General features: G+C 66.2%; 58 protein-coding genes (2 of these 58 cut by a window edge). 22 read left to right on the forward strand and 36 right to left on the reverse strand.

What is annotated here, in order from left to right:
• From BLQ70_RS17540 to BLQ70_RS17550, 3 genes are all read left to right on the forward strand, one after another.
• Positions 1-11, forward strand: partial view of an acyltransferase family protein gene (locus tag BLQ70_RS17540; protein ID WP_091859191.1) — the 3' portion only. 1,108 nt of this gene lie to the left of the window's left edge; only the last 11 of its 1,119 coding nucleotides appear in the window; its start codon lies off the left edge, out of view; the stop codon is at positions 9-11.
• 118 nt (positions 12-129) lie between these two features.
• Positions 130-1,101 (forward strand): AEC family transporter, encoded by a 972-nt coding sequence (locus BLQ70_RS17545; RefSeq protein ID WP_091859194.1) that lies wholly within the window; start codon positions 130-132, stop codon positions 1,099-1,101.
• A 71-nt stretch (positions 1,102-1,172) separates the two neighbouring features.
• Complete coding sequence (locus BLQ70_RS17550; protein ID WP_091859197.1) at positions 1,173-2,294, forward strand: CaiB/BaiF CoA transferase family protein; 1,122 nt, start codon at positions 1,173-1,175, stop codon at positions 2,292-2,294.
• Between the two features lie 117 nt (positions 2,295-2,411).
• Here the strand turns inward: BLQ70_RS17550 and BLQ70_RS17555 are convergent, their stop codons facing one another.
• Positions 2,412-3,587 (reverse strand): UbiH/UbiF family hydroxylase, encoded by a 1,176-nt coding sequence (locus BLQ70_RS17555; RefSeq protein ID WP_091859200.1) that lies wholly within the window; start codon positions 3,585-3,587, stop codon positions 2,412-2,414.
• Positions 3,588-3,722: 135 nt separating this feature from the next.
• Between BLQ70_RS17555 and BLQ70_RS17560 the strand changes: the two genes are divergently transcribed.
• Positions 3,723-4,697, forward strand: a complete 975-nt coding sequence (locus tag BLQ70_RS17560; protein ID WP_091859734.1) for a quinone oxidoreductase family protein — start codon at positions 3,723-3,725, stop codon at positions 4,695-4,697.
• Between the two features lie 100 nt (positions 4,698-4,797).
• Here BLQ70_RS17560 and BLQ70_RS25415 read toward each other — a convergent pair whose 3' ends face one another.
• The 16 genes from BLQ70_RS25415 to BLQ70_RS17640 form a co-directional block, all read right to left on the reverse strand.
• Entirely contained in the window at positions 4,798-5,034 is a 237-nt protein-coding gene (locus BLQ70_RS25415) for a hypothetical protein (protein WP_170843448.1), read from the reverse strand.
• A gap of 205 nt (positions 5,035-5,239) precedes the next feature.
• Positions 5,240-6,559, reverse strand: coding sequence for a 30S ribosomal protein S12 methylthiotransferase RimO (rimO, locus tag BLQ70_RS17570; RefSeq protein WP_061968017.1), 1,320 nt, complete (start codon positions 6,557-6,559; stop codon positions 5,240-5,242).
• Between the two features lie 104 nt (positions 6,560-6,663).
• Positions 6,664-7,524 (reverse strand): sulfurtransferase, encoded by an 861-nt coding sequence (locus BLQ70_RS17575; RefSeq protein ID WP_091859208.1) that lies wholly within the window; start codon positions 7,522-7,524, stop codon positions 6,664-6,666.
• Positions 7,521-7,958: an OsmC family protein gene (locus BLQ70_RS17580; RefSeq protein WP_061968013.1), complete on the reverse strand. Its 438-nt coding sequence runs from the start codon at positions 7,956-7,958 to the stop codon at positions 7,521-7,523. The genes BLQ70_RS17575 and BLQ70_RS17580 overlap by 4 nt, the downstream gene beginning before the upstream one ends.
• A gap of 122 nt (positions 7,959-8,080) precedes the next feature.
• The gene (locus tag BLQ70_RS17585; protein ID WP_091859210.1) at positions 8,081-9,127 is read right to left on the reverse strand and encodes a sulfate/molybdate ABC transporter ATP-binding protein; all 1,047 of its coding nucleotides are present in this window, start codon (positions 9,125-9,127) and stop codon (positions 8,081-8,083) included.
• Positions 9,128-9,151: 24 nt separating this feature from the next.
• Positions 9,152-10,039, reverse strand: coding sequence for a sulfate ABC transporter permease subunit CysW (gene cysW, locus BLQ70_RS17590; protein WP_091859213.1), 888 nt, complete (start codon positions 10,037-10,039; stop codon positions 9,152-9,154).
• Positions 10,032-10,928, reverse strand: coding sequence for a sulfate ABC transporter permease subunit CysT (gene cysT, locus BLQ70_RS17595; protein WP_091859216.1), 897 nt, complete (start codon positions 10,926-10,928; stop codon positions 10,032-10,034). Before cysT ends, cysW begins: the two co-directional genes overlap by 8 nt.
• A 10-nt stretch (positions 10,929-10,938) precedes the next feature.
• A complete protein-coding gene (locus tag BLQ70_RS17600) occupies positions 10,939-11,979 on the reverse strand; it encodes a sulfate ABC transporter substrate-binding protein (RefSeq protein ID WP_091859219.1) in 1,041 nt (346 codons plus the stop codon).
• 191 nt (positions 11,980-12,170) lie between these two features.
• The gene (cysG, locus tag BLQ70_RS17605) at positions 12,171-13,628 is read right to left on the reverse strand and encodes a siroheme synthase CysG (protein ID WP_091859222.1); all 1,458 of its coding nucleotides are present in this window, start codon (positions 13,626-13,628) and stop codon (positions 12,171-12,173) included.
• A complete protein-coding gene (locus BLQ70_RS17610; RefSeq protein ID WP_091859225.1) occupies positions 13,625-13,876 on the reverse strand; it encodes a hypothetical protein in 252 nt (83 codons plus the stop codon). Before BLQ70_RS17610 ends, cysG begins: the two co-directional genes overlap by 4 nt.
• Before the next feature lie 3 nt (positions 13,877-13,879).
• Complete coding sequence (locus BLQ70_RS17615; RefSeq protein ID WP_244512067.1) at positions 13,880-14,404, reverse strand: DUF934 domain-containing protein; 525 nt, start codon at positions 14,402-14,404, stop codon at positions 13,880-13,882.
• Positions 14,391-16,061, reverse strand: coding sequence for a nitrite/sulfite reductase (locus BLQ70_RS17620; RefSeq protein WP_091859230.1), 1,671 nt, complete (start codon positions 16,059-16,061; stop codon positions 14,391-14,393). Before BLQ70_RS17620 ends, BLQ70_RS17615 begins: the two co-directional genes overlap by 14 nt.
• Before the next feature lie 2 nt (positions 16,062-16,063).
• Positions 16,064-16,420: a DUF2849 domain-containing protein gene (locus BLQ70_RS17625; protein ID WP_091859233.1), complete on the reverse strand. Its 357-nt coding sequence runs from the start codon at positions 16,418-16,420 to the stop codon at positions 16,064-16,066.
• A complete protein-coding gene (locus BLQ70_RS17630; protein ID WP_244492842.1) occupies positions 16,420-16,734 on the reverse strand; it encodes a 2Fe-2S iron-sulfur cluster-binding protein in 315 nt (104 codons plus the stop codon). Before BLQ70_RS17630 ends, BLQ70_RS17625 begins: the two co-directional genes overlap by 1 nt.
• Positions 16,735-16,951: 217 nt before the next feature.
• Positions 16,952-17,926 carry a Gfo/Idh/MocA family protein gene (locus BLQ70_RS17635; protein WP_091859237.1) on the reverse strand — a complete coding sequence of 325 codons (975 nt, stop codon included), beginning with the start codon at positions 17,924-17,926 and terminating at the stop codon, positions 16,952-16,954.
• Positions 17,927-18,006: 80 nt separating this feature from the next.
• Positions 18,007-19,326, reverse strand: coding sequence for an O-antigen ligase family protein (locus BLQ70_RS17640; RefSeq protein WP_139163579.1), 1,320 nt, complete (start codon positions 19,324-19,326; stop codon positions 18,007-18,009).
• A 168-nt stretch (positions 19,327-19,494) separates the two neighbouring features.
• Here BLQ70_RS17640 and BLQ70_RS17645 point away from each other — a divergent pair, with 168 nt between their 5' ends.
• Complete coding sequence (locus BLQ70_RS17645) at positions 19,495-20,535, forward strand: zinc-dependent alcohol dehydrogenase family protein (protein ID WP_091859242.1); 1,041 nt, start codon at positions 19,495-19,497, stop codon at positions 20,533-20,535.
• Positions 20,536-20,570: 35 nt separating this feature from the next.
• Here BLQ70_RS17645 and BLQ70_RS17650 read toward each other — a convergent pair whose 3' ends face one another.
• From BLQ70_RS17650 to uvrA, 3 genes are all read right to left on the reverse strand, one after another.
• Complete coding sequence (locus BLQ70_RS17650; RefSeq protein ID WP_091859245.1) at positions 20,571-20,897, reverse strand: hypothetical protein; 327 nt, start codon at positions 20,895-20,897, stop codon at positions 20,571-20,573.
• Positions 20,898-21,398: 501 nt separating this feature from the next.
• The gene (locus BLQ70_RS17655) at positions 21,399-24,119 is read right to left on the reverse strand and encodes an HD domain-containing protein (RefSeq protein ID WP_091859249.1); all 2,721 of its coding nucleotides are present in this window, start codon (positions 24,117-24,119) and stop codon (positions 21,399-21,401) included.
• Positions 24,120-24,237: 118 nt separating this feature from the next.
• Positions 24,238-27,210 (reverse strand): excinuclease ABC subunit UvrA, encoded by a 2,973-nt coding sequence (gene uvrA / locus BLQ70_RS17660; protein WP_091859252.1) that lies wholly within the window; start codon positions 27,208-27,210, stop codon positions 24,238-24,240.
• Positions 27,211-27,420: 210 nt separating this feature from the next.
• On the opposite strand from uvrA, the gene BLQ70_RS17665 reads away from it, so the two are divergent.
• Both BLQ70_RS17665 and BLQ70_RS17670 read left to right on the forward strand, forming a co-directional pair.
• A complete protein-coding gene (locus BLQ70_RS17665) occupies positions 27,421-28,089 on the forward strand; it encodes a GntR family transcriptional regulator (protein WP_091859255.1) in 669 nt (222 codons plus the stop codon).
• A gap of 129 nt (positions 28,090-28,218) precedes the next feature.
• On the forward strand, positions 28,219-28,785 hold the full coding sequence (locus tag BLQ70_RS17670) for a biotin transporter BioY (protein WP_091859257.1): 567 nt from the start codon (positions 28,219-28,221) through the stop codon (positions 28,783-28,785).
• 574 nt (positions 28,786-29,359) lie between these two features.
• Here BLQ70_RS17670 and BLQ70_RS17675 read toward each other — a convergent pair.
• The 4 genes from BLQ70_RS17675 to rpiB all read right to left on the reverse strand — a co-directional run bounded on the left by BLQ70_RS17675 (position 29,360) and on the right by rpiB (position 31,618).
• A complete protein-coding gene (locus tag BLQ70_RS17675) occupies positions 29,360-29,686 on the reverse strand; it encodes a hypothetical protein (RefSeq protein ID WP_061967985.1) in 327 nt (108 codons plus the stop codon).
• A gap of 87 nt (positions 29,687-29,773) precedes the next feature.
• Positions 29,774-30,358, reverse strand: a complete 585-nt coding sequence (locus BLQ70_RS17680) for a L,D-transpeptidase (protein ID WP_244512068.1) — start codon at positions 30,356-30,358, stop codon at positions 29,774-29,776.
• Between the two features lie 281 nt (positions 30,359-30,639).
• Complete coding sequence (locus BLQ70_RS17685; RefSeq protein ID WP_091859263.1) at positions 30,640-31,086, reverse strand: PaaI family thioesterase; 447 nt, start codon at positions 31,084-31,086, stop codon at positions 30,640-30,642.
• Positions 31,087-31,168: 82 nt separating this feature from the next.
• Complete coding sequence (gene rpiB / locus BLQ70_RS17690; RefSeq protein WP_091859738.1) at positions 31,169-31,618, reverse strand: ribose 5-phosphate isomerase B; 450 nt, start codon at positions 31,616-31,618, stop codon at positions 31,169-31,171.
• 301 nt (positions 31,619-31,919) lie between these two features.
• Between rpiB and BLQ70_RS17695 the strand changes: the two genes are divergently transcribed.
• The 3 genes from BLQ70_RS17695 (at position 31,920) to ssb (ending at position 34,473) form a co-directional block, all read left to right on the forward strand.
• Positions 31,920-32,915, forward strand: a complete 996-nt coding sequence (locus tag BLQ70_RS17695) for an ABC transporter substrate-binding protein (RefSeq protein ID WP_210184317.1) — start codon at positions 31,920-31,922, stop codon at positions 32,913-32,915.
• Positions 32,912-33,769 (forward strand): ABC transporter permease, encoded by an 858-nt coding sequence (locus BLQ70_RS17700; RefSeq protein ID WP_091859266.1) that lies wholly within the window; start codon positions 32,912-32,914, stop codon positions 33,767-33,769. Before BLQ70_RS17695 ends, BLQ70_RS17700 begins: the two co-directional genes overlap by 4 nt.
• Positions 33,770-33,915: 146 nt before the next feature.
• Positions 33,916-34,473 carry a single-stranded DNA-binding protein gene (gene ssb, locus BLQ70_RS17705; RefSeq protein WP_091859269.1) on the forward strand — a complete coding sequence of 186 codons (558 nt, stop codon included), beginning with the start codon at positions 33,916-33,918 and terminating at the stop codon, positions 34,471-34,473.
• Between the two features lie 87 nt (positions 34,474-34,560).
• On the opposite strand, the gene BLQ70_RS17710 is transcribed toward ssb, so the two are convergent.
• Entirely contained in the window at positions 34,561-35,352 is a 792-nt protein-coding gene (locus BLQ70_RS17710) for a class I SAM-dependent methyltransferase (protein WP_210184318.1), read from the reverse strand.
• Complete coding sequence (locus tag BLQ70_RS17715) at positions 35,349-35,774, reverse strand: NUDIX hydrolase (protein ID WP_091859272.1); 426 nt, start codon at positions 35,772-35,774, stop codon at positions 35,349-35,351. Before BLQ70_RS17715 ends, BLQ70_RS17710 begins: the two co-directional genes overlap by 4 nt.
• 147 nt (positions 35,775-35,921) lie before the next feature.
• Here BLQ70_RS17715 and BLQ70_RS17720 point away from each other — a divergent pair, with 147 nt between their 5' ends.
• The 10 genes from BLQ70_RS17720 to BLQ70_RS17765 all read left to right on the forward strand — a co-directional run bounded on the left by BLQ70_RS17720 (position 35,922) and on the right by BLQ70_RS17765 (position 44,940).
• The gene (locus tag BLQ70_RS17720) at positions 35,922-36,440 is read left to right on the forward strand and encodes a GAF domain-containing protein (protein ID WP_091859275.1); all 519 of its coding nucleotides are present in this window, start codon (positions 35,922-35,924) and stop codon (positions 36,438-36,440) included.
• A 7-nt stretch (positions 36,441-36,447) separates the two neighbouring features.
• A complete protein-coding gene (locus BLQ70_RS17725) occupies positions 36,448-36,798 on the forward strand; it encodes a winged helix-turn-helix domain-containing protein (RefSeq protein WP_061967973.1) in 351 nt (116 codons plus the stop codon).
• 314 nt (positions 36,799-37,112) lie between these two features.
• The gene (gene exbB / locus BLQ70_RS17730; protein ID WP_244512069.1) at positions 37,113-38,165 is read left to right on the forward strand and encodes a tonB-system energizer ExbB; all 1,053 of its coding nucleotides are present in this window, start codon (positions 37,113-37,115) and stop codon (positions 38,163-38,165) included.
• A gap of 3 nt (positions 38,166-38,168) precedes the next feature.
• The gene (gene exbD / locus BLQ70_RS17735; protein ID WP_091859281.1) at positions 38,169-38,618 is read left to right on the forward strand and encodes a TonB system transport protein ExbD; all 450 of its coding nucleotides are present in this window, start codon (positions 38,169-38,171) and stop codon (positions 38,616-38,618) included.
• Positions 38,615-39,478 (forward strand): energy transducer TonB family protein, encoded by an 864-nt coding sequence (locus BLQ70_RS17740; protein ID WP_091859284.1) that lies wholly within the window; start codon positions 38,615-38,617, stop codon positions 39,476-39,478. The genes exbD and BLQ70_RS17740 overlap by 4 nt, the downstream gene beginning before the upstream one ends.
• A gap of 64 nt (positions 39,479-39,542) precedes the next feature.
• Positions 39,543-39,791: a hypothetical protein gene (locus tag BLQ70_RS17745; protein WP_091859287.1), complete on the forward strand. Its 249-nt coding sequence runs from the start codon at positions 39,543-39,545 to the stop codon at positions 39,789-39,791.
• A 392-nt stretch (positions 39,792-40,183) separates the two neighbouring features.
• Complete coding sequence (locus tag BLQ70_RS17750; RefSeq protein ID WP_091859290.1) at positions 40,184-41,392, forward strand: ABC transporter substrate-binding protein; 1,209 nt, start codon at positions 40,184-40,186, stop codon at positions 41,390-41,392.
• Between the two features lie 199 nt (positions 41,393-41,591).
• Positions 41,592-43,460: an ABC transporter permease gene (locus BLQ70_RS17755; RefSeq protein WP_091859292.1), complete on the forward strand. Its 1,869-nt coding sequence runs from the start codon at positions 41,592-41,594 to the stop codon at positions 43,458-43,460.
• Positions 43,457-44,230, forward strand: a complete 774-nt coding sequence (locus BLQ70_RS17760; RefSeq protein WP_091859295.1) for an ABC transporter ATP-binding protein — start codon at positions 43,457-43,459, stop codon at positions 44,228-44,230. Before BLQ70_RS17755 ends, BLQ70_RS17760 begins: the two co-directional genes overlap by 4 nt.
• Positions 44,230-44,940 carry an ABC transporter ATP-binding protein gene (locus BLQ70_RS17765; protein ID WP_091859298.1) on the forward strand — a complete coding sequence of 237 codons (711 nt, stop codon included), beginning with the start codon at positions 44,230-44,232 and terminating at the stop codon, positions 44,938-44,940. The genes BLQ70_RS17760 and BLQ70_RS17765 overlap by 1 nt, the downstream gene beginning before the upstream one ends.
• On the opposite strand, the gene BLQ70_RS17770 is transcribed toward BLQ70_RS17765, so the two are convergent.
• The 7 genes from BLQ70_RS17770 to modA all read right to left on the reverse strand — a co-directional run bounded on the left by BLQ70_RS17770 (position 44,897) and on the right by modA (position 52,861).
• Positions 44,897-45,454, reverse strand: coding sequence for a MarR family winged helix-turn-helix transcriptional regulator (locus BLQ70_RS17770; protein WP_210184319.1), 558 nt, complete (start codon positions 45,452-45,454; stop codon positions 44,897-44,899). The genes BLQ70_RS17765 and BLQ70_RS17770 overlap by 44 nt on opposite strands.
• 211 nt (positions 45,455-45,665) lie before the next feature.
• Positions 45,666-47,084 (reverse strand): M20 family metallopeptidase, encoded by a 1,419-nt coding sequence (locus BLQ70_RS17775; RefSeq protein ID WP_091859301.1) that lies wholly within the window; start codon positions 47,082-47,084, stop codon positions 45,666-45,668.
• A 166-nt stretch (positions 47,085-47,250) separates the two neighbouring features.
• The gene (gene cueR, locus BLQ70_RS17780; protein ID WP_061967960.1) at positions 47,251-47,661 is read right to left on the reverse strand and encodes a Cu(I)-responsive transcriptional regulator; all 411 of its coding nucleotides are present in this window, start codon (positions 47,659-47,661) and stop codon (positions 47,251-47,253) included.
• A gap of 1 nt (position 47,662) precedes the next feature.
• Entirely contained in the window at positions 47,663-50,149 is a 2,487-nt protein-coding gene (locus BLQ70_RS17785) for a heavy metal translocating P-type ATPase (protein ID WP_170843453.1), read from the reverse strand.
• Positions 50,150-50,251: 102 nt separating this feature from the next.
• Complete coding sequence (modC, locus tag BLQ70_RS17790; RefSeq protein ID WP_091859303.1) at positions 50,252-51,346, reverse strand: molybdenum ABC transporter ATP-binding protein; 1,095 nt, start codon at positions 51,344-51,346, stop codon at positions 50,252-50,254.
• The gene (gene modB / locus BLQ70_RS17795) at positions 51,343-52,047 is read right to left on the reverse strand and encodes a molybdate ABC transporter permease subunit (protein ID WP_091859307.1); all 705 of its coding nucleotides are present in this window, start codon (positions 52,045-52,047) and stop codon (positions 51,343-51,345) included. Before modB ends, modC begins: the two co-directional genes overlap by 4 nt.
• Positions 52,048-52,057: 10 nt before the next feature.
• Complete coding sequence (modA, locus tag BLQ70_RS17800) at positions 52,058-52,861, reverse strand: molybdate ABC transporter substrate-binding protein (RefSeq protein WP_091859310.1); 804 nt, start codon at positions 52,859-52,861, stop codon at positions 52,058-52,060.
• 117 nt (positions 52,862-52,978) lie between these two features.
• Between modA and BLQ70_RS17805 the strand changes: the two genes are divergently transcribed.
• On the forward strand, positions 52,979-53,185 hold the full coding sequence (locus BLQ70_RS17805; RefSeq protein WP_061967953.1) for a TOBE domain-containing protein: 207 nt from the start codon (positions 52,979-52,981) through the stop codon (positions 53,183-53,185).
• Between the two features lie 14 nt (positions 53,186-53,199).
• Positions 53,200-53,691, forward strand: coding sequence for a tRNA (N6-threonylcarbamoyladenosine(37)-N6)-methyltransferase TrmO (tsaA, locus tag BLQ70_RS17810; protein ID WP_091859313.1), 492 nt, complete (start codon positions 53,200-53,202; stop codon positions 53,689-53,691).
• A 16-nt stretch (positions 53,692-53,707) separates the two neighbouring features.
• On the opposite strand, the gene BLQ70_RS17815 is transcribed toward tsaA, so the two are convergent.
• The 3 genes in view from BLQ70_RS17815 to BLQ70_RS17825 are tightly spaced (at most 41 nt apart) and all read right to left on the reverse strand, a layout consistent with a single transcriptional unit that may run on beyond the window.
• A complete protein-coding gene (locus BLQ70_RS17815; protein ID WP_091859317.1) occupies positions 53,708-54,145 on the reverse strand; it encodes a GNAT family N-acetyltransferase in 438 nt (145 codons plus the stop codon).
• The gene (locus BLQ70_RS17820) at positions 54,142-54,594 is read right to left on the reverse strand and encodes a hypothetical protein (RefSeq protein WP_091859320.1); all 453 of its coding nucleotides are present in this window, start codon (positions 54,592-54,594) and stop codon (positions 54,142-54,144) included. Before BLQ70_RS17820 ends, BLQ70_RS17815 begins: the two co-directional genes overlap by 4 nt.
• A gap of 41 nt (positions 54,595-54,635) precedes the next feature.
• Positions 54,636-54,673, reverse strand: partial view of a cupin domain-containing protein gene (locus BLQ70_RS17825; protein WP_091859323.1) — the 3' end only. 472 nt of this gene lie beyond the right edge of the window; 38 of the gene's 510 nt are visible here — the last part of the coding sequence; the start codon falls outside the window, past its right edge — the gene reads right to left on this strand; the stop codon is at positions 54,636-54,638.

Raw genomic sequence — 54,673 nt, forward strand, 5'->3', positions numbered from 1 at the left:
TTGCCAACTGATCACGGTCGGGATTTAGGCTCTGGTCGATCGGTTGGATTGTTTCGTGCAGGAAATCTGGTCGTTCGTGGATCACCCGGCCTCATGGGCCACCCTGACGCCAGGATCGCTCGCTTCCCGATGGCCGACCTTCTCAGCATCTTCAATCTGGTCGCACCGTTCTTCGGGCTGATCCTGCTCGGCTTCGCCATCGGCCGCTACAAGCAGTTGCCGGAGGAGGGGCTGGCCTGGCTGCAGTTCTTCCTGATCTATGTCGCGCTGCCGCCGCTGTTCTACCGCCTGATCGCCGACAAGCCGCTGAGCGAGCTCGCCAACTGGAAGTTCATCGCCGGCACGACCTTCGCCACCTTCTGCGCCTTCAGCCTGTCGCTGGCGATCGGGTTGAAGGCCGCCAAAGGCGACCTGCCGCAGGCGGTGATGCAGGGCGTCGCCGGGGCCTATTCCAATATCGGCTATATGGGCCCACCCTTGATCCTGGCGGCGCTGGGGCCAGAGGCGAGCGCGCCGGTCGTGCTGATCTTCGTCTTCGACAGCGTGCTGCTATTCTCGCTCGTTCCCTTGCTCATGGCGGTCGCGGGCGTCGAGAAGAAGAGCCTGCTCGCGACCGCCGGCGAGGTGGTCTGGCGGGTGCTGACCCACCCGTTCAATGTCGCGACGCTGGCCGGCGTGCTGGCGAGCTATCTCAAGTTCGAATTGCCGGTGGCGCTCGACCGGATGGTGCTATGGCTGTCGCAGGCTGCTGCCCCCTGCGCGCTCTTCCTGCTCGGCGTCACCGTGGCGCTGCGTCCGATGAAGACGATGCCGGCCGGCGTCCCTGCGCTGGTCTTCATCAAGCTCCTGCTGCATCCGCTTCTGGTCTGGGTGCTGCTCTCGGCGCTCGGCGGTATCCCGACCAACTGGATCTATGCCGCGATCATCATGGCGGCGCTGCCGCCGGCCCTGAACATCTTCGTCATCTCGACGCAGTACAAGGTCGGGATCGAGCGCGCCTCGGCCTGCATCCTCGTCGGCACCATCGTGTCGATGGTCACGCTGTCGGGCTTCCTGTGGCTGGTGAAGACGGGCAGGATAGCGGCTGACTTGTTTCACTGAAGCATTTTCAAGCGAAGTGGCCGCCGGTTCGCGTGAAGAAAATGCGATGAAGCAAAGAATCAGGGACACCGATGCTGCCGCTGGACGACCTGCTGGTCCTCGATTTCTCGACGCTCCTGCCCGGGCCGCTGGCGAGCCTCTTCCTCTCCGAGGCCGGCGCGCGCGTCATCAAGATCGAGCGGCCGGGCGGCGAGGACATGCGCGGCTTCCCACCGCGCTTCGGCGAGACGGCGGCGCCTTTCGCGGTGCTCAACCGCGGCAAGGATTCGGTCGAACTCGACCTCAAGGCGCCCGATGCGGTGGCGCGCCTCACCCCCCTGATCGCGAAGGCCGATATCCTGATCGAGCAGTTCCGTCCGGGCGTGATGGAACGGCTCGGCTTCGGCCATGAGGCGCTGAAAGCGATCAACCCGCGTCTGATCTATTGCTCGATCAGCGGCTATGGCCAGCGCGGCCAGCGCGCCCAGGAAGCCGGGCACGACATCAACTACCAGGCGCTCGGCGGCCTGCTCGGCCAGTCCTTGAAGCGCGGCGAGCCGCCGCCCCTGCCGCCGCCGCTCGTCGCCGACATCGCCGGCGGCACCATGCCGGCCGTGCTCAACATCCTGCTGGCCTTGCGCCAGCGCGACCGCACCGGGCAGGGCTGCCATCTCGACATCGCCATGGCCGATGCGATGCCGACCTTCGCCTGGTACGGGCTGGCGCAGGGGCAGGTGACCGGCTCCTTCCCCGATGGCGGCGAGGGGCTCCTGACCGGCGCGAGCCCACGCTACGGCCTCTATGCCACCGCCGATGGCTGGTTCCTCGCGGTTGGCGCGATCGAGCCCAAGTTCTGGCAGGGCTTCTGCGAGGGCATCGGGCTCGACGAGAAGTTGCGCGACGACCGCCGCGACCCCGAGGCTACGCGGGCGGGCATTACCGCGATTATCGCCAGCGAGAGCGCCGCCTATTGGCGCGCGCTGATCGAGCCGCTCGATTGCTGCTGTACGGTGGTCCGGACGCTGGAGGAGGCGGTCTCCGATCCGCAGATGTCGGCGCGCGGCCTGCTCGATGCGCAGGTCGAGGAGCCCGGCGGCCGCCGCCTCGTCTCGACGCCGTTGCCGCTGGCGCCGGTCTTCCGCGAGCAGGCGGCCGGATTGCGAAAGGTCGCGGCGAGCGGGGCCGACACGCGTAGGATTTTGGGGGAAGGCTGATCTGACCCAGCCGTCATTCTCGGACGGAGCGAAGCGCAGACCCGAGAATCTCTTGCAGAATGGAGCGCCTCTTTCAGCCTGAGATGCTCGGTGCAAGCCCGAGCATGACGGAGTTTCCTATCGCGCCGCTCCGCCAGCCAGCCCCTGACGCATCACGAGGCGCCGCAGCGGACCGATCCGTGACAGTGCCAGCAGGCCAGCACCGCGCATCAGGTCGGCCGGCATCAGATCGGTCAGCAGCGTGCGGTTGAGCACATCGACCGCGCCGGTCCGCAAACGGACATCCGTTCGCCGGGCCCCGTCATAATCGGCGATGACGCTTTCCGCTCCGGCATCCGTGACGCCGGCGAGCGCTTCGCTCAACGCTGCAACATCCCGCAGGCCGAGATTGAGCCCTTGCGCTCCGATCGGCGGGAAGACATGTGCAGCCTCGCCGATCAGCGCCATGCGGCCGGCACCGAAGCGCTCGACCGAGAGCCCGCCCATCGGCACCTTGCCGCGCGGCCCCGAGACGGTCATCGCCCCGAGCAGCGACTGCACCTGTCGCTCGACACGCAGGGCGAAGGCCGGATCGTCGAGAGCGGTGAGGGCCGCAGCCTCTTCCGGATCGACCAGCCAGACCAGCGAGGAGCGCCGGCCGGGCAGGGGCACGATCGTGCAAGGCCCTTTGCGCGTATGGAACTCGGTCGAGGTTTCCTGATGGTCGCGGCGGTGCTCGAAGATCGCGGTCAGGGCGATCTGCGGATAGCGCCAGTCGCGGCTTTCGATGCCGGCCGCCGCACGCACCTGCGAATTGCGGCCATCCGCGCCGACGATGAGCCGGGCCTTCAACGGTGCGAAGCCCTCGCCGGAGAGGCGCACGCCGTCTGCCTCCGACTCGATGGTCCGGACGAAGCCGGGGATCATCCGCAGGCCGGACAGCGCACCGGCTTTCTCGGCGAGAAGCCCGGTCAGGTCGGCATTCTCGATATTCCAGCCGAAGGCCTCCAGCCCGATCTCGGACGCCCGGAACTCGACCGGTGGCTGGCGGAACAGGCTGCCGCTGTCGTCGACGAGGCGCATCACTTCAAGCGGCGCCGCCTTCTCCAGCAAGGCCTCCTGCACGCCGAGCTCGGCCAGCATCCGCCATGAGCCGTCGAGCAGGGCGACCGTGCGCCCGTCGCGCGGTGTCGCGACCGGGCCGAGCAGGGCGACGCTGCGCCCTTCGCGACTGAGAGCCAGCGCGGCCGCAAGACCGACGGCGCCGGCGCCCACGATCGCGATATCGACCTGATCGGCAGTCTGTTTGCTCATCGCCCATGGCTAGCCGATGCGCGGCATCTTGGCCACGGGCCGCAAAGTCGCAAGGTGCGTTCTGCGTTGGGCACGGATGCCTTTCCGGCCCGATGAACTATGGTCGGGGCATCCATCCCGTAGGAGATGCCTTTCATGGTCAAAGCCATTCGTGCCCACAAGACCGGCGGCCCCGAGGTCCTGCAGTTCGAGGACGTCACCCTGCCGCAGCCGGGTCCCGGCGAAATCCTGATCCGCAACCGGGCGATCGGCCTGAATTTCATCGACACCTATTTCCGCTCGGGCCTCTATCCGGCGCCGCAACTGCCTTTCACGCTCGGCAACGAGAGCGCGGGCGATGTGCTCGCCGTCGGCCCGAACGTCACCGAGTTCAAGCCCGGCGACCGCGTCGCGGTCGTCTCGGCGCTCGGCGCCTATGCCGAGGAGCGCATCGTGCCGGCGGCCTCCGTCGTGGCGCTGCCGGAGGGCATCTCCTACGAGGCCGCCGCCAGCATGCTGCTGAAGGGGCTGACGGCCGAATACCTGCTGCACCGGACCTACAAGGTGAAGCCGGGCGACACGATCCTGGTCCATGCCGCGGCCGGCGCTACCGGCCTCATCCTCTGCCAATGGGGCAAGGCGCTGGGCGCCACCGTGATCGGCACTGTCGGCTCGAAGGAGAAGGCGGAGCTCGCCAAGGCGCATGGCGCCGACCATGTCATCAACTACCGCGAGGAGGATTTCGCGGCGCGGGTGAAGGAGATCACCGGCGGGGCGCTCTGCGACGTGGTCTATGACGGTGTCGGCAAGGACACCTTCATGAAGTCGCTCGACACTCTGAAGCCCTTCGGCCTGCTGGCGAGCTTCGGCAACGCCTCGGGCTCGGTCGAAGCGTTCAATCTCGGCATCCTCGCCGCCAAGGGCTCGCTCTATGTCACGCGCCCGACGCTCAACACCCACACGGCCAAGCGCGAGACCATGATCGCGATGGCGAAGAACCTGTTCGGGGCGGTGACGAGCGGCAAGGTCAAGGTGCCGGTCAACGCGACCTTCCCGCTGAAGGATGCAGCCGACGCCCACCGCCTGCTGGAATCGCGCGGTACCACGGGCTCGACGGTGCTGATTCCCTGATCCGGGACGTCATGCTCGGGTCAAGCCCGAGCATCCCGGCGGAAAGAACATGCGTCCGGTCATCCGGGCGCATTTTTTATGCGCGGTGTGAACCCGGCGATCAGGTGCCGCGACCAAACGACATCAGCAGGATGTGCTGACAATCATTCGAGGTGATGTCATGCCCAGCAAAATCAAGATCGTCGGCCTTCTGTTTGCGACCCTGACGCTTTCGACCGCTGCCATGGCCCAGCAGGGCGGCGGCGGCGGTGGTGGTGGTGGCGGCAATGGCGGCGGCGGCCAGGGCGGCCAGGGCGGCGACCACAATTCCGTCATCGCCATCCGCCTGCAGGATCACGAACGCCTCCGGGTGCCGGGCGCAGGACGGGCGCGGACCGCCGGGACCAATTGCACCACCGTCGCCTGCAATGAGCGGCCTGGCCGCGAGCCTCCTCCGGCCCTGGCCTCGGAAGGCTGCGGCGGCGACCTGAGGGTCGCGCAGGATCGCCGGGGCCGGGCCGTTCGTCAGGTTTGCGGGTTCGGAAGCTGACGCGCGAGCCGGTTCAGACCGCGATGCCGTGAAGATCGTAAGCGTCGGCCCGTTCGATCTTCACGGTGACGATATCGCCGGCCCGCAGGGGTCGGCGGCTCGCGACATAGACATTGCCGTCGATCTCTGGGGCATCCCATTTCGAGCGGCCCTTGGCCACGGTCGGGCCGGCCTCGTCGATGATGACCTGAATGCGCTTACCGACGCGGCCCTTGACGATGCGGGCGGAAATCTCGGCCTGCGCCTTCATGAAGCGGTGCCAGCGCGCCTCCTTCACCTCCTCGGGGATGAGGTCGAGGCCGAGGTCATTGGCGGGGGCGCCCTTCACTGGCTCGTATTTGAAGGCGCCGACGCGCTCCAGCTTCGCTTCCTTCAGCCAGTCGACGAGGATGTCCATGTCCTCTTCGGTCTCGCCGGGGAAGCCGACGATGAAGGTCGAGCGGATCGCAAGGTCCGGGCAGATCTCGCGCCATTTGCGGATGCGGTCGAGCGTGCGGTCCTGATGGGCCGGGCGCTTCATTGCCTTGAGGACGTTCGGCGAGGCGTGCTGGAAGGGGATGTCGAGATAGGGAAGGACGATTCCCTCCTGCATCAGCGGGATGACCTCGTCGACATGCGGGTAGGGGTAGACGTAGTGCAGGCGCACCCACATCCCCATCTGCCCGAGCTCGCGGGCAAGCTCGAAGAAGCGGGTGCGGATCTCACGATCCTTGAACATCGAGGGCGCATACTTGATGTCGAGGCCATAGGCGCTGGTGTCCTGCGAGATCACCAGCAATTCCTTGACGCCGGCCTTGGCCAGCTTCTCGGCCTCGCGCAGCACGTCGCCGATCGGCCGCGAGACGAGGTCGCCGCGCAGCTTGGGGATGATGCAGAAGGTGCAGCGATTATTGCAACCCTCTGAAATCTTGAGATAGGCGTAGTGCCGCGGCGTCAGCTTGATGCCCTGATCGGGCACGAGATCGACGAAGGGATCATGCTTCGGCGGCACCGCCTGATGCACGGCCGAGACGACGCTCTCATAGGCCTGCGGGCCGGTGATCGCGAGCACGTTCGGGAAGGCGTCGCGGATCTGCTCGGGCTCGGCGCCCATGCAGCCGGTGACGATGACCTTGCCGTTCTCGGCCATGGCCGCGCCGATCGCCTCAAGCGATTCCGCCTTGGCGGAATCGAGGAAACCGCAGGTATTGACGATGACGAGATCGGCACCGGAATGGCTCTTCGAGAGCTCGTAGCCCTCGGAGCGCAGCGAGGTGATGATCCGCTCGGAATCGACGAGCGCCTTCGGGCAGCCCAGCGAAACGAAGGAGATTTTCGGCGCGACGGCGTTCATCGGCTGATGGCTCGGTTCAGAATGTCAGGAAGCGCCGCGCGTCACGGCACGCGATCGGCGCTTCCTTTGAACCTTTTCAACCTGTTTTGCAATCGAAAGCGCGATCAGGCCGCCTTGCCGGTCGCGACGGGGCGGTCAGGGTCCTGCGTCCAATCGGTCATCGAGCCGTCATAGAGCGCGACCTCGTCGCGGCCGAGCACCTCCGACAGCACGAACCAGTTTGCCGCGGCCGAATGGCCGGTGTTGCAATAGGAGATCACCGGCCCCTGAGGCACCGCGGAGAAGAGCTGCTGCAGCTCGCCCGGCGCCTTGAGCTTGCCGCCCTCGAAGGCGCCGGCATAGTCGCGCTGGATCGCGCCCGGGATGTGGCCGGCGCGCGCAGCCTCGGCCGATTTCTCGCGGCCTTCGAAATAGCTCGGTCCGCGCGCATCGACGAGACTCGCCTGCTTGCTGCGCGATGCGACGAGCGTGGAATCCGCCGTGCTGCGCAGGCCCTGCTGCGCCACGACCGGATAGGCACCAGCGCTCTTCGGCGCGGAGGCGCCGGTCGCGACCGGGCGCTGCGGAGCGGCCGTCCAGCCCTTGAAGCCGCCATCGAGGATCGCCTGCTGGCCGTGGCCGATGAATTTCAGCGTCCAGTAGACCCGCGCCGCCGCGGCGAAATCGGTCGCGGCGGTGCCGGCCGGGACGATCACGACATCATCCTGCGGCTTGATGCCGAGCCGGCCTGCCAGTGCAGCGAGATGGGTGAGCGGCGGCAACATGCCCGGCGCATTGCCGATCTTCGCCCGCCAGCCATCGGCGGCATAGTCGGAATGCACGGCACCGGGAATATGCGCGGCCTCGAAGGCGGCCTTTGCGCCGTCGGCAGCGGTGCGGATATCGACGATGACGAGGTTCTCGTCGCCGAGCCGGGCGGCCAGCGCGTCCGGCGAGATCAGTCCTGTGAATTCAGCCCTGCTCATTCAGCGGCCTCCTTGTGCAATTCATCGATCACTTCGAGGCTGTAGCTCATCTCGGCGGTCGCCCCGAGCATGATCGAAGCCGAACAGTATTTTTCCTTCGACAATGTGACGGCCCGCTCCGCCTTGGCCTGGGACAGGCCCTTGCCGGTGATGCGGTAGGCGAGGTGGATCTTGGTGAAGACCTTGGGATCGGTCGTGGCGCGCTCGGCTTCGACGTCGACCTCGCAGCCGGTGATGTTCTCCCGGCCCTTCTTGATCATCCCGACGACATCGAAAGCCGTGCAGCCCGCAAGCCCGATCAGCAGCATCTCCATCGGCCGGATGCCGAGATTGCGCCCGCCATATTCGGGCGCACCGTCCATGATCATGGCGTGCCCGCTGCCGGACTCGCCCATGAAGGCCATGCCATCAACCCATTTCGCGCGTGCTTTCATCGCGATCTCCTGTCCGGATCGAGACAGCCGAGAATGGCTGCCGGATTCGCCCGGGAGGCTAGGGCATCGCGCTGGAAAGGGGAATCCGCTTTTAGCGACCGCCCGATGCGCGAGATTTCCGATCAGGCGGCAGCGAACAGGTTGCCATGGGTGATGCGGAGCCTGATCCGCTCGCCGATCGCCGGGGCGACCTGGCTGGCGAGATCGACCTCGAGCCGCTTCTTCAGCCCCTCGACCGCGACCTCCGCCCGGCGGATCGGGCCGTTGCGGCGCAGGTGCTCGACCGTGCCGGGTAGCGCCAGCGGCGTCTCGTCGACGATGCGCAGATGCTGCGGACGGACATAGAGCGAAGCCGGGCCACCCTGGTTCTGCGACAATCCGCCCAGTACCGGCCGGTCGCCGAAGAAGGCCTGGCTGCCGACGACCTTGACCGGCAGCTTGTTCACCTCGCCCAAAAATTCGCAGATGAAGGGTGTGGCCGGATGGTCGTAGACGTCGTCGGCCGAGCCGACCTGCTCGATGCGACCCTCGTTGAGGATCGCGACGCGGTCGGCCAGCTCCAGCGCCTCCTCCTGGTCGTGGGTGACGAAGACGGTGGTGTGGCCGGTGCGCCCGTGCAGCTCGCGCAACCAGGCGCGCAGGTCCTTGCGGACCTTGGCATCGAGCGCGCCGAAGGGCTCGTCCAGCAGCAGAACACGCGGTTCGATGGCGAGCGCGCGGGCGAGCGCGACGCGCTGGCGCTGGCCGCCGGAGAGCTGGCTGGGATAGCGCTTCTCCAGCCCCGGCAACTGAACGAGGTCGAGTAAATCGCCGACACGCTTGCGGATGTCCTCGTTGCTCGGGCGCTCGCGGCGCGGCCGGGACTTCAAGCCGAAGCCGATATTCTCGGCGACGTTCATCGTCTTGAACAAGGCGTATTGCTGGAAGACGAAGCCGATGCGGCGGTCGCGCAGCGAGAGCTCGCGCGTATCGGTCTCGCCGAACAGCACGCGGCCGCGATCGGCTTCCTCCAGCCCGGCGATCAGGCGCAGCAGCGTGGTCTTGCCCGAGCCGGACGGACCGAGCAGCGCGACGAGCTCCCCCGGCTGGATATCGAGCGAGACGCCGCGCAGAGCCGGGAAGTTCTCGAAGCGCTTCTCGATGGTTTCGATGGTGACGGCGACCGACATGGCGAGAAATCCTTCGTCTGTGGGTCAGTGACGGCCGCTGGCGGCGATCGCATCGCCGTAGCGCCATTCCAGCAGGGTCTTGAGCACGAGGGTGACCAGCGCCAGCCCCGCCAGCAGCGAGGCCACCGCGAAGGCGGCCGCGCCCATGTATTCGTTGTAGAGAATCTCGATATGCAGCGGCATGGTGTTGGTCAGGCCGCGGATCTTGCCCGAGACCACCGCGACCGCGCCGAATTCGCCCATCGCGCGGGCGTTGCAGAGCAGGACGCCGTAGAACAGGCTCCATTTCACGTTTGGCAGCGTCACCGCGAAGAAGACCCGCCAGGGCGAGGCGCCGAGCGTCAGCGCGGCCTCCTCGTCGGCCGAGCCGAGCGACTGCATATGCGGGATCAGTTCGCGCGCCACGAAGGGGAAGGTGACGAAGACCGTCGCCAGAATCAGGCCGGGCAGGGCGAAGACGATCTTGAGGTCGTTGGCCTGGAGCCACGGCCCAAAATAGCCCTGCGCGCCGAAGAGCAGCACGAAGACGAGGCCCGAGATCACCGGCGAGACCGAGAAGGGCAGGTCGATCAGGCTGATCAGCAGGTCCTTGCCACGGAATTCGAACTTGGCGATGGCCCAGGCGGCGGCGATTCCGACGATGATGTTGAACGGCACGGCGATCGCAGCGACCAGCAAGGTCAACCGGATCGCCGCCAGTGCATCCGGCTCGGTGATCGCGGCGCGATAGGCCTCCCAGCCCTTGGCGGCAGCCTCGACGAAGACCGTGACCAGAGGCAGCAGCAGGAAGAGCAGCAGGAAGGCGAGCGAGATCGCGATCAGCGCGACTTGCACGACGGGGCTCTCGCTGCGCGCCCGGCTGGCGCTGCGAGGCGGCGTGGCCGCAGCGGAGGGCAGGGTCGCGTCAGACATCACCGAACCTCCGGCGGGCGCGGGCCTGGATCAGGTTGCCGGCGAGGATCAGCGCAAAGGAGATCAGCAACATCATCGTCGCGACCACGGCCGCGCCGGCATAGTCGAACTGCTCGAGCCGGATCACGATCAGGAGCGGCGCGATCTCCGAGAGCATCGGCACATTGCCGGCGATGAAGATCACCGAGCCGTATTCGCCGACCGCCCGCGCGAAGGCGAGCACGAAGCCGGTCATCAGCGCCGGCAGGACCTGCGGCAGGATCACCCGGAAGATCGTCCGGAAGCGGCTGGCGCCGAGCAGCGCGGCGGCCTCCTCGACATCGCTCTGCAATTCCTCCAGCACCGGCTGCACGGTCCGCACCACGAAGGGCAGGCCGATGAAGATCAGCGCCACCATCACGCCGAGAGGCGTATAGGCGACCTTGCCGTCGAAGCCGAAGGAGAGATCGGTGAAGGGGATGGTCAGTTTGAAGGCGAGCGGCGCCAGCAGCGAGCCGACCCAGCCATTCGGGGCATAGATCGCGGCGAGCGAGATGCCGGCGACGGCCGTCGGCAGGGCGAAAGGCAGGTCGACCGCCGCATCGATCAGGCGCCGGCCGGGAAATTCGTAGCGCACCAGAACCCAGGCCAGGATCAGCCCGAACACGGCGTTGACGAGCGCAGCGAACAAGGCGGCGGTGAAGGAGAGCTTGAGCGCGGCGAGCGTCCGCGGTGAGGTCGCCACCGCCCAGATATCGGCGGGGCCGGCGCTGGCGGCCTTGAGGAACAGCGCCGCCAGCGGGATCAGCACGATCAGCGACAACGCCGTCACGGTAATGCCGAGCGCCAGACCGAAGCCGGGCAGGATGCTCGGCTCGCGCCAGCGGAAGGTCGTCGTCGCCGCCGTCATGGACAGGTCCTCAGCGGGCCGGCTTGTATAGCTGGTCGAAGGTGCCGCCATCGCCGAAATGGGTCGGCTGCGCCTTCTTCCACCCGCCGAACACGTCGTCGATCGTCACCAGCTCGACTTTCGGGAAATTGGCGATGTCCTTGGCGTCGGCGGCTTCCGGGTTGCGCGGGCGATAGAAGTTCCGGGCGATGATCGCCTGCGCCTTCGGGGTGTAGAGGAATTCGAGATAGGCCTGCGCCTGTTCGCGGGTCTTCTTGGCATCGACATTGCCATCGACCAGCGCGACCGGCGGCTCGGCCAGGATCGACGGGCTGGGCACGACGATGTCGAACTTGTCGGTGCCGAACTCCTTCAGGGCGAGGAAGGCCTCGTTCTCCCAGGACAGGAAGACGTCGCCGATGCCGCGCTGGGTGAAGGTTGTGGTCGCGCCGCGCGCGCCGGTGTCGAGCACCGGGACATTGGCGAGCAGCTTGCCGATATAGTCGCGGATCTTCGCGTCGTCCTTGTTGAAGGCCTTCTCGGCATAGGCCCAGGCGGCGAGGTAGTTCCAGCGCGCCCCGCCCGAGGTCTTCGGGTTCGGCGTGATGATCTGGACACCCGGTTTCACGAGGTCGCCCCAGTCCTTGATCGCCTTCGGGTTGCCCTTGCGGACGAGGAAGACGATTGTCGAGGTATAGGGCGAGGAATTGTGCGGCAGGCGCTTCTGCCAGTCGAGCGGCAGCTTCTTCGAGCGCTCGGCCACGGCGTCGATATCGCCGGCCAGCGCCAGCGTCACGACATCGGCATTGAGCCCGTCGATCACGGTGCGGGCCTGCGCGCCGGAGCCGCCATGCGACTGGCGGATCGTCGCGATCTTCTTGTCGGGATGCTTCGCGTTCCATTCGGCGAGGAAGGCCGCGTTGATGTCGCGATAGAGCTCGCGGGTCGGGTCGTAGGAAACGTTGAGGAGCTCGGTCTGGGCGCGCGCTCCGGCGACGACGCCGAAGCACAGGCTGAAGGCTCCCAGTACCAGTCCGGCCCGAAGGAGGCGGCTATAAGCAGGTCGCGTCATGTCAGGGCTCCGTTGGTTCGCGGCGAGGTTTGAAGAAGCCTCGATCCGTTCTGAATAACAAACGAAACGTACTGAGTTATCGGCTATGCCTCAATGACCTGGCGCAAACAGCGCCTTCCAAATTGCGGCACCGGAGGAGAAAACGCATCTCCGGCGATCGCGTTCCACCCGGCAACGAAACCGGATCCCCGTCAGGCGCGGCGGCGATCTTCCGCCGGATTCGCGGCGGACAGGGCTGGCCCGAAGGCATGGCCGAGCAGGACGAGAACGGGCCCATTCGCCGGCAATTCGCCGAGCCGCTCCGGCAGGTCGACGATGGTCGCGGCGACGCGCTTCTCGTCCGGCCGCGTGGCGGCCAGCACGGCGACGGCCGGCGTCTGCGGGTCGAGCCCGGCGGCAATGGCACGCTCGCGGAAGCCGGGCAGGGTCGCGCGGGCCATGTAGATCACGGTCGAGGCGGCGGGGTCGGCCATGGCGCGCCAGTCGAGATCATCCGGCAGTTCGCCCTTGCGCGAATGGCCGGTTACGAATTGCAGGCGCCGCGCATGGTCGCGATGGGTCAGCGACAGGCCGAGCGAGGCGGCCGCACCCTGCGCGGCCGAGATGCCGGGCACGATCGCTACGGGCACGCCAGCCGCCTGGCAGGCTTCGATCTCCTCGCCGGCACGGCCGAAAATGCCGGGATCGCCGCCTTTGAGGCGCACGACATGCTTACCCTGCGTAGCCAGCGAGACGATCAGCGCGTTGATGTCGCCTTGCTTCACCGAGGGGCCATAGCCGGTCTTGCCGACCAGCATGCGCTTGGCCTCGCGCCGTGCCAGCTCCAGCACGCCGGGCGAGACCAGATCGTCATAGAGGATGATGTCGGCGCTCTGCAGGGCGCGGATCGCCTTCAGCGTCAGCAGTTCCGGATCACCCGGACCAGCGCCGACCAGCGTGACGCGGCCCTTGCCGTCATGATTGGCCTCGATCAGGGAGAGCTTCGCGAAAAGCTCGGCCTCGTCATCGAGGTTCGGCGTGCGTTCCGGTTCGGCCATGGCCTTGCCGGCGAAAAGCTCCCAGAAGCTGCGTCGCAGCGCGAAGGGTAGTTCGCGCGCCTGCACCGCCGGGCGCCAATCGGCGGCAGCCTGCGCCCAGTTCTTCAGCCCGGGCGGCAGCAAGGCCTCGATCTTGGTCCGGATTGCCTGCCCGAATACCGGCGCCGCGCCATCGGTCGAGACCGCGACGATCAGGGGCGAACGGTTGACCAGCGCGCCGAAGGCGAAATCGCAATGCTCGGGCTTGTCGACGATATTGACCGGCACGCCGGCCTGCCGCGCCGCTGCGACGAAGGCGCGGACCGCATCGGCATCGTCGAGATCGGCCACGGCGATGGCTGCATCGGTGAGATCGTCGGCCTGCCAGGCCCGACCATGCACATGAACGCGTCCGCCAACCTCGCTCCGCACCAAGCCGGCGAACAGTGCCTCCTCGCCATCGGCGAAGACGTGAAGTTCCGCTCCCGTCGCCGCCAGCAGCTCCGCCTTCCACAACGCGCCCTCGGTCCCGCCGGCGAGCACGACCTTGCGCCCATCCAGCTTATGGAAGAGCGGCAGCGTCGCCAGCGGCTCGATGCGGGCCGCTGTGGATTCGGGCTGTCTGTCGGTCATCGGGTGGTCGCCACGGCCTTTGCGTCTGCCGCACTGCGCTCGTTGCCCGCCGGTGGCGTCAGCAGCCACAGCGCGGCCAGTGTCAGGATGATAAGGCGAAAGCAAAGATCGAACCAGCGCCTGCGTGCTCCGCTTGCAGGCTGGAGCAGCAGCTGCGTCTCGAACACGGCATCAGGATCACTCTCGTCGATGCTCGCAGCGGTGCGGGAGCGCTCGATGGAACCCTGTGTCGCGGTCGAGATCGTCATACCTCACTCCGCTGCGATGGGCGCTGCGGCTCTCGCCGCCCGGCGCTGGTCGAGGACGTTGCGGCCGCTTTCGCTATAGCCGCGCTGGTAGGTGGCGCTGAACGTGTCCCGGGCGCGCAGCCATTGCGGCACAGGCTGGCGCGCGGCACTCGCCTCGGGCAATTCGATGGTGTCGAAGCCGCAGGAGAGGGCATAGGCGAACTGGTCGGCGATCAGCGGGCCGCTGGCGCGAATCTCGCCCGCAAAGCCGGCGCGCCGGATCTGGCGAGCGAGGCTGAAGCCGCGCCCGTCGGAATAGGCGGGAAAGGCGATGGCGACGAGCGCCAGCCGCGGCAGGAAGGGTTCGAGCGCGGAGAAGGGTACGGAATTGGGCAGGATCACGCCGATCACCTGCTCGGGCTCCTGCGCGTCGAGCGCCGCGGCGAGAACCTCCCAAGGCACGATCGCCGCCGGGATATTGCCGATCGCCGCGCCTTCGCTGCGGGTCCAGCGGTCCTCGGCACTTCCGTTCCGGTCAAGCAGCGGCACGGGTGGTCTCCTGGAAAGCGGCCTTGAAGGGGCTGAGCCCGATGCGGCGGACATTGTCGATGAAGCTCTCGCCCTCGCTGCGCGCGGCGAGGTAGACGGAAACGATCCGCTCGATCGCGTCCGGTACCTCCTCGGCAGCGAGGCCAGGCCCGAGAATCTCGCCGATCGCCGCATTCTCGGTGGCATCGCCGCCGAGCGTGATCTGGTAGGATTCGATGCCGCGCTTCTCCAGGCCGAGAATGCCGATATGGCCGACATGGTGATGGCCGCAGGCATTGATGCAGCCGGAGATCTTGATGCCGAGCGGCCCGATCTCGCGCTGGCGCGCCTCGTCGGCGAAGCGGCTCTGGATCGCCTGTGCGATCGGGATCGAGCGCGCCGTCGCCAGCGCGCAATAATCGAGGCCGGGGCAGGAGATGATGTCGGTGACAAGTCCGATATTGGCGCTTGCCAGTCCGGCTTCGCCCAGTTGCTGCCAGATGGCGAAGAGGTCGCGCTGGCGCACATGCGGCAGCACGAGGTTCTGCGCGTGGGTGACGCGCAATTCGTCGAAGGAATAGCGTTCGGCGAGATCGGCGACGCGACGCATCTGCTCGCTGGTCGCATCGCCCGGCGCCTGGCCGATCGGCTTCAGCGAGATCGTCAGCGCGGTATAGCCGGGCACCTTGTGCGGGACCGTGTTGACCTCGACCCAGCGGGCGAAGGCCGGATTGCTCGCCTTCGCCGCTTCCAGCGTGTTGCTGACGGCCGGCAGCGCTTCGTAGCGCGGCGGCGCGAAATAGGCGGCGATGCGCGCGACCTCTTCCGGATCCGCATTGATCGAAGGGCCGTCGAGCTGAGCGAACTCGGCCTCGACACGGCGTGTGAATTCCTCGGCGCCGATCTCGTGGACGAGGATCTTGACGCGCGCCTTGTACTTGTTGTCGCGCCGACCCTCGAGATTATAGACCCGCATGATCGCCTCGAGATAGGCGAGCAGGTCCTTCTTCGGCAGATAGTCGCGCACCACCTTGCCGATCATCGGCGTGCGGCCGAGCCCGCCGCCGACGCTGATCTCGTAGCAGGTCTCATGCGTGTCGGGATGGCGGCGCAGGCGCAGGCCGATGTCATGGGCCTTGATCACCGCCCGGTCGGCCTCGGCGCCCGTCACCGCGATCTTGAACTTGCGCGGCAGATAGCTGAATTCGGGATGGGCCGAAGACCATTGCCGGATCAGCTCGGCGGTCGGGCGCGGATCCTCGATCTCGTCCTGCGCGACGCCGGCGAAATGGTCGGCCGTGACATTGCGGATGCAGTTCCCGGAGGTCTGGATGCAGTGCATCTCGACATCGGCGAGCAGCCCGAGGATTTCAGGCACGTCGCGCAGCTTCGGCCAGTTGAACTGCAGGTTCTGCCGCGTGGTGAAATGGCCGTAGCCGCGGTCATACTTCTCGCCGATGAGGGCGAGCTGGCGCAATTGCCGCGAATTCAGCGTGCCATAGGGCACGGCGATGCGCAGCATATAGGCGTGGAGTTGGAGATAGACGCCGTTCTTCAGCCGGAGCGGCTTGAACTCGTCCTCGGTCAGAGAGCCGTCTAGCCGGCGCGCCACCTGGTCGGTGAACTGCGCCACCCGCTCCCGGACAAAACGCTCGTCGAATTCGTCGTAACGATACATGGTCAGCCCTTCGGCGCGGCGACGATGCCTTCACCGGCCTGCTTGCCGAGATCGGGACGATTGCTGGGGCCGAGCGTCTTGAAGCGCTCGCGGAAATGGCGGGGAACCGGGCTGCCGCTCTCGATGGCGACATCGACGAGATAGGCGTCGACCACCTTGTTGCCGCGCAGCTCGGCGGCGGCGAAGGCTTCGAGCCGGTCAGCCGCGGCATCATCGGCTGCGACGAGGGCAAGTGCAGGATCACGCGTCCAGGCCAGCGGGCCGGCACCATCGACGAAGGCGAAGACGACATCGCCGTCGAGCAGGTCGTTGGCGAGGAGAATTGCCGGCAAGGGAACGCGTTTAGCAGCAGCAGCCATCACGCAGCCTCCGCCAGTGTCAGCGTCAACCCGTCGAGATCATCAGCCCAGATGATCTGGCAGGAGAGGCGGGAGGTCGCCTCGATCAGCGGCAATTCGTCGAGCGCATCGATTTCCTCGTTGCGCGGCTCGGGCAGCTTCTCGGCCCATTCCTGGGCGACGATGACATGGCAGGTGCCGCAATCGCAGGAGCCGCCGCAGACGCCCTCGATGCCGACCTTGTAGTCGCGCAGGATCTCCATGACCCGCCAGCCTTCCACGGCTTCCAGTTCATGGCTCCGGCCCTGTCGATCGATGACGTTCAGAACTGCCACGATAACGCCCATCCCCGTTCGGTCTTTCGAACAGGAGTTTTACGCTATCGGCAGGGTATGGCTCAATTCACATCAGGTAGGCGGTTTTTTCGAATTATCCTGACGGCAGAGTAGAATTATCCCAGGAAGCGGCTTTTCGGCGGATCTGCCGCAAATTTGTGCCATTCGGGCAACTTCGCGCGCCACGCAGCGAGGCCGCCCGAATGCAGACCGTATGTCAGGCGCTTTTCAGGATCGGCTCGACGATGTCCTGCACATCGAACGCTTCGCTGAGGGTCGCGAGATGGTGCGGTTCGCCACGGGTCAGCTTCGCCACGCCTTCGAGCTGCCGGCGCAGGGCCAGCGGGCGCGCCTCGTTCTGGGAGAGCGCTTCCGGATCGGGCTCCCAACTGCCGTCGGCAAGACGACGCTCGGCGCGCGACCAGTCGCAGAGCCGGACAGCGCCCTTATCCCCCTCCAGCGTCCAGACGTTATGGTCGTCCTTGGTGGTCGTGCCGACGCCGCCGGTGAGGCTGACGGGCAGGGCGCCCGCGGTCAGCGTCGCCTCGATCCGGCGCTCGCTCTTGCCGGATTCGGGGTAGGCGGCCTTGGCGGAAAGGTTGGTGAAGGGGCCGGCGATGCGGCGGGTCAGGAACAGGAAATGCGAGACGACCTCGCGGGTGAAGCCGCCCTGCGCCGTACGGTCGAGCCAGCCGGCCGCATCGACCTGCCAGGAGCGCGGCCAGGTCGCGAAGGCGACCTCGATCGAGACGCGTTGGAGAGTGCCGACCGCGCCCGAGTCGATCCATTCCCGCAAACGGGCAACGGCCGGGGAGGAGGCAAAGGGAAAGTTCACAGCGCCGCGCGCGCCGGCCTCGGCGACGAAGGTGCGAGCATCCTCGACATCGACCGCCAGCGGCTTCTCGCAGAACACTGCCTTGCCGGCGGCGAGCGCCGCACGGGCATGACCGAGATGGGAGGAGGGCGGCGAAGCGATATAGACGCAGTCGCTTGCAGCGATCAGGGCAGCCGCATCCGGCTGCTGCGCCACCGCTGGCAATGCAGCCCCGATCCGCTCCATCGCCTCGGCCGAGGGGTCCCAGATGCCGGAGACGCGAAGCGCACTCGCCGGCTGGTCGAGCGCGGCGCGCAGCATGCGCTCGCCCATGATGCCGGCGCCGATCAGGCCAAGGGAAATGGGGTTTGCAGTCATATGCGTCTCGCTCGCCGGATCTTCGGGCCGGCTGCTGTTTCCCCGGACAAGGCCCGCTTGTCCAGCGGTTTGGCGCCCGCTCAGGATTGCGGTGGCTTTGCCCGCATTCGCGCAGTCAGGCCGATACCCGTTACCGCCAGCGCGAACAGCACCCAGAGCGGATCGGCCCGGTTGAGCAGAAACGATTCCAGCATCCCGATATAGGTCATGAAGATCACGATCATGACGAAGAGATCGGCGAGCCGGCGGTTTGGCGCGATGCGGCAGGCGCGCAGATAATCGACGAGCGGCAGGCCCATCAGCACGAAGACCATCACGATGGCGCCGGGCACGCCGAAGGTCAGCGCGGCGTCGAGATAGCTGTCATGGCCGGAGCCGATGCCGCGCACGTCCCAGCTCGCCTCGTAATTCTCCTCGAGGCCGGTGACGGCCGGCGTCTGCCAGAAACTGGCATAGCCGTAGCCGGACCAGGGTCGCTCGGCGATGCGTTGCAGGGCGAATTTCCAGATCTCGTCGCGCCCGGTGAAGGTCGGGTCCGAAATCAGCGCCTTCAGGATGCCGTTGAGCGCAGGCGACATCACCGAGCCGACCGTCAGCGCCGCGATCAGCCCGACCAGTACGAGATGGGCGAATATCGCCAGCCCCGGCCGCCCGGTCACGCGCCCCATTGCCACCACGCCGATGGCGAGCGGCAGGAAGCCCAGCGTCGTCTTGGAGCCGCTGTTGAGTACGAACAGGACGCCGAGCGCGACGATAATGGTTCCGCGCCAGCGCAGGCCACAGCGCCAGCCATAGATCCCGATCATCGCGACGATCGAGAAGACTGGCGCGGCGAAGTTCTTGTGCGAGAGATGCCCGCGCCAGTCGCCGGCATGCACGCCCTCCGCGCCTTCCGAACCGTGGATGACAAGCTGCGGCGCCACCATCAGCATCGCGTAGACCAGCAGCAGCAGCACGAGGCAGGCATTGACCGCGGCCACGGCGAAACCGTGCTCGTCATCGGGCAGGACGAGGATGCCGGCGACGACGATCATCACGATCGCGGTCAGCAGCAAGCCGCGCAGCGAGCCGGTCGGATCGAAGGATTGCAGCGCCGACAGTGCCGCGATGCCGAAGACGACAGCCCAGCGGCTGAAGCCCAGCCGCGCCAGCACGTCCCGCTGCGTCAGGCCGAGCATCGCCGCGAGAAAGACCAGCCCGAGCCCGAAATAGCCGATCTGGTTGACGATATTGCCGGTCGATTCGCCCGGCGCCGTCGGTTCCGGCGGTCCGGCGAAGGGCTGCAGCGACAGCATCAGGATGAACAGCCCGCAGCCGGCGAGGATGCCGCTGAACGCGCCGGTCCCGGCCGCGGAACGGTGGCTGTCGCTGATCGTCGAGCCCTGGACGCTGTCGCTCATGGATGTTTCGCGGCCGTCTTCGGAAAGCCCGCCGACGCGGCGGGCCGAGCGCGAACGCACCATAGGCACGGAATCTTAAGGGCGTCTCACCGCCGCAGGGCGTCACGGTTGACGCTTCCCGCAGCGCTGCCGCATGACACGGACCTCGACTGAAGGAGTGCCCGCCCCATGAAAGCCGTCGTCTACGAAGCCTTCGGGCAGGCCCCCGAACTGCGCATCCTGCCGGACCCGATCCCGGAGCCGCACAGCGTCATCATCAAGGTCGAGGCGACGGGTCTCTGCCGCAGCGACTGGCATGGCTGGGTCGGCCATGATCCCGATATCCGCCTGCCGCATGTGCCGGGCCATGAGCTGGCCGGCGTCATCGCCGCGGTCGGCCGCAGCGTCGTGCGCTTCCGCGAGGGCGACCGCGTCACCGTGCCCTTCGTCTCGGGCTGCGGCTCCTGCCCGCAATGCCATTCCGGCAACCAGCAGGTCTGCGACGACCAGTTCCAACCCGGCTTCACCCATTGGGGTTCGTTCGCCGAGTACGTCCGCATCGACCGGGCCGATTTCAACCTCGTGCGCCTCCCCGAGGAGATCGATTTCGCCACGGCCGCCAGCCTCGGCTGCCGCTTCGTGACCTCGTTCCGCGCCGTGGTCGACCAGGGCAAGGTCTCGGGCGGGCAATGGGTCGCCGTTCACGGCTGCGGCGGCGTCGGCCTCTCGGCGATCATGATCGCCAATGCGCTGGGCGCGAACGTCGTCGCGGTCGACATCTCCGACGACAAATTAAAGCTCGCCCGCGAGGTCGGCGCCGCGGTGACGATCAACGCCAAGACCCAGCCCAATGTCGTCGCCGCCGTGCGCGACGCGACCGGCGGCGGCGCCCATGTCTCGCTCGATGCGCTCGGCCACCCGCAGACCTGCTTCAACTCGGTGGCGAACCTGCGCAAGCGCGGCAAGCATATCCAGGTCGGACTGCTGCTGGCGGAGCAGGCGACGCCGCCGATCCCGATGGCGCAGGTCATCGCCCACGAGCTCGAAATCCTCGGCAGCCACGGCATGCAGGCGCATCGCTATGGCGCGATGCTCGACATGATCAGCGCCGGCAAGCTCACCCCGCAGCAGCTCGTCGGCCGCCGCATCGACCTCGCCGAATCGATCCCCGCCCTGATGGCGATGGACCGCTTCGAGGGCATGGGCGTGACGATCATCGACCGGTTCTGAGGGGGGCCGCCGCTCAGGCGCCCCTCAGCCGCGCCTTATTCGCCGTGTCGGGCGCTCTCCTCGGCGACGCGGGCCTCGGCCTGCGCGATCGCCGCGTCGGGGTCGAGCCCGTTGGCGCGGTTCTCCATGGCGTAGGCGAATGACCTGCGGGTCTCGTCCGGCATGGCCCGCAGGACGGCGAGGAAGCAGGCGCCGCGCGCATCCTGGCAGGCGCGCATCCGCTTGCAGGTCCTGTTCGGGCAAACGCGGAAGATTTCGAGCTGGTCGGTCAGCCGGCGAAACAGGGCGGACCGCGCCCTCTGGCAGCTCTCGAAATCGGTGATCGGCGGGATGGCGGCGGGGGTGTTCTGGCGTTTCGGCATGGCGGGTCTCCCTGGGGTCAGGCACGCAGGATCGTCCGCCCGCGCGGATGCGCGGCGGGAGGGGTGGCTAGACAGGGCTGGCGGAGCGCCGCGAGGCGCGAGGAAAATCCGCAACCGTTGAGCCAGGCTGCGGCGCGGCGGGATTGAGCCACCCGTCGCACGCCCCGTGGCGCTCCGCCTCCGGCGATTTTTGGCTCCGGGCCGCGCTTATCGGGCCTCAGCGGTTCAGGAGGGGCGGGTTTCGACGCCAGTGTCCCTCACGGGAGCGTCGCGTCGTCGCCATACCCATCGTCAACGGCCGGCCGTTCCCAGCGAGCTCCTCGCACAGGGACCGTAGTGTCCCCAGGGCGGTTCCCGAAGCCTCCCGGGGGCAGGGCGTAACCCCCGCCCGCAGGCGCCGACCCTCACCCAACCTCCAGCATACCTCCGGACGGCCGCCCCGTTTGGGTGATGGGCGAGGGCAGGATAGGGCGGGTCAGGAGGGGCGGGGATAAACGAACATCAGTCCGTCAAGGAAATTTCGATTGATATTCCCCAAGATGAAATTGAATCACCGGTCTTCAAATTTCGATCCAGTAATCTACCCCTTCCACCATCAGGGCCCGTATAATTTCCTAAGAAGAAGTCGCGAGGCCCTAATATATCAAATACATAGCCATATTCTTTTAATGACTCTATCAATATCGAAAACAATGTATTTGGATTGCTTTCGATAGATAAGTCTTTTGATATCCTGCAGTAAATATTGTTAAGGCTGTGATTGCCTGTTATTATTCCATCGAATTTCAAATCACCAATATCAGATAAACTAATACCATGCCGGGCTGAATTCGAGGATATTTCATAAAATTTTCGACTCAGCGGGTCTCGATCAATCGGCAAAAGCAGATTGATTCGTCTATCAATTGATTTGATATAATGTCGAATGTTTAAAATATCTTCGTTTACGCGCATTAGAGCATCCGAAGAGACGTCAACATCAATCGTGCTAGCCGCGGCGACAGCGGCTAGACGTTCTTCATTGCTCAGTTCGTGTTCAAAAACCAATCGAAGTTGCTGTGAAGCCCATTCTTGAAGCTCAGCTTTTGAAGCAACACGATAGCCGCCCTGCCTAGCAGCGGTGCCTGGGTGGCACGCGACAATTCCTTTGATCAGCCCATCGGCTCGGTTGAATACGGATAAGCCGCCAACATGGATCCACCCTCGATCCTCTTTAACATCGATGATCCCTCGTGAGTGGAGGCTTCCGTCGTTACTAGAGATTATTCTTATTAGCGGTATTTCGCTATCCGACAATTTCCGGCGCTGATCTCTTTTATCAATCATAATATTATTGTAACGGTCAGCAAACTCAGTGTTGCTGCTCAAAAATATATCTGTATTATTTATAGTTTTAGGAGCCGAAGATCCGATTTTTAGCCTACACTCTACTCCTAGTGCAAAAACCAGCCTTGAAAATGTTAACTCAAAATTGCTCCAGAAAACACTTTTGCTTTGATCGTCTTCGTCAAAAACTGACGAGGATTGCTGTGAAACATATTGAATCCAAGTCGGCCGGCTTATATTAAGCTCAACCGACGTGACGCGATCGCCGACATAATTGGTGTCAAGCTTTTCGTCAAAATCGCGCAATTCAGCTCTGCTTCTGACGCCTTGCTGAAAGTGGAGCGTTTTGGCGCATTTGACGCCATCTTCCCACGTGCGCGACGTGACAGACACTTGGTCTGCGATCATAAACACTGAATAAAATCCTATACCAAACTGACCGGTCGGCCTAAAATTAGTGTTGGTTGATAGCCCCGGATAGGTAAATGGTAATCGGGGGCTAGTCCATAAAGACTCTCCAAAATTAAGTAGTGTTCCGTGCATTATTTCAGGGGGCATCCCAATGCCGTTGTCGGAAATGACGATTTTGCAAGGACTAAATAAATCAGATTTTTCATCTATGAGAATGTCGATTTCAATAATACCTTTGTAAACAGTATTTGTTCCCAGGTGTTCTCTCGCTCTAATCGCGTCGGCGGCGTTTTGGATTAACTCTCTTGCGGGAGCAATAAGATCGTTTCCGTAAAGCGCCCATCCGCCAAGCTTTTCAATCAATGAGACCGGGTTGCCGATGCGAACAGCGGTATCAACCGGCAACCAGCCGGTCACTTTAATAAATTGCTTCAACCTCTCCGGATCATTTGCGCCCTCAGCATTGATCGCAGCGAAACGTTTTAGATCGTGATGACTTTGTCGCTGAATCCTGACTCTGATTTCTTTGTCGCAGTCACGTAGTTCCCGGTCTGCGACTGATACTGAATCAAACGCTGTCCACCATGACGACATGTTGTCTCGGTTGAATGCTATTTTCGACTCAAACAGGAGTGCCCCGTTCCGCAGCAGGCCAGGCTTCAATCGAGCCTGAAAGTCCCAATGATCCAGCGAGACGCCGCTTGGCTGAAGTAGAATAAATGGCATAATTCGCGCGCGCCGTTCGTCGATAGCGCACGCATCGCTGCAACGCAGTATGCAGGCTAACTTAAAGGCGTCTATCGTCCACCATGAAAAGGCGGCGGGTGGTGTAAGTGGGTCTCCAAACCGATCTGATAACTTTTTAAATGTCCAGTGATGACTAGCCGCGATAAGGCCAATAATATCCCCGCAATCTAGATACAAATCTAAATCATCTATAAGGTTATAATCAAAATTTACAAGTGGGTGCCTGAATTTAAGCTCAAGCAATCGTTCGGCTCTTAATGCATGCAGTTCACGCAACGTCTCAAAGAGAGTTTGCTTTTCTATATTCGTGTCAGAGTATTCCGTAGAATCTGGCCGATTCTTATCTCGATCTTGAGATCTTCGCTTGTATGATAGAATATCTTTATAGAGCGAGCATTCTCGTATTGCAGTCAATCCGCCCGGATACGCAGCGGCAGTTAAGCCGGCGTCATGAATTAAAAACGCAGCACCTAACACAAATCCTTCAAGAGGATTTATGGAGTAATTGTCGCCACATATTTGATCCGCAACTGACCAAAGCTGGTGGCAGTGGCTGATATCGTGTATCGTGAGGCCGTGGCAATCTTGAGGTATATTCTCAATTAATGGCTTTACGCGAGATTCGAGTCTTTGATATGCTTCAATTAATCTTTCTATAGCAGCTTTTTGGTATGGAGTTTGAGCATTATCGGTATTAAATGCTGCTTGCCACAGTCTACTTTCTCGATACTCGTACATCCAATCCACCGTCAGCGGGTTCGAATCAACGGCAAGAATTATGACGTCATAAATTCGAGCTGCACAGTCACTGCGGTGGTGCAGAAGCCGAACTAGCGGCCGCGATGCCCATCGCCTCTCACTCCGCCGCCTGCCTCGCTACCGTCTTGCCCTTCTTGATCGGCCGCCGCTCCAGCACTTCCTTCAAAAACCGCGCGGTGTGGCCTTTGCCGATGCGGACGATGTCCTCCGGCGTGCCTTCGGCCACCACCTGGCCGCCGCCGTCGCCGCCTTCCGGGCCCATGTCGATCACCCAGTCGGCGGTCTTCACCACCTCGAGATTGTGCTCGATCACCACCACCGAATTGCCCTGGTCGACCAGCTCGTGCAGCACCTCCATGAGCTTGGCGACGTCGTGGAAATGCAGGCCGGTCGTCGGCTCGTCGAGGATGTAGAGCGTGCGGCCGGTGGCGCGCTTCGACAGCTCCTTGGAGAGCTTGACGCGCTGCGCCTCGCCGCCCGAGAGCGTCGTCGCCTGCTGGCCGACCTTGACATAGTCGAGGCCGACCCGCGCCAGCGTCTCCATCTTGTCGCGGATCGAGGGCACCGCCTTGAACAGGCCCTTCGCCTCCTCGACCGACATGTCGAGCACGTCGGCGATCGACTTGTCGCGGTATTTCACTTCCAGCGTCTCGCGGTCGTAGCGCTTGCCCTTGCAGACGTCGCAGGTGACGTAGACATCCGGCAGGAAGTGCATCTCGATCTTGATGAGGCCGTCGCCCTGGCAGGCCTCGCAGCGGCCGCCCTTGACGTTGAACGAGAAGCGCCCGGCCTGATAGCCGCGCGCCTTCGCCTCCGGCAGGCCGGCGAACCATTCGCGGATCGGCGTGAAGGCGCCGGTATAGGTCGCCGGGTTCGAGCGCGGCGTACGGCCGATCGGCGACTGGTCGATGTCGATGACCTTGTCGAGATGCTCGATGCCCTCGATGCGGTCATGCGGGGCCGGGTGGTCGATCGAGCCGTTCAGCTTGCGCGCCACCGCCTTGTAGAGCGTGTCGATCACCAGCGTCGACTTGCCGCCGCCGGAAACGCCGGTGATGCAGGTGAACATCCCCAGCGGGATCTCGACATCGACATTGCGCAGGTTGTTGCCGCGCGCGCCGACGATCTTGAGGCTGCGGCCGCTCGTGACCTTGCGGCGCTTGGCCGGCACCGCGACCGACATCTCGCCGGTGAGGTATTTGCCGGTGAGCGAATTGGGATCGTCGAGAATGTCCTGCGGCGTGCCCTTGGCGACGATCTCGCCGCCATGGATGCCGGCGCCGGGGCCGACATCGACGACATAGTCGGCCGTCAGGATCGCGTCCTCGTCATGCTCGACCACGATCACGGTGTTGCCGAGGTCGCGCAGGCGGCGCAGCGTGCCGAGCAGGCGCTCGTTGTCGCGCTGGTGCAGGCCGATCGAGGGCTCGTCCAGCACATAGAGCACGCCGGTCAGGCCTGAGCCGATCTGCGAGGCCAATCGGATGCGCTGGCTCTCGCCGCCGGAGAGCGTACCGGAGGCGCGGGCGAGGGTGAGGTATTCCAGGCCGACATCGAGCAGGAAGGTCAGGCGATCGCGGATTTCCTTGAGGATGCGCGGGGCGATCTCGTTCTGCTTCTTCGAAAGCCTAGCGGGCAGGGCGGTGACCCAGTCCAGCGCGTCCTTGACCGAGAGCTTCGAGACCTCGCCGATATGGCGCATGTCAATCTTCACCGCCAGCGCCTCGGGCTTCAGGCGATAGCCGTTGCAGGCGGCGCAGGGCGTCTCGGACATGAAGCGGCCGATCTCCTCGCGCGCCCAGTCCGACTCCGTCTCCTTCCAGCGCCGCTCCATATTGGTGATGACGCCCTCAAAGGGCTTCTTCACCTCGTAGCTGCGCAGGCCGTCGTTATAGGCCATGCGCACGGCTTCCGTGCCCGTGCCGAATAGGATCGCCTTCTGCGCGCTCTCCGGCAGCTCCGACCAGGGTTTTGTCATCGAGAAGCCGAAATGCTTCGCAAGCGATTCCAGCGTCTGGCCGTAATAGGGCGAGGTCGACTTGGCCCAGGGCGCGATCGCGCCCTTCTTCAACGTCAGCGAATGGTCCGGCACGATCATGTCCGGATCGATCCGCATCTCGTGGCCGAGGCCGTCGCAGACCGGGCAGGCGCCGAACGGGTTGTTGAACGAGAACAGCCGCGGCTCGATCTCGGGAATGGTGAAGCCGGAGACCGGGCAGGCGAATTTTGAGGAGAAGGTGACGCGCTTGGCCTCGCCGTTCTCCTCCTTCTCGTCGGCATATTCGAAGACGGCGATGCCGTCGGTCAGCTCCAGCGCCTGCTCCAGCGAGTCGGCGAGACGCGCGCCGAGATCGGGCCGGATCACGATGCGGTCCACCACGACGTCGATGTCGTGCTTGAACTTCTTGTCCAGCGCCGGGGCGTCCGGGATCTCGTAGAACTCGCCATTGACCTTGACGCGCTGGAAGCCGCGCTTCAGCCAGTCGGCCATCTCCTTCCTGAACTCGCCCTTGCGGCCGCGCACCACTGGCGCAAGCAGGTACCCGCGCGTCTTCTCCGGCAGCTCGACCATGCGGTCGACCATCTGCTGCACGGTCTGGCTCTCGATCGGCAGGCCGGTCGCGGGCGAATAGGGGATGCCGACGCGCGCCCAGAGCAGGCGCATGTAGTCGTGGATCTCGGTGACCGTGCCGACGGTCGAGCGCGGGTTCTTCGAGGTCGTCTTCTGCTCGATCGAGATCGCCGGCGAGAGCCCGTCGATCTGGTCGACATCGGGCTTCTGCATCATCTCGAGGAACTGGCGGGCATAGGCCGAGAGCGACTCGACATAGCGGCGCTGGCCTTCCGCATAGATCGTGTCGAAGGCGAGCGAGGACTTGCCCGAGCCGGAGAGGCCGGTGAACACCACGAGCTTGTCTCTGGGAATGGCGAGATCGACATTCTTGAGGTTGTGCTCGCGCGCGCCGCGCACAGTGATGGCGCGGCTGTTCGGATCGGCCGCACGGTTGCGGTCGAACATGTCTTCCAGCGCAGCAGCCTGGGCAGCGGCGGATTCGGTCTTGCGGGCCATCGGGGCGTCCGTTGCGGTGAAGCGCTAGATGTAGGGCAAATGCCGGGCCTTTCCAGCCTCGCGGCGATCTGCCCGGCATGAATAGCACGCAGCCGTCCCGGCTGCTGCCGTCTTCCTGACAGGAAACGTCAGGATCGGCGAGGCTCTCATGTGGGGATCATCGCACCGATCGCAATCGACTTCGGGGCGCAGTCGAATTATCTATAAATCATGACGAAGCCTGCCGAAGACACCATCGCCGTCCGCATCGCCAAAGTTTTGGCCGAGCGGATCATCGCCGGAACGATCGAGCCCGGCTCGCGCCTCAGGCAGGATCATATCGCCGCGGAATTCGAGACCAGCCATGTCCCGGTGCGCGAGGCTTTTCGCCGGCTGGAGGCGCAGGGGCTGGCGATCAGCGAGCCGCGCCGCGGCGTCCGCGTCGCTTCCTTCGACCTGTCGGAGGTGAAGGAGGTCGCGGCGATGCGGGCCGCGCTGGAGGTGCTGGCACTGCGCCATGCCGCGCCGCATCTCACCGCCGCCATCCTCGACAAGGCCGAACAGGCGCGACGCGATTGCGACGCCGCCACCGATGTCCGGGCCTGGGAGGAGGCGAATCGCCGCTTTCATCGCATCCTGGTCGCGCCCTGCGGCATGAAGCGGCTGCTTGCGACGATCGACGATCTCCATGCCGCGAGCGCGCGCTTCCTGTTCTCGGCCTGGCGCTCGGAATGGGAATCCCGGACCGACCATGACCACCGCGCGATCCTGAGCGCGCTCCGCAACGGCGATCTGGAAACCGCGATCGCGACGCTGGCGCGGCATGCCCAATGGATCGGCGAGCGCCCGGTCCGCACCGCCTCCGGTGCGACGCGAGAGGCCTTCGCCATCGTCGGCTGAGCATAGTCCTTCCCCGGCGTGGGAGGTTTCGCACGAAAGGCGCGCTTGCCTTTTCCGGCGAGATATGGACTTCCTCATAGATCAAAGATCAAAATTATAGATAATCTTGATCGCGACCAAGGAGTGACCATGACCGATCTTGCCCTCAGCCGCCCGTTCAGCCCGCTGCGGCTGGAAAGCCGCTCGCTCGCCTGGCAGGCCGGCGCCGTGATCGTCGGCAGCCTGCTGCTGGCGCTGTCCTCGCAGATCAAGGTGCCGATGTATCCGGTGCCGATGACGATGCAGACCTTCGCGGTGACGCTGATCGGCGCGCTCTATGGCTGGCGCCTCGGCGCGGTCACCGTCATCGCCTGGCTGGCGCAGGGTGCGATGGGCCTGCCGGTCTTCGCCGGTGCGGTCGGCGGCGCGGCCTATTTCGCCGGCCCGACCGGCGGCTACCTGCTGGCCTTCCCCTTCGCTGCGGCGCTGACCGGCTGGCTGGCACAGCGCGGCTGGAACGGCAGCCGCGTCGGCCTCGCCTTCGCCGCGATGCTCGCCGGCAACGCGCTCTGCCTGGTGATCGGCGTCGCCTGGCTCGGCACCCTGATCGGCCTGTCCAAGGCGATTGCGCTCGGCGCGACGCCCTTCATCCTCGGCGCCATCCTGAAATCGGCGCTGGCCGCCGCCGCGCTCAAGGCCTTTGCGCCGCGCGGTTGACGCGATCTGACACTCTCGCAGCAGCGACCCGGCAGGCTTCGGCCTGTCGGGTTTTTATTGGTCGCCGGGATGCGGAGCTCTCGACGCCGCGGATCGGCGTCAGGAGGCCGAGGCGATTCTCAGCGAACGCCGCTCCCGAACATATCCGTCTGATGGGCAGGCGCACCGATGCCTGGCTGCGTATAGGCCGGCCCATCGGCTCGCGCTCTGGGAACGGAATCTTGTGTGACGCAGCCGGTTGGCACGAGAAGGATGAAGATCAAGGCGACATATCGCTTCAACACGGCTGGCTTCCTCGCTGCATTCCGGAATCGGTGCGAGAGGCAGCTTCGGACAGCTCCGCTTTCGCCTTCCGTTATTCGCATGACATTGAAGCTGGAAACCGTCCCCGGGACAATCCGCGGCATCAGGTTGACGTGCAGGGTTTCGGTCGCTCGACAAGATGCCAAACGTCATCCCGTCGGGTTTTCACGTCTGCCTGGACCGGTCGCCGACATTCGGTGGCGTCAGGCAGGCCCACGCAACAGAAAAGAGCGACGGTTGCCCGTCGCTCTCAGAGTTACCACCAAACAGATTACCACCAGTCGGGAGGCGGCGGGGCATAACGCGGCGGCCCCCAGCCCGGTCCACGACCGTAGCCGTAACCGTAACCCGGAGGCGGGCCGTAGCCGCGCGGCGGGCCGTAGCCCCGACCATAACCATAGCCGCGACCGTAGCGTTGCTGGCGCATGGTCTCTTCGATGATCATGTGCCGCCGCTCGGCTGCAGCCGACCATGAATACGCGACCGTCGCCTTGTCGAGACGCTGGGCGAGCTCCCTCGGCACGGCCTCGGAGGCCATGGCTGGCACGGCCAGCCCGCTGCCGAGTGCAATCGCAGTGAAGATCAACAGCTTGCGCATGGCAAACTCCTTTCGACGCTGATCAGATCACGCGGCGCCTCAACAGAACATGAACCGATCCGTTGGCTGCCGTTCAGGTGGCCGACGTCACGCAGGCAGCACCGTCACGGGAGTGCCGGGCGCCACGCGCGCATAGAGATGGGCGATGTCCTGGTTGATCATCCGGATGCAGCCCGACGAAACGTTCGTACCCACCGTATAGGGCTCGAACGTGCCATGGATTCGATAGCCGAGGTCTCGTCCCTCGCCGAACAGATACAGGGTCCGTGCGCCCAGCGGGCTTTTCGATCCACCGCGCACGCCGAGTCCGCGCGGTGTCATCTCGAGCTGGGATCGGATCGAGGGGTCACGCTCGATCATTTCCGGAGGCGGGACCCAGTCGGCCCAGTCCCGCTTCATGTTGATGCGGGCCGCACCGGACCAGCCGAAGCCCTCGCGCCCGACGCCGACGCCGTAACGCGTCGCGACGCGCGGGGTTTCGACGAAGTAGAGGTGATAGCCGGCGGGATCGACCACGATCGAGCCGGGCTTATCGTCGCGCGGAAACGCGACGGTCTGGCGGAGATAGCGGGTATCGATCCGCTGGTAGTCGATGGCGGCGATCGGAAATTTCTCGCCGGGATACTCGGCATAGACCGCGGCATAGTTCGGCTGGGCGAGCGTGCGCGTCACCAGGCCTCTCGGGCTTTGGCCGACGTCGATCTCGGGCAGCGCGACGATGCTTCGCGATCCGCATCCGGCCAGGCCTGCGGCTGCGAAGGAGAGGGCGGGAAACGTAAACGATCGGCGGGTCAGCATCGGGTATCTCTCGGACAAGGCTGAGGAGATACATCGGCTTGGATGGTTACCGTTGGGTGAACCTCCGGTCGGCGCGCCGGATTTTCGCGATCCGGCATCCCAGCGCTTGGGGAGGATTTTCTCCCGGAGCGTCGACCAAGGGTCGGAAGCCGACATCAGTCGGCAATGCCGTCCCGCCCCTCGACGGCCATCAGCGTTGCGGTAAGCAGGGCGATCAATCGCGATCGGCCATCCTTCTCCGCGAACACCTCGGTTTGGGCCAGAGTCAGAGTGCGTCCCGCTTTCACGACCTTCCCTCGGGCGATGATCCGGTCACCAGCGGCTGGAGCCAAGAGGTTGATCTTGAACTCTGTAGTCAGCACCCCGCGGTCCATAGGCATCATAGAGAGGGCGGCATATCCTGCTGCGCTATCGGCAATGGCACTTACCGCGCCGGCATGAACGAAACCGTGCTGTTGAGAGATTGTCGGAGCAGGCGCCAGTTCGATGGCGACAGCGCCGGGCTCCACGGTTGCGATGGTTGCGCCGAGGGTCGTCATCAGGCCCTGTTTCGCAAAGCTGGCTCGGATACGCTGCTCAACCCGACTGCCGTCTTCGCTCATGGGAACCTCCGGGGTGCAGCCTGACAGCCGGATCGGAGTTCGGCAACGGGTCGGAACCGGACCCTGGATTACCAGACCCGGGCTACCCCTCCAGCGCCGCGATCATCTCCACCCGCGTCGCATGCCGGCCGCCTTCGAATTCGGCGGCCAGGAACGCATCGGCGATCGCGAGCGCCAGCCCTTCGCCGACCACGCGCGCGCCGATCGAGAGCATGTTGGCGTCGTTATGCTCACGGATCATGCGGGCCGAGAATGTGTCGGCGCAGACCCCGCAGCGAATGCCCTTGACCTTGTTCGCCGCCATCATGATGCCCTGGCCGGTGCCGCACAGGATGATGCCGAGCCGGCAATCGCCGGCAGCGACCAGCCGCGCCGCCGCTTCGCCATGCCGGGGATAGGGCGTGCTCTCCGGCGTCGTCGGGCCGATATCGACCACGTCCCAGCCCTGCGCGGCGACATGCCTGGCGATGGCCTGCCGCAGCGGGATGGCGGCGTGATCGCTGGAGAGGACGATGCGATTGCTGTCTGTCACGGAGAAGTCGTCCATTATGCCGGGGGCCGTCTGCCGTCCGCCAGCCTAGCTCATGGCCTCCGTCGGGGCGATCGGAATCGTCCGGGCACGCGCCGGTCCGGTATCAGCGCCGATGCATTGCCCTGCATGGCTGCTGACCGGCGATGACAGGATCGGCCTCGCCTCGCCGCCGCGATTGAGCGATGCTGCCTCACAAGGAGCCCGGAAGAACGGATCAATTCGTCCGGCCCTGCGTTACAGCGCGAACCGCCGGCGCGATCGGCCCCGGCGGCTTCTGCCATGATCGGTTTGGGGAGCGACGATGATGAAGGCCCTTCTTGGAGCAGCAACCCTCGCGCTCGGCCTCGGGTTCGGTGCACCGGCCATGGCCTGCGAGCTCGACCGCCCCTTGAAGATGGCTGGGCTCGACTATGATTCCGCCGCCTTCCACACCGCCCTCGCCAGCGCGATCGCCGAGCGCGGCTTCGGCTGCAAGGTCGAGCGCGTGCCGGGCGTGATCGCCCCGCTGGTCAACGGCCTGGCGCGCGGCGATGTCGACATCGTCATGGAGATCTGGATGGCCAACCCGGTCGATGCCTGGGTGAAGGCGACTGATGCCGGCAAGGTCGAGCCGCTGGGCACCACATTCCCCGATGCGAGTGAGGGCTGGTTCGTGCCGCGCTATCTCGTTTCCGGGCCGGATGCCAAGGCGCCGGACCTCAAGAAGCCGGAGGATCTCAAGCGCTACAAGGCGCTGTTCGTCGATCCCGAAGAGCCGGGGAAGGGGCGTTTCTACAATTGCGTCGCCGGCTGGGTCTGCGAAGGCATCAACACCAAGAAGCTCGCGATCTACGGGCTCGCTGAGGATTTCACCAATACGCGCGGCGGCTCGGGCGAGGCGCTGGTCGCCGCGATCGAGGCCGCGCTCAAGCGCAAGCGCCCGGTGGTGTTCTACTATTGGGGCCCGAGCTGGCTGCTCGGCGCCTATGACCTCGTCAAGCTGGAGGAAGCGCCCTTCGATGCGGCGGTCTGGGCCGATCTCAAGGCCAGCGACAATCCCAAGCGCGCCACCGCCTATCCGATGAGCAAGGTCGTGATCGGCGCGAATATCGATCTCGCCAAGAAGGCGCCGCAGCTCGCGACCTTCTTCAAGAGCTATGGCACGACCAGCGACGTGACCTCGAAAATGCTGGCCGAGGCGCGCGAGAAGGGCGTCACGCCCGAGCAGCAGGCGCTCGTCTTCCTGAAGACTCAAGGCGATATCTGGAAGAAGTGGCTGCCGGCCGATGTCGCCAGCAAGGTCGCGTCGAGCCTGTGACCACTGCCTTGGTGCCGGATTTCGGCAAGGCGTTGCAGGGCGCCGTCAACCGGGCGGTCGATGCGCTCGTCATCGGTTATGGCGGCGGTCTGGATGGTGTCGGTTCGGTGCTGACGGCCCCGGTCCGCCTGGTCGAGACGCTGCTCCAGCATGTCCCGGTTCCCGCCTTCGTGCTGGCCGTCGCTGCCGGGGCCTGGCTGGCGACGCGGCGGATCGGCTTTGCGTTGGCGATGGCGGCCCTGCCGCTGGCGCTGGCCGGGCTCGGCATCTGGGGCGAGGCGATGCAGTCGCTCGCCCTCGTCACTGTCGCCGTGCTGTTCGTCGGGTTGCTGGGCTTGCCGCTCGGCGTCGCCGCCGCCCGGATTCCGCGGCTCGGCCGGGCGCTGGCGCCGCTCTACGACCTCATGCAGACCATCCCGAGCTTCGTCTACCTGATCCCGGTGGCGATGCTGCTCGGGCTGGGGCGCGCGCCGGCCCTCGTCGCGACGCTGGTTTATGCGCTGCCGCCCTTCGCACGCTTGACCGAGCTCGGCTTACGCAGCGTCGATGCCGGGCTGGTCGAGGCCTCGCGGGCACTGGGCCTCAGGCCGCGACAGGCCTTCTGGCTGATCGAACTGCCGCTTGCCCGGCCGGTGATCCTGCAGGGGCTGAACCAGGCGATCATGATGGCGCTGGCCATGGTCGTGGTCGCCTCGATGATCGGCGCCAAGGGGCTGGGCGAGGTCGTGCTGCTCGGCCTGCAGCGGGCCGATCCCGGCCTCGGCTTCGTCGGCGGGCTCGGCATCGTGCTGCTCGCGGTGCTGCTCGACCGGATGGCGCAGGCCATCCTCGGGGCAAGGCAGACGCCGCGGTGAGACACCACCGAATCAGCAGGGGACAACCTCGAAACAGGCACTTGAACAAAACAAGAACATTCTTGATAATGCCTTCATCGGCCGATAGGGTTCGGCTCCGGTCGAGCGGCCGGTTTGTGTGAAGTGCGCAGGAAATGGAGCCTGTCATGGCTGGTAGCGTCAACAAGGTCATTCTGGTCGGCAATCTCGGGCGCGATCCCGAAGTGCGCCGCCTCGGCAGCGGCGAGCCTGTCGTCAATCTGCGTATCGCCACCTCCGAGACCTGGCGCGACAAGCAGAGCGGCGAGCGCAAGGAGCGCACCGAGTGGCACTCGGTCGTGATCTTCAACGAAAACCTGGCGAAGGTCGCCGAGCAGTATCTGAAGAAGGGCTCGAAGATCTATATCGAGGGCCAGCTCCAGACCCGGAAATGGCAGGACCAGTCCGGCGTCGAGAAATACACCACCGAGATCGTGCTGCAGCGCTTCCGCGGCGAGCTCACCATCCTCGACAGCCGCCAGGGCGGCTCCGACGAATATGGCGAGGGCAGTGGCAGCAGCGGCGGCTACGCGGATGACCGCTCGGGCGGCGGCGGCTCGTTCGGCCGCTCCAGCGCGATGGGCAGCGGCGGTGGCGGCGGCTCGCGCCAGCCGGCCATGTCGGGCGGTGGTAGCGGCGGCGGGCGTTCGTCCTCCAGCCATCTCGACGACGACATCCCGTTCTAGGGCCTGGATCCGGCTTCAGGCCGGAGTGGTATCGATGTTTTCAGAAGGGCCGGTTCTCGCAAGGGAGCCGGCCCTTCCGTTTTCGGTTCAAGGCCGCGCGATGACGAGGCGCAGCGAGCCGTCGAAATTCGGCTGGTTGCGCAGGAAGCCGTAGCAATCGTCCCAGGCGCCACAGTCCAGGTCCTGGCGCAGCTTCTCGATCGAGGCGGCGTTCTGGGTCTCGCCGACGAAGCTCCAGGCCGAGCATGCCGAGCGCGCGCCCGGATCGAGGAAGAGTTCCGGCCGGCCGTAATAAGCCTCGTTGAAACCGTCGCGGCAGGCGAGCGGGATCGGCACCGCGACGATCTCGACATCGCCACCCAGAACCGTGCCGATATGGCCGAGCGAAGGATAGCGCCGCGCCTCGGTCGCCAGCACCTCCGGCGCGTAGTGGTTGAGCCAGAAGGCCTGCACCAGATCGGGATCGCAGGACAGGATCACGACCGGCCCGCGCGTCACCCGGCGCATCTCGCGCAGGCCCGCATCGAGATGCTGCCATTGATGCACGGTGAAGGTCGCCATGCTCGCGTCGAAATACCCGTCGGGAAAGGGCAGGGCTTCCGCGGTGGCGTCGATCGCCGCGACGATATCCGCCGGGCGCTGCGCCCGCATCGAGGCGGAGGGTTCGACCGCAATCATGTCGCGGCCGCGCGGCTCGTAGGAGCCGGCGCCAGCGCCGACATTGAGCACCCGCCGGGCCGGGCCGAGCGCGGCCTCGATCAACGCGGCGATGGCGGGCTCGGGCTGGCGATAGGAGGCATAGCCCTGTCCGATGCGGCCGTAATCGGCATCGCCGGCGCTGCCATCGGCGCGGCGTGGGCTCGAACTCATGTCGTTCATCGGGATATCTCCGTCAGCATGAACAGCCAGAGCGGCAGGGCGTGGTCGCGTGTCAGCGGGGCGAGTGGAAGCGTGGAGGCCGTTCCGGGTTCGAGCCAGGCGATCTCGGCGATCTCGGCCGCGGGCTCTGGTTTTACATCGAGAGGCAGGGCGTAAAGCTCGGCCTCGACAGTGAAGCCCGGCTCATTGGCGGCCGGTGCCGCGAAGCGTCCGCAATGGCGTGCAGCCTCCAGCGAAGCAGAAAGTCCCAGCTCCTCCCGGAGTTCGCGGGTGAGCGCGTCGAAAGGCCCTTCGCCGGGCTCGATCTTGCCGCCCGGCTGCATGAACCAGGCGGTGCCGCGCTTGCGGACCAGAAGGAGGCGCTGGCGCGCGTCGGTCAGCAGCGCGGCCGCGATGCGGATTTGCCGGGTATCCTCGCTCACGACCGACTCCTCTCAGGCTGGTGCAGGGGAGGATTGGCACGATCCGCAGGGAACGGGGAAGGGGCCTCTTCGATGGCGCGGCCGGGAGGATGGTGGTAGGAACCGGCGCTGGATTTCGAGAGCGAACGCAAGCGAGGCGTCAGGATCATGTTCGAGGCACGCAGCATCGCCGCCGGCAGCAAGCCGGAGTTCTATCGTGAACTCGCCGGGCAACTCGAAGCCCTGCTCATGGGCGAAAGCGACCCCATTGCGAACGCCGCCAACACCTCCGCGCTGCTGTTCCAGATGATGCCGGATCTGAACTGGGCCGGCTTCTACATCATGCGATCAGGCGAGCTCGTGCTCGGCCCGTTCCAGGGCAAGCCGGCCTGCGTCCGCATTCCCGTCGGCAGGGGCGTCTGCGGCGCAGCCGTGGCGCAGCGGAAATCGATGCTGGTCGAGGACGTCCATGCCTTTCCCGGCCATATCGCCTGCGATGCGGCCTCGCGCTCGGAACTCGTCGTGCCGCTTATCGGACGCGACAGCGTCATCGGCGTGATCGACCTCGACAGCCCGTCGCCGGCGCGCTTCGATGCCGACGACCAGGCCGGCATCGAGCGCATCGCGGCGATCTGGCTCGCGGCCTGCGGCGAGGGCGTCAAGGCTGCCCTGGCCAGAGCCTCCTGAGGCGGCGGTGCCCTCGCTCAGCCTGCGGATACAGCTCGACCCCGAAGGCAGGATCGGCCCCGGCAAGATCGCGCTGCTCGAGAACATCGCGACGCATGGCTCGATCTCGGCGGCCGGCCGGGCGATGGAGATGTCCTACCGGCGCGCCTGGGAGCTGGTCGAGGAACTGAACGTGCTCTTCGGCAAGCCGGTGGTCGAGCGCCAGGTCGGCGGGCGCAATGGCGGTGGGGCACGACTGACTCCGCTCGGCGAAGCGCTCATCCTGCGCTTCCGCGCGGTCGAGCAGGCTGCGACCGAGGCTGCCGCGACTCATCTCGCGGCGCTACAGGCCGAGATCGACCGGCCCGAGCGTGGCTGAATCGCTGTCGCGCACACCGCGCCGGCAGCGCCCTGCATTCATCGAATAGCGGATATGTGAGGGTCGTCCGGAAGCGCGGACTGGCCTGATTTCGCGTGGCCGGGGCCCATCGGAGGGCAGAGCCGGCGAGCCGCTTTTCCTTGACATGCCCGCCCGATTCGAACAGGCGTATCGCATATGCAGCAACGCCGCTGCAAGTCTTTTTTTGTAATGATTCCAATGAGGAAGCTGCCGGCCCTTGGTGCCCGGCAGCAGGTGCTGGAACCGGCTGGAGCCGGGGCGGCGCTCCTCCAGAGAAGGCTGGATTTGTGATGATGCGTGCGTTTCGTCTGGCTCTTGTTGCGATGAGCCTGTCCGTGGTCGCGGCCCAGGCCCAGGCGCCGGGGCAGTCCGCTCCACAGGTACCCACCGAAACGGCCCCGCCTGCGGCACAGACCCAGCCGGTTCAGCCGGCGCCCGCGATCCAGCCCGCGACGCCGACCAATCCGCTGCCGCCTGCGCTGCCTCAGCTCGGCATCAATCCGCCGAGCGCCGCTCACCCGCCGCTGACCACCAGCGAGGCCGCGACACCTGTGATTGCCCCGGCCCCGGCCGCGACGGCGACCTTGCCGCATGACCTGTCGCCCTGGGGCATGTTCATGGCGGCGGACATCGTCGTGAAGGGCGTGATGCTCGGGCTTGCCTTCGCCTCGCTGGTGACCTGGACGATCTGGCTCGCCAAGGCGATGGAGCTGGCCGCTGCCAAGCGCTCGGCCGGCCGGGCGCTGCGCCGCATCGAGGCGGCCGAGAATCTGGGCGAGGCAGCCGGAGCTGCGGCGGGCAGGAACGGCAAGCTGCGCGGCGCCGTCGGCTTGTTGCTGTCCGCTGCCCTGTCCGAGACCCGCCGCTCGGCCGACCTCGGCGAGGACGGCATCAAGGAGCGCGTCGCCATCGCGCTCTCGCGGATCGAGGCGCGCGCCGGCCGCTCGATGGCGCGCGGAACCGGCCTGCTCGCCACGATCGGCTCGACCGCCCCCTTCGTCGGCCTGTTCGGCACGGTCTGGGGCATTATGAATTCCTTCATCGGCATCAGCCAGGCCAAGACGACCAATCTCGCCGTCGTCGCCCCCGGCATCGCCGAGGCGCTGCTGGCGACCGCGATCGGCCTCGTCGCCGCCATCCCCGCCGTCATCATCTACAACGTCTTCGCCCGCGCGATCACCGGCTACCGCGCCACGCTTTCCGATGCCTCGGGCGAGATCCTGCGCCATCTCTCGCGCGACCTGGAGCGCCGCCAGCGCGCCGTCGCACCGGCCCCGCGTTCGTCCTCTTCGTCCTCGGCTTCAGCCGCGGCTGTGGCGGCCGCGCCGCTCGTTCCGGCGGAGTGAGCCATGGGCGTTTCCCTCAAAGAGCCGCAGGACGGCGACCTCGGCGAGGTCAGCGACATCAACGTGACGCCGTTCATCGACGTCATCCTCGTCCTGCTGATCATCTTCATGGTGGCGGCGCCGCTCTCGACCGTCGATGTCGCGGTCGACCTGCCGGTCTCGAACGCGCAGCCGCAGCCGCGGCCGGACACGCCGATGTTCCTGACCGTGAAGGGCGACCTTTCGCTCGCGCTCGGTAATGACCCCGTGCCGCGCGAGGCCCTGCAGACGGCACTCGACCAGAAGACGAACAGCGACCGCGAGCAGCGGGTCTTCCTGCGGGCCGATGGCAGCGTCGCCTATAGCGAACTGATGAACGTCATGAACCTGCTGCGCAACGCCGGCTATCTCAAGATCGCGCTGGTCGGTCTGGAGGATACCGGGCAGGGGGCTGCTGCGGGGCCGAAGCCATGAGCCTCGAGCGCCCGTCATTGTCGCGTTTCGCGCCGGCGGCCCTGCGCTGGAGTCTTGCCGCGCTCGTGGTCGCGAGCGCCCATGGCACGGCCGGCTGGGTCATTGCCAACTGGCAGCGTGCCGAGGCGGCGATGGGTTCGCCCCCCGCCGCCGTGATGATCGAGCTCGCGCCGCTCGCCGTGGCGCCCGAAGCGCCGCCGCAGGAGGTTGCGCCCGGCCCCGAGATGGCCGAGGCGCAGCCCGAGCCCGAACCGCCGCCGCCCGAGCCGGTCGAGCAGCCCAAGGAGATCGAGCCACCTCCGCCTGAACCGGAGCCCGTCGCGATCCCTGAGCCCGAGATCAGGATTCCCGAATTGCCGCCACTGCCGGACGCTGCGGCGATCCTGACGCCGCCGCCGAAGGAACAGCCGAAGCCGCCTCCGCCGGAGAAGCCCAAGCCGAAGCCGAAACCCAAGGTCGTCGAGAAGAAGAAGCCCATCCGCCCGGACAAGCCGAAGGCCGAGCGGACCTCCGCGCCGGTGGCGCAGGCGCAGGCCGCTCCACGTGCGGCGGCTCCCAATTCCGGTGCGTCCTCGCCGTCTCCGGCCGCGACCGCGAGCTGGCGCGGGTCGCTGATGGCGCATCTCAACCGCTACAAGCGCTTCCCTGGAGGCGCCAGCCCCGGCACGGTCCAGGTCGCCTTCAGCATCGACCGCGGCGGCCGTGTGCTCTCGGCCCGTCTTGTCCGGGGCTCGGGCGATGCGGCGCTGGACGGGGAGGCGGTCGCGATGATCCGCCGTGCCAGCCCTGTCCCGGCACCGCCGGATGGGCTCGGCGGCGGCGCGATTTCGCTGAGCGTGCCGATCAAGTTCTCGCGCTAGGCTGGCCCGGGAACCGGAGCTATCGTCTGCGCGTAGGATGGTTATGAGCGAGAGGAGAAGCGCGATGACGATCATCAGGCTTGCCGCCGGCGCGATGCTGGCCCTCGCATTGAGCGGCTGCGTGACCACCGAGGCGCAGTATCGCGCGATCGACGAGGAGCGCTGCCGCTCCTATGGTTTCCGCGCGCCGGGCGAGGCTTTCTCGAACTGCCTGCTGCAGCTCGATCTCGACCGGGCGGCCGACCGGCGCTATCGCTTCGACCGCTTCGACGCCTCCTTCGGCGGGCCCTGGGGCTACGGCCGGCGCTGGTAAGGGCGCACTCCCGACAAGAAAAAAGGGCCACGCCGGAAGCGCAGCCCAAGTCTAGGGAGGAAACGCCCAAGGAGGGCGACGCAACATCTCTGCTGCGCTGCACTCTAGATAGGGAGGCTCCGGCCAGCTCGCAAGAGCAAAAGGGCAGCATCGCTGACTTATTTTTAGGCGGCCCGTTTCTTCAATGAAATCAGGGGTTTTTTGGCGATTTGCGTAAGGCTGCGCGAACTGCCGTCAGTCGCCTGCTCATCTGCTGCATTGCAAGAATGGCAGATTGACAAGCGCACGGATTTGCTAATTCATATGCATACAAATGAATTCCGCTTCGCCCGACCCGGCGCGAGCGGTATCGGCGCGGATTGCAGCCGCAGCGAGGCGAAGGACTTACCCTCATGCAGATCGACCGTCGCAGTTTCGTCGCGGGCACGCTCGCCCTCGGCGTTCCCCAGCTCGTGCGCGCCCAGGGCGCGGGGCCGATCAGGATCGGCGAGATCAACTCCTATACCGCCCAGCCGGCCTTCCTGAAACCCTATCGGCAGGCCTGGGAGCTGGCGCAGGAGCAGATCAACGCCGCCGGCGGCGTGCTCGGCCGCAAGCTCGAGACCGTCTTCCGCGACGATGCCGGCAAGCCCGAGGATGCGGTGCGGCACGCCGCCGATCTCGCCACGGCCGAGAAGGTCGACATCATCGCCGGCGGCTTCCTCTCCAATGTCGGGCTGGCGCTTGCCGACTACGCCAACCAGAACAAGCGGCTCTATGTCGCCTCCGAGCCGCTGGCCGATGCGCTCGTCTGGTCGAAGGGCAATCGCTACACCTTCCGCCTGCGGCCCTCGACCTACATGCAGGCGGCGATGCTGGTCGAGGAAGCCGCGAAGCTCCCGGCCAAGAAATGGGCGATCGTTGCGCCGAACTACGAATACGGTCAGTCGGCGGTGAAGTGGTTCAAGGAGCTGCTGCTGAAGGCGCGTCCCGACGTGACCTTCGTCGCCGAGCAGTTCCCGGCGCTCGGCCGCATCGATGCCGGCGCGACCGTCCAGGCGCTGGAAGCGGCCAAGCCCGAGGCGATCTTCAACGTCACCTTCGCGGTCGATCTCGCCAATTTCGTCCGCGCCGGCAATACGCGCGGCCTGTTCGAGGGGCGCCAGGTCGTCTCGATGCTGACCGGCGAGCCGGAATACCTCGACACGCTCGGCGCCGAGACGCCGGAGGGCTGGATCATTACCGGCTATCCGCATGCCGACCTGCAGACGCCGGAACACGTCAAGTTCCGCGACGCCTACAAGGCGAAGTACAACGACTATCCGCGGCTGGGCTCGGTCGTCGGCTACGAGACGGTGCAGGCCATCGCAGCGGCGCTCACGAAGGCCGGCTCGACCGATAACGAGAAGCTCGTAGACGCGTTCGAGGGGCTGAGCTTCACCACGGCCTTCGGCCCGATCGCGTTCCGCAAGATCGACCATCAGTCGACGCTCGGCGCCTATGTCGGCAAGAGCGCGCAGAAGAACGGCAAGGGCGTGATGGTCGACTGGAGCTATCGCGACGGCGCCAAGTACTTGCCCAGCGACGACGAGGTCCGCAAGCTGCGGCCGGTTGTGGGCTGAGCTTGATGCTCTCCGCGTCATGCTCGGGCTTGACCCGAGCATCTCCTGCCGCGTGAGGCTCCTGAGCCTCTTTCGGCCTGAGATTCTCGGGTCTACGCTTCGCTTCGCCCGAGAATGACGGAGCGAGGCGCCGACATGATGCGGATAACCCGCCGGCCGGCCCCTACCGTCCGAGACATACGCCTTCCCCCGAGACGACATGCTTGATCTCGTCCTCACCCAGACCCTGAACGGCCTGGCCTCGGCGTCGTCGCTGTTCCTGGTGGCGTGCGGGCTGTCGATCATCTTCGGCGTCACGCGAATCGTGAACTTCGCCCATGGCTCGCTCTACATGCTGGGCGGCTATCTGGCCTTCACGCTAGTGACCTGGCTCGGCCCGGCCGATCCGCTCGGCTTCTGGGGCGGCGTAGTGCTGGCCGTGCTGCTCACCGGCCTTGCCGGCGTGCTCATCGAAGTCCTGATCCTGAGAAGGATTTATCAGGCGCCGGAGCTGTTCCAGCTGCTCGCAACCTTTGGCGTCGTGCTGATGCTGCAGGACATTGCGCTGGCGACCTGGGGGCCGGAGGACAAGCTCGGCCCGCGCGCGCCGGGCTTCCGCAGCTTCGTCATCCTGTTCGACAACCGCTTCCCGAGCTACGAGCTCTTCCTGATCGCGGTCGGGCCGGTGGTGCTCGGCCTGATCTGGCTCTTGTTCCACCGGACGCGCTGGGGCGTATTGATCCGGGCGGCAACGCAGGACCGCGAGATGGTCAGCGCGCTCGGCGTCAACCAGCGCCTGCTCTTCACCTCGGTCTTCGCCTTCGGCGCGGCGCTGGCCGGGCTCGGCGGCGCGCTCCAATTGCCGCGCGAGGCGATCAACCTGCACATGGACCTGTCGATGATCGCCGAGGCCTTCGTCGTCGTGGTGGTGGGCGGGCTCGGCAGCGTGACGGGTGCTTATCTCGCCGCCGTGCTGATCGGCGTGCTCCATGCCTTCGGCATCCTGATCCTGCCCAAGATCACGCTGGTGCTGGTCTTCCTGGTGATGGCGGCGGTGCTGATCGTCCGGCCGCATGGCCTGCTCGGCAAGGCGAGCGTGGAACCGCGCGGTCATGCCGGCCAGCTCTTCCTGCTGCGCCCGGCCGATCGCGCGGCCAAGCTGTTCGGAGCCGTGGCGCTCGGCCTGCTGGCTCTCGCGCCGCTCGTCGTGCCGGACCATGTCATCCTGACCCTGACCGATCTCGTGATCTTCGCCGTCTTCGCCGCTTCGCTGCATCTGCTGATGGGGCCGGGCGGCATCACCTCCTTCGGCCATGCCGCCTATTTCGGCCTCGGCGCCTATGGCGCGGCGCTGGCGGTGAAATGGCTGGGCAGCCCGATGGAGGAGGCGCTGATGCTGGCGCCATTGATGGCCGGGATCGCTGGCGCGATCTTCGGCTGGTTCTGCGTGCGGCTCTCGGGCGTCTATCTCGCCATGCTGACGCTGGCCTTCGCGCAGATCGCCTGGGCCACGGCCTTCCAGTGGGTCGACCTCACCGGCGGCGATAACGGCATCCTCGGCGTCTGGCCCTCGGCCTGGGCGGTGCCCAAGACGGTGTTCTACTACCTCGCGCTCGCCATCGCCGTGCTGGTCATCGTGGCGCTCCGCGTCATCATCTTCGCACCCTTCGGCTACGCCTTGCGCGCCGGCCGCGACAGCCCGTTGCGGGCCGAGGCGATCGGGCTCGATGTCGGGCGCCTGCAATGGGCGGCCTTCACCATCGCCGCGGTCGCAGCCGGCATCGCCGGCGGGCTCTTCGCCTTCTCGAAGGGCTCGGTCTTCCCGACCTATATGGCGATCCCGCGCTCGGTCGATGCCTTGCTGATGGTGCTGCTCGGCGGCGTCCAGACGGTCGCCGGACCGGTCGTCGGCGCCTTCGCCTATATGGGTTTGAACGAACAGCTCGCGAAGATGACGGCCTATTGGCGCTTCGGGCTGGGGCTGTCGATCGTGCTCCTGGTCGTGCTGTTCCCGCGCGGCCTCGTCGGCACCTGGCTGTACTGGCGCGCCCGGCGCGAGAGCGCCGCGCAGGCGACGGCCGTGGCATGAGTGCGTCCATGCCTCCCGTGCTGGAAGCCCGCGATCTCGCCAAGTCCTTCGGCGGCGTGAAGGCGGTCGATGGCGTGTCCTTCTCGGTTGAGGCCGGCAAGCTGGTCGCGCTGATCGGCCCCAATGGGGCCGGCAAGACGACCTGCTTCAACATGCTGAACGGGCAGCTCAAGCCCGATCGCGGCGAGGTTCTGCTCGAAGGCAAACCGATCACCGGGCTCGAACCGCGCAAGATCTGGCGCCTCGGCGTCGGCCGCACCTTCCAGATCACTGCAACCTTTGCCTCGATGACCGTGCGCGAGAACGTCCAGATGGCGTTGATCTCTCACGCCGGGGAGAGCTGGCGCCTGTTCGGACGCGCCGACCAGCGCCGCCTGGAACCAGCGAATGCACTGCTCGATCAGGTCGGCATGACCCAGCAGGCGGAGCGCGCCTGCGGCGTGCTCGCCTATGGTGATCTCAAGCGCGTCGAACTCGCCATCGCGCTCGCCAACGAGCCGAAGCTCCTGCTGATGGACGAGCCGACCGCCGGCATGGCGCCGCAGGAGCGCATCGCCCTGATGGCGCTGACGGCCCGCATCGCACGGAAGCGCGGTATCGCCGTGCTCTTCACCGAGCACGACATGGATGTCGTCTTCGCCCATGCCGACCGTGTTCTGGTGCTCGACCGGGGTCGCCTGATCGCCGCCGGCACCAGTGCCGAAGTCCGCAACGACCCGCAGGTGCGCGCGGTCTATCTCGGCTCCGGCGCGACCTCGGGAGGGCATTGATGACGGCGCTCCTCGAACTCTCCGGCGTCGAGGCCTGGTATGGCCGCGCCAAGATCCTGCATGGCGTCGGCTTCTCGGTCGGACATGGCGAGGTCGTCGCGCTGATGGGCCGCAACGGCGCCGGCAAGTCGACGACCATGAAGACGGTGATGGGGCTGGTGCCTGAGCCGCAAGGCTCCATCCGCTTCGAGGGCAAGGAGATCGCCGGCCGCGAGCCTTTCCAGATCGCCCGGCTCGGCATCGGCTATGTCCCGGAGGACCGGCGCGTCTTCTCCGAACTGACCGTGATGGACAACCTCGAAGTCGGCCGTCAGCCGCCTCGCGATAGCGCACCGCACTGGACGCCGGAGCGCCTGTTCGATCTCTTCCCCAATCTCGGCCGGATGCGCGACCGGCCGGGCGGCGCCATGTCCGGCGGCGAGCAGCAGATGCTGACCATCGCCCGCACGCTGATGGGCAATCCGCGCCTGCTGCTGCTCGACGAACCCTCGGAAGGGCTGGCGCCCGTCATCATCGAGGCGATGGCGGAGACCATTCGCGTGCTGAAGGGCGAGGGGCTGTCCGTGCTGCTCTCCGAGCAGAACCTGCATTTCGCCGGCAGCATCGCCGACCGCGCCGTCATCATCGAGAAGGGGCTGATCCGCTTCGACGATACGATGGCGGCGCTCAAGGCTGACGAGGCGGCGAGGAGCCAGTATCTGGCGGTCTGAAGCCTGAGAGCAGGCGCCGCATCACGTCGAGCAGCGGCTCGACCTCGCGCTCCGCCATCGGGTCCAGCGCCGCGATGGTGATCGCCTTGGCGCGGACGACATAATCCGGCAACAGCTCGCGGCCGCGCTGGCCGAGCTGTACCAGCACGCGGCGCTTGTCGTCGGGATCGTGCAGGCGCTCGACCAGCCCGCGCTCGGCGAGGCGCGTCACCACGCCCCGGATCGTGGCCGGATCCATCGCCGTCATGCGGCCGAGCTGGTTCTGGGAAATCCGTCCGTCGACGGCGAGCCGGCAGAGGACCGCGAATTGCGGCGGCGTCGGCCCGTCTGCGCCCATCATCTCCAGGAACATCGCGACATAGCGCTGCTGCATCTGCCGCAGCAGGAAGCCGAACTGCTCGTCCAGCACATAGCCGGCGAGGTCGACGGGTTCAGGCATCGCGGAATCGGCCGGGCCGCTGGCCGAGCGGTGATGCCGGCCGAGCCCGTCTTCCGATTCCTCTGCGCGATCCATGCTGGCTCCGGGCTGGCGATTCTGCCGGCTGATGGCAGAGGCTCATTCTCCCGGATCATATGTGTTCATTCAATCGGCAAGGCAACGCAGCCGCAGCCGTCATGCTCGGGCTTGACCCGAGCATCTCAGGAAGGAAGAGCGCCCTTCTCGGCACGAGGTTCTCGGGTCACCGCTCTGCGGCGCCCGAGAATGTGACGGCAAGCCGTCGCGATTAGCCCAGCGACATCGTCAGCGGCGGCTTCACTTCGGGCGGCAGCGGCGAGGTGTAGCCTTCCTTGCCGAGGCGGGCCTTATGATCGGCCTTGGCGGCAGCCATCAGGGCCGGGTCGCTCAGCACCGCGGCGCCGGTCGCGGCCATCGCCTTGGCGACATGGACCATCGCCTTGTGCGCGGCGGGGGACTTGCCCTGCGCCACCACCTGCCAGGTGTGGAAGGGCGTCCCCATCGCGACCGTCGGCGCATGGGCCTGCACGGTCGGCACCGCCCAGCTCACATCGCCGATATCGGTCGAGCCGATCGCCGGGTTGCGCCGGGCGTCGCGCGGCACGAGGAAGTCGGCAAGCGGGGCGCCGGTATCGGGCATGCCGATGGTGCGCCAGATCGAGGCGATCTCCTGGGCCGAGAGCGTGCCGCGGATCTTCTCGGCATAGGCCTTGTCGGCATCGTCGAAATGCGGCGCGCCGAGTTCGCCCATCACCTTGTGCATGGCCTCTTCGAGCGGCGTGTTGGCGACGAGATCGGAGACGGCGCTGACGATGCGCATCTCCATCTTGGTTTCCGTCATCAGCGCCGCGCCTTCGGCAATCTTCTTCACGCGCTGGACGAGCTCCAGCATGCCGCGCAGGTCACGGGCGCGGATCGAGTAGCGCACCCGGGCATGGGCCTGGACGACGTTCGGGGCGATGCCGCCAGTGTCGAGCAGCGCGTAGTGGACGCGCGCGTCGGAGGGCATGTGCTCGCGCATGTAGTTGACGCCGACATTCATCAATTCGACGGCGTCGAGCGCCGAGCGACCGAGATGCGGCGCGGCCGCCGCATGCGAGGCACGGCCGGTGAAGACGAAATCGGCGCGGGTATTGGCGAGGGCGAGGGCCGGAGCGACCTCCCAGAAGCTCGACGGGTGCCACGAGATCGCGACATCGGCGTCGTCGAAGGCGCCGGCGCGGACCATGAAGGCCTTGGCGGCGCCGCCTTCCTCGGCCGGGCAGCCGTAATAGCGCACGCGACCGGGGATCTTGTTCTCGGCGAGCCACTCCTTCATCGCGACGGCGGCGAGCATCGCGGCGGAGCCGAGCAAGTTATGGCCGCAGCCATGGCCGTGGCCGCCGGTCTCGATTTCCTTGTGCTCGGAAGCGCCGGCTTCCTGCGACAGGCCCGGCAGGGCGTCGTATTCGCCGAGGAAGGCGATGACCGGGCCGCCTTCGCCGGCCTCGCCGATCACGGCGGTCGGGATATCAGCGACATTCTCGGTGATCTTGAAGCCCTGGTGCTTCAATTCGGCGATGTGCTCGGCGACAGAGCGCTTCTCGGTGTAGCACACCTCCGGCATGCCCCAGACCCGGTCGGAGAGCGCGATCAGGCGCTCCTTGTTCGCATCGACATGCCGCCAGAGATCGTTTCGATTGTCCATTGTCGTTCCGCCTGGAGAACGCCTTGGCGCTCCCCGTCTTTCGTTGAGAGGCGGATTCCCCGACGGGGCCGATGCGGCCGGGCCGGACCCGCCTCTGGTGGGCAGCGGCATATGAGCAATCTCATACCGCCCCGTCCAGACATTCAGTGCATGGCGGAGCAGCGTCTCAGGCTTTGGCCTGCGCCGATGGTGTGGCGGCGAAGTCCGCCAGGATCGGGCAATCCGGGCGGTGGTCGCCATGGCAATGCGTCGCCAAGTGCCGCAGCGTGTCGGCCATGGCCTTGAGCTCGGCCGCCTTTTCCTCGAGCTCGCGCACATGCGCCATGGCGAGGTTCTTCACATCGGCGCTGGCCCGGCTCTTGTCGCGCCAGAGCGCGAGCAATTCGCGCGTTTCCTCCAGCGAGAAGCCGAGATCGCGCGAGCGGCGCACGAAGCGCAGCGTATGCACGTCGTCAGCGGCATAGACCCGGTATTGCGCGGCCGTGCGGGCCGGCGGGGTGATCAGGCCGATGCTCTCGTAATAGCGGATCATCTTGGCGCTGACGCCGGAGCGGGTTGCGGCTTCGCCGATATTCATCTCAGGCCTCCACCTGAAAGCGCTTCAACCTGAGCGCATTGCTGACGACGCTGACGCTCGACAGCGCCATGGCGAGCCCGGCGAAGACCGGCGAGAGCAGGATGCCGAAAGCCGGATAGAGCACGCCCGCCGCGACCGGGATCAGCAGGGCGTTGTAGCCGAAGGCCCAGGCGAGATTCTGGCGGATATTGGAAATCACCGCCTGCGACAGCGCGATCGCGCGGGGCACGCCCATCACGTCGCCGGACATCAGCACCACATCGGCGCTCTCGATCGCGATATCCGTGCCGGTGCCAATGGCGATGCCGACATCGGCCTGTGCGAGGGCAGGGGCATCGTTGATGCCGTCGCCGACGAAGGCGACCTTGGCGCCGCGGCCCTGCAGGCGCTTCACCACCTCGGCCTTGTCGGTCGGCAGCACCTCGGCCCAGACCTCGTCTATGCCCAGACCGCGCGCGACCGCTTCCGCCGTGCGCCGGTCGTCGCCGGTCACCATCGCAACCTTGAGGCCGAGCTTGTGCAGGGTCGCGATGGCCGCGGGCGTGGTCTCCTTCACGGCATCCGCGACGGCAATGACGGCAGCGATCTTGCCGTCGATCGCGGCATAGAGCGGGGTCTTGCCGGCTTCGGCCAGCGCCTTGGCGCGGGCGGCGAAGGGCGCGATGTCGAGCTTGTCCTCTTCCATCAACCGGTGGCCGCCGATCGCGACCTTGCGGCCCTCGACCGTCGCGGTGACGCCGCGGCCGGGATCGCTGGTGAAATCGGCCGGCTCGGCAAGCGCGAGGTTACGCGCCTTGGCGGCTGCGACCAGCGCCAGCGCCAGCGGATGCTCCGAGCGATTCTCGGCCGAGCCGACGAGACGCAGCACGTCATCGGCCGTGAAGCCATTCGCCGGCTCGATATCGGTGAGCTCGGGCTTGCCCTTGGTCAGCGTGCCCGTCTTGTCGAGCGCCACGATCTGGACGTCCTTCAGCGCCTGCAGGGCGTCGCCCTGACGGAACAGGATGCCGAGCTCGGCGCCACGGCCGGTGCCGACCATGATCGAGGTCGGGGTCGCCAAACCCATGGCGCAGGGGCAGGCGATGATCAGCAGCGCGACGGCATTGACCAGCGCATGCGACAAGGCCGGGCTCGGGCCGAAGACCAGCCAGACGGCGAAGGTCAGCAAGGCCAGCACGATCACGACCGGGACGAACCAGAGCGTGACGCGGTCGACCAGCGCCTGGATCGGCAGCTTGGCGCCCTGCGCGGCCTGAACGGTGCGCACGATCTGGGCGAGCAGCGTGTCGGAGCCGACCTTCCGCGCGGTGAAGCGCAGCGCACCGGAGCCGTTGACCGTGCCGCCGGTGACAGTGCTGCCGGCTTCCTTGCGGACGGGGGCGGGCTCGCCGGTGATCATCGATTCATCGACGAAGGAACTGCCGTCCGTGACCTCGCCATCGACCGGGACGCGCTCGCCCGGCCGCAGGATCACGACATCGCCGGGGCGGACGCTGTCGACGGCGACATCGCTCTCGGCGCCGTCGCGCAGAACGCGGGCGCTCTTGGGCTGGAGCGCGATCAGGCTGCGGATGGCGGCGCCAGTTCGGCCCTTGGCGCGGGTCTCGAACCAGCGCCCGAGCAGGATCAGCGTCACGATCACCGCGCCGGATTCGAAATAGGTGCCTTCCGTGCCCATCGGCAGCAGGTCCGGCAGGAAGGTCGCGACGCTCGAATAGAGATAGGCCGCGCCGGTACCGAGCATGACCAGCGAGTTCATGTCGGGCGCCAGCCGCAGCAGCGCCGGGAAACCCTTGCGCAGGAAGACGAGGCCCGGCCCGAACTGGACGATGGTCGCCAGCGCGAAGGAGAAGACGCGCACGTTCCACTCGCCGAAGGTGCCGGCGAGCCAATGGTGCAGGGAGGGAAACATGTGGCTGCCCATCTCGACCACGAGCAACGGCAGCGTCAGCAGGCCGGCGAGGATGACGGAGCGCAGCAGCTTGCCCTGCTCCTCGTCCTTGGCAGCCTGCCGGCGCGTGTCGGCATCGCCATCGGCCGCGGCGATCGGGCTCGCTTCATAGCCGGCGCCGGCGACGGCCTTGACCAGGGCCGGGACGATCTCGTTGCCGGCGAGCGTCTTCACGCTGGCGCGCTCGGTCGCGAGGTTCACGGTGGCCTCGATCACGCCCGGCACGGCGCGCAGGGCCTTCTCGACATGGCCGACGCAGGAGGCGCAGGTCATGCCCGAGACCGACAACTCGATCGTGTTCTCGACCGGGGTGTAGCCGCTCTGGCGGACCGCCGCCTCGACCTGCTTCAGGTCGGTTCCGCCCTTCGCGAAGCTGACATGCGCCCGCTCGGTCGCGAGATTGACCGAAACCGCATCGACGCCCGGCACCGCCGCGATGGCGCGCTCGACATGGGCGACGCAGCTCGCGCAGGTCATGCCCTCGACGCCCAGATCGAGGGTTTCGAGGTCGTTCCTGCTTCTGTCGATGACCGTCATCGCCGTCTCCTTCATGGTGATGACAGGCGATATAAGGTTTCCCATCATGGGAAGGTCAAGGCTGGTTGCATGACTTTTTGAGAGGGCGGTGCGGCGCCCGCGTCAGGGCATCTCGACGGAGACGCTCTTGATCACCGCATGAACGGGCTTGCCGGGCGCCAGCCCGAGCAGGGCGAGGGATTTCGCGGTGAGGCGCGCCGCCAGCTTCGCCTCGCCGCAAGCGATGAGCAGGTGCACGGTGCTGCCGCCGGTGCCGCTGCGCTCGCCGATCTCGAAGACCGTGCCCGGCAGCACGTTGAGCGCGCTGATCTCGGCCGGCTGACCAAGGCCGAGCATGACGTCGCTGGCGAGGATGCGGATCTTGATCCGCTGGCCCTGCCGCAGCGTGCCACGCGCGATCGTCAGCGGTCCGGCTGGTGTCGTCAGCCGCGCCAGCCCGAAAGCCTCCTCGAAACCGGCCACTTCGGCGGATAGCAGCGTGCTCGCTTCCGGTGCGCCCGGCCGTGCGGCCAGATCGGGCCGGGACAGGATGTCGGCCGTCGGGCCGCAAGCCGCAACACGCCCGTTCTCGACCATGGCGACGGTGGTGGCGAGGCGCGCGACCTCCGCCAGCGCATGCGAGACATAGACGATGGGAATGCCGGCCTCGTCGCGCAGGCGCTCGATATGCGGCAGGATCTCGGCCTTGCGGGCTTCGTCGAGCGCCGCCAAGGGCTCGTCCATCAGCAGCAGGCGCGGCTGCGCCAGCAGGGCACGGCCGATCGCGACCCGCTGTTTCTCGCCGCCGGAGAGCGCGCCGGGGCGGCGGCGCAGCAGATGGCCAATGCCGAGCAATTCCAGCACCTTGTCGAGCTCGGCCGGCTTGCGTTGGGCGCGCGGCACGAACCAATGCCCGAACAGCAGGTTCTGGCGCACGGTGAGATGCGGAAAGAGCCGCGCCTCCTGGAAGACATAGCCGATGCGGCGCCGGTGCTTCGGCAGGTAGATACCGCGTTCGGTGTCGACCAGCGTCTCGCCATCGACGCGGACATGGCCGGAATCCGGGCGGATCAGCCCGCCGATGACATTGACCAGCGAGGTCTTGCCGGAACCCGAGCTGCCGAACAGGGCGGTGAGACGCCCATCGGAGGTGAAGCTCGAATCGAGCGTGAAGTCTCCGAGCCTGTGGCGAACGGCGATATCGAGGACATCCGTCATTCGACGGCGATCCGGCGGCCCACGATGCGGGCCATCAGTTCGGAGAAAAAGAGCGCCGCGACCGAGATCACGATGGAGATCAGCGTCAGGCGCATTGCGCCGGCATCGCCTCCCGGAACCTGCGTGAAGGTATAGATCGCCGAGGGCAGGGTCTGCGTCTCGCCGGGAATGTTGGAGACGAAGGTGATCGTCGCGCCGAACTCGCCCATCGCCTTGGCGAAGCACAGGATCATGCCGGCGATGATGCCGGGCAGGCAGAGCGGCAGGGTGACGACGAGGAATACCCAGAGCGGGCTGGCGCCGAGCGTCCCGGCGGCGGATTCGAGTTTGCGGTCGACCGCCTCGATCGAGAGCCGGATGGCGCGCACCATCAGCGGGAAACCCATCACGGCGCAAGCGAGCGCCGCGCCGGTCCAGCGGAATGAGAGCACGATCCCGAACCAGTCATAGAGGAACTCGCCGATCGGCCCGCGCCGGCCGAAGCCGACGAGCAGCAGATAACCTGTCACGACAGGCGGCAGGATCAGCGGCATATGGACGATGGCGTCGAGCAGGGACTTGCCCCAGAAGCGCCCGCGCGCCAGCAACAGGCCAACCGCGAGCCCCAGCGGCAGGCTCGCGAGCATGGCGGTCGTGGCGACGATGAGGCTGAGCCTCACCGCCGTCCATTCTTCAGGCGAAAGCGTAAGCCAGTCGGTCACGAAGCGGCGATCACGAAGAGCTGGCGGCCTTGTTGAGCACCGTGAAGCCCTGCTTCTCGAAGACGGGCTTTGCGGCGGGGCTGCGCAGATAGGTCAGGAAGGCCTGCGCGTCGGGATTGGCCGAATCCTTGGTGACGGCGACCGGATAGATGATCGGCGGGTGCGAATCCTCGGGGAAGGTCGCGACCACCTTGACCTGCGGATCGGCGGCGGCGTCGGTCGCGTAGACGATGCCGAGCGGGGCCTCGCCGCGCGAGACCAGCAGCAGCGCGGCGCGGACATTGTCGGCCTGCGCGATCTTGTCCTTCACCTTGTCCCAGCTACCCAGCTTCTCCAGCGCGGCCTTGCCGTATTTGCCGGCCGGGACGGAATCGACATTGCCCATGGCGAGGCGGCCGTCACCGACCGCGCCCGCGATATCGACGCCGGGCTTGAGGTCGAGCTTGGCGGTCGAATCCTTGCCGGCGACCAGCACGATCCGGTTGGCGAGCAGGCTGACGCGGGTATCCGGCTTGATCAGGTTCTTGCTCGCCGCATAATCCATCCAGTCGAGATCGGCGGAGACGAAGAGATCGGCCGGGGCGCCGTTCTCGAGCTGCTTCGCCAGCGTGTTGCTGGCGGCATAGGAGATTTTCGGCGCCGGCTTGCCGCTTTCCTTGACCCAGTTGGCGGCGGCCTCGTCCAGCGCGTTCTTCATGCTGGCGGCGGCGAAGATGACGAGGTCCTTCGTCTGCGCCTGCGCGGCGTCGAAGGCGGGAGCAAAGCTCACGGCAAGGGCCAGGCCCATGCCCAGCAGGGTGCGGCGCTTCAACATGTTGTTCCTCGCTCGAATTTCTCGTTGTATATCGTTGGGTATAACGATGGTTGCCGTGCGCCCGGACCCGAGTCAAGGCGCAGCCGCAGCCCTGTTGTCGCAAGGAGAGGACGAGCCATGAAGATCAGCGCCCGCAACCAGCTCAAGGGCAGGATCGTCGAGATCACCAAGGGCGCGACGACGGCCCATGTCCGCATCGATATCGGCGGCGCGATCGTCACCTCCTCGATCACCAATGCGGCGGTGGACGATCTCGGCCTCACCGTCGGCAAGGAGGCTTACGCCGTGGTCAAGGCCTCCGACGTCATGATCGCGATCGATTGACGAGGCGCGCTGCGATGGTCCGCGAGAACGAGATCCGCGAGAAGGAGGTCACTGTGGCGCCGCCGCAGGCGACCGATGCCGGCCTCGTCTTCATCGGCACCATCCGCACGCCCTGGACCTCGCGGCTCGTCTGCCCGCGCCAGGGCAGGGCGGACGGGCCGATCTGCCGCATCGAACTCTTTCCGCCCTGGGACGAGGCGCTTGAGGGGATCGAGCGCTTCGAACGATTGGAGGTGCTCTACTGGCTGCACCAGTCGCGCCGCGATCTCGTCCGCCAGAGCCCGGCCAATAACGGCGAGACGCACGGCACCTTCGCGCTGCGCACGCCGGTCCGGCCCAATCCGATCGGCACCTCGATCGCGACGCTGGTGGCGCGGGAGGGCCGGGTGCTGCTGGTGCGCGGGCTCGACTGCCTCGACGAAACGCCGCTCCTCGACATCAAGCCGGACCGGACGCTGTTCACGCCGATCGCCCCGCCGCAGCCCGGCGATTTCGAGACGGGCTGAGGCGGTCGGCGTTTGTCTAGAGGTTCTTCCTCAGCAGCCATTCGCCGCTGCTCGTGACTTCGTTCGCCTCGATGAACCCTGCCGACAGGTAGAATCCCAGCGGGCTGTGCTCTCCTCGAACGACGCTCGTGCTGAGTCTGGCGACACCGCGCGCCTTCAGCAGCGCGAAGACCTGCTCCAGCGCGGCGCGCCCGTAGCCTTTGCCCTGATGCCGGCGATCGACCATGAACCGCCAGAGATAGGCGGTGCCCGGCTTGTCGTCGTCGCGCCAGAGCATGAAGCCGACGGGCTCGTCCCCGGCATAGATCGCCCGGAAGGTAGCGCGCGGCTCGAAATGCGCCTGTGCGATCGAGATCGCGACCGGCGCGACATTCTCGCGCTGCTCCTCCGTGACCTCGAGGCCGCAGATGGTACGGACCGTTGCCGCGGTGATCTCACGCAATTCGACGGTCATGGCCGAGGCGCGGGAAACCGGCTGAGATAGGCCTCGGCTCGCGGCATGGCGTCGTGCAGGAACTGGCCGGGCTCACGAAGCCAGAGGCCGTCATAGCCGCGCGATTTCACTTCCGAGACGAGGATATCAGCCGGGAGTTCGATGAGGGAGGCCTGCCAGCCTGGCCAGCGCCTCCGGGCTCCGCGCCAGGTGTGAGCGAGGAACCGATCCTTCTCCGCATAGCCGTGATAGTCGAAGGCCCAGCCGCCGCCGTCGATGAAGATATGATTGCCGGTATGGCCGGCCGCCGGCTTGATCCAGAGCGCACGCATGCCGCTCCGCCCCCATCTCGCGAGGAAGGCATGTGCCAGGATGTGGCAGGCGCCGCAGGCGAAGAAAACCCGATCTGGTAGAGCCCAGCGCATCTGCGCATCGCTCTTGCGATAGCCCGGAGTGCGCGGCTGATACATGGTTGGTCAGGGGTTGTTTCAGCGAACCTGTCGCGCTCCGTTCACCCGTGCGGGTGCTTGTGGATCGGGTCGACCCAGT

Source organism: Allobosea robiniae (assembly GCF_900102525.1).
Taxonomy (GTDB): domain Bacteria; phylum Pseudomonadota; class Alphaproteobacteria; order Rhizobiales; family Beijerinckiaceae; genus Allobosea; species Allobosea robiniae.

What these genes read in the sequence shown, in the direction of transcription:
- BLQ70_RS17545 (WP_091859194.1), top strand. Translation starts at nt 130, where the DNA reads ATGGCCGACCTTCTCAGCATCTTCAATCTGGTCGCACCGTTCTTCGGG.
- BLQ70_RS17550 (WP_091859197.1), top strand. Translation starts at nt 1,173, where the DNA reads ATGCTGCCGCTGGACGACCTGCTGGTCCTCGATTTCTCGACGCTCCTG.
- BLQ70_RS17555 (WP_091859200.1), bottom strand. Translation starts at nt 3,587, where the DNA reads ATGAGCAAACAGACTGCCGATCAGGTCGATATCGCGATCGTGGGCGCC.
- BLQ70_RS17560 (WP_091859734.1), top strand. Translation starts at nt 3,723, where the DNA reads ATGGTCAAAGCCATTCGTGCCCACAAGACCGGCGGCCCCGAGGTCCTG.
- rimO (WP_061968017.1), bottom strand. Translation starts at nt 6,559, where the DNA reads ATGAACGCCGTCGCGCCGAAAATCTCCTTCGTTTCGCTGGGCTGCCCG.
- BLQ70_RS17575 (WP_091859208.1), bottom strand. Translation starts at nt 7,524, where the DNA reads ATGAGCAGGGCTGAATTCACAGGACTGATCTCGCCGGACGCGCTGGCC.
- BLQ70_RS17580 (WP_061968013.1), bottom strand. Translation starts at nt 7,958, where the DNA reads ATGAAAGCACGCGCGAAATGGGTTGATGGCATGGCCTTCATGGGCGAG.
- BLQ70_RS17585 (WP_091859210.1), bottom strand. Translation starts at nt 9,127, where the DNA reads ATGTCGGTCGCCGTCACCATCGAAACCATCGAGAAGCGCTTCGAGAAC.
- cysW (WP_091859213.1), bottom strand. Translation starts at nt 10,039, where the DNA reads ATGTCTGACGCGACCCTGCCCTCCGCTGCGGCCACGCCGCCTCGCAGC.
- cysT (WP_091859216.1), bottom strand. Translation starts at nt 10,928, where the DNA reads ATGACGGCGGCGACGACGACCTTCCGCTGGCGCGAGCCGAGCATCCTG.
- BLQ70_RS17600 (WP_091859219.1), bottom strand. Translation starts at nt 11,979, where the DNA reads ATGACGCGACCTGCTTATAGCCGCCTCCTTCGGGCCGGACTGGTACTG.
- cysG (WP_091859222.1), bottom strand. Translation starts at nt 13,628, where the DNA reads ATGACCGACAGACAGCCCGAATCCACAGCGGCCCGCATCGAGCCGCTG.
- BLQ70_RS17610 (WP_091859225.1), bottom strand. Translation starts at nt 13,876, where the DNA reads ATGACGATCTCGACCGCGACACAGGGTTCCATCGAGCGCTCCCGCACC.
- BLQ70_RS17620 (WP_091859230.1), bottom strand. Translation starts at nt 16,061, where the DNA reads ATGTATCGTTACGACGAATTCGACGAGCGTTTTGTCCGGGAGCGGGTG.
- BLQ70_RS17625 (WP_091859233.1), bottom strand. Translation starts at nt 16,420, where the DNA reads ATGGCTGCTGCTGCTAAACGCGTTCCCTTGCCGGCAATTCTCCTCGCC.
- BLQ70_RS17635 (WP_091859237.1), bottom strand. Translation starts at nt 17,926, where the DNA reads ATGACTGCAAACCCCATTTCCCTTGGCCTGATCGGCGCCGGCATCATG.
- BLQ70_RS17640 (WP_139163579.1), bottom strand. Translation starts at nt 19,326, where the DNA reads ATGAGCGACAGCGTCCAGGGCTCGACGATCAGCGACAGCCACCGTTCC.
- BLQ70_RS17645 (WP_091859242.1), top strand. Translation starts at nt 19,495, where the DNA reads ATGAAAGCCGTCGTCTACGAAGCCTTCGGGCAGGCCCCCGAACTGCGC.
- BLQ70_RS17650 (WP_091859245.1), bottom strand. Translation starts at nt 20,897, where the DNA reads ATGCCGAAACGCCAGAACACCCCCGCCGCCATCCCGCCGATCACCGAT.
- BLQ70_RS17655 (WP_091859249.1), bottom strand. Translation starts at nt 24,119, where the DNA reads ATGTACGAGTATCGAGAAAGTAGACTGTGGCAAGCAGCATTTAATACC.
- uvrA (WP_091859252.1), bottom strand. Translation starts at nt 27,210, where the DNA reads ATGGCCCGCAAGACCGAATCCGCCGCTGCCCAGGCTGCTGCGCTGGAA.
- BLQ70_RS17665 (WP_091859255.1), top strand. Translation starts at nt 27,421, where the DNA reads ATGACGAAGCCTGCCGAAGACACCATCGCCGTCCGCATCGCCAAAGTT.
- BLQ70_RS17670 (WP_091859257.1), top strand. Translation starts at nt 28,219, where the DNA reads ATGACCGATCTTGCCCTCAGCCGCCCGTTCAGCCCGCTGCGGCTGGAA.
- BLQ70_RS17675 (WP_061967985.1), bottom strand. Translation starts at nt 29,686, where the DNA reads ATGCGCAAGCTGTTGATCTTCACTGCGATTGCACTCGGCAGCGGGCTG.
- BLQ70_RS17685 (WP_091859263.1), bottom strand. Translation starts at nt 31,086, where the DNA reads ATGAGCGAAGACGGCAGTCGGGTTGAGCAGCGTATCCGAGCCAGCTTT.
- BLQ70_RS17695 (WP_210184317.1), top strand. Translation starts at nt 31,920, where the DNA reads ATGATGAAGGCCCTTCTTGGAGCAGCAACCCTCGCGCTCGGCCTCGGG.
- ssb (WP_091859269.1), top strand. Translation starts at nt 33,916, where the DNA reads ATGGCTGGTAGCGTCAACAAGGTCATTCTGGTCGGCAATCTCGGGCGC.
- BLQ70_RS17710 (WP_210184318.1), bottom strand. Translation starts at nt 35,352, where the DNA reads ATGAACGACATGAGTTCGAGCCCACGCCGCGCCGATGGCAGCGCCGGC.
- BLQ70_RS17720 (WP_091859275.1), top strand. Translation starts at nt 35,922, where the DNA reads ATGTTCGAGGCACGCAGCATCGCCGCCGGCAGCAAGCCGGAGTTCTAT.
- exbB (WP_244512069.1), top strand. Translation starts at nt 37,113, where the DNA reads ATGCGTGCGTTTCGTCTGGCTCTTGTTGCGATGAGCCTGTCCGTGGTC.
- exbD (WP_091859281.1), top strand. Translation starts at nt 38,169, where the DNA reads ATGGGCGTTTCCCTCAAAGAGCCGCAGGACGGCGACCTCGGCGAGGTC.
- BLQ70_RS17740 (WP_091859284.1), top strand. Translation starts at nt 38,615, where the DNA reads ATGAGCCTCGAGCGCCCGTCATTGTCGCGTTTCGCGCCGGCGGCCCTG.
- BLQ70_RS17745 (WP_091859287.1), top strand. Translation starts at nt 39,543, where the DNA reads ATGACGATCATCAGGCTTGCCGCCGGCGCGATGCTGGCCCTCGCATTG.
- BLQ70_RS17750 (WP_091859290.1), top strand. Translation starts at nt 40,184, where the DNA reads ATGCAGATCGACCGTCGCAGTTTCGTCGCGGGCACGCTCGCCCTCGGC.
- BLQ70_RS17755 (WP_091859292.1), top strand. Translation starts at nt 41,592, where the DNA reads ATGCTTGATCTCGTCCTCACCCAGACCCTGAACGGCCTGGCCTCGGCG.
- BLQ70_RS17760 (WP_091859295.1), top strand. Translation starts at nt 43,457, where the DNA reads ATGAGTGCGTCCATGCCTCCCGTGCTGGAAGCCCGCGATCTCGCCAAG.
- BLQ70_RS17765 (WP_091859298.1), top strand. Translation starts at nt 44,230, where the DNA reads ATGACGGCGCTCCTCGAACTCTCCGGCGTCGAGGCCTGGTATGGCCGC.
- BLQ70_RS17770 (WP_210184319.1), bottom strand. Translation starts at nt 45,454, where the DNA reads ATGGATCGCGCAGAGGAATCGGAAGACGGGCTCGGCCGGCATCACCGC.
- BLQ70_RS17775 (WP_091859301.1), bottom strand. Translation starts at nt 47,084, where the DNA reads ATGGACAATCGAAACGATCTCTGGCGGCATGTCGATGCGAACAAGGAG.
- cueR (WP_061967960.1), bottom strand. Translation starts at nt 47,661, where the DNA reads ATGAATATCGGCGAAGCCGCAACCCGCTCCGGCGTCAGCGCCAAGATG.
- BLQ70_RS17785 (WP_170843453.1), bottom strand. Translation starts at nt 50,149, where the DNA reads ATGACGGTCATCGACAGAAGCAGGAACGACCTCGAAACCCTCGATCTG.
- modC (WP_091859303.1), bottom strand. Translation starts at nt 51,346, where the DNA reads ATGACGGATGTCCTCGATATCGCCGTTCGCCACAGGCTCGGAGACTTC.
- modA (WP_091859310.1), bottom strand. Translation starts at nt 52,861, where the DNA reads ATGTTGAAGCGCCGCACCCTGCTGGGCATGGGCCTGGCCCTTGCCGTG.
- BLQ70_RS17805 (WP_061967953.1), top strand. Translation starts at nt 52,979, where the DNA reads ATGAAGATCAGCGCCCGCAACCAGCTCAAGGGCAGGATCGTCGAGATC.
- tsaA (WP_091859313.1), top strand. Translation starts at nt 53,200, where the DNA reads ATGGTCCGCGAGAACGAGATCCGCGAGAAGGAGGTCACTGTGGCGCCG.
- BLQ70_RS17815 (WP_091859317.1), bottom strand. Translation starts at nt 54,145, where the DNA reads ATGACCGTCGAATTGCGTGAGATCACCGCGGCAACGGTCCGTACCATC.
- BLQ70_RS17820 (WP_091859320.1), bottom strand. Translation starts at nt 54,594, where the DNA reads ATGTATCAGCCGCGCACTCCGGGCTATCGCAAGAGCGATGCGCAGATG.